Origin of the sequence: Phycicoccus sp. Root563, assembly GCF_001427915.1 — a bacterium.
Taxonomy (GTDB): domain Bacteria; phylum Actinomycetota; class Actinomycetes; order Actinomycetales; family Dermatophilaceae; genus Pedococcus.
Genome location: NZ_LMGM01000001.1, coordinates 2609028 through 2665362, shown reverse-complemented (window position 1 = coordinate 2665362; position 56335 = coordinate 2609028). Strand labels below are relative to the sequence as shown.

Here is a 56335-nt window from a genome sequence, read left to right as displayed (position 1 = left end):
CACCTCGAACCGGCCACCGACCTCGTCGGCCCGGGCCGTCGCACCGTCCAGCCCGTAGCCGCGGTCCGGCGTGTCGGGGGCGAACCCGACCCCGTCGTCGGCGACCTCGAGGGACACGGGGGCGTCGGCGGCATACGTGAGGCGCACCTCGAAGGTGCGGGCCCGCGCGTGGCGGCGGACGTTGGCGAGCCCCTCCTGGGCCGTGCGCAGCAGGACCACCTCGGAGTTGGCCGGCAGGACGGTCGGCTCGCCCTGGACCACGAGGTTCCCCGTCATGCCGGACTCGGCCGCGACGGCGTCGACGAGGCGCCCGAGCGCCTCGGACAGCGTGCGTGACTGGAGGTGGCCCGGGGTCATCTCGGCGACGATGAGACGCGCCTCGGAGAGGTTGTCGGCCGCCGTCTGCTCGATCAGTCGTACCCGCTCGCGCACCACGTCGAGGTCGCCGCGGTCGAGCGCAGCCTCCGTGGCGCGGGCCAGGGTGACGACCGACGTGAACCCCTGGGCGAGGGTGTCGTGGATCTCGCGGGAGATGCGTTCCCGTTCTCCTGCAACGCCTTGCGCACGTTCGGCGGCTGCGAGCTGGGCCTGGGTGCGACGCAGCTCGTCGATGGTGAACGCGCGCGAGTCGGCCTCCCCGATGATCTTGTGGATGAACAGGCCCATGACGAGGGACAACGAGAGCGTGATGGCGGTGCTGATCGCGATGCCGACCAGGTCGTCCCCGGTCCGAGGCCCCTGCCAGAGCCGGACCCCGCCGATCGCCAGGACGGCCACGACCACGACGGCGGCAGCCTGGTTGCGACGCAGCATCGCCCAGGTCTGTGGGAACAGCCCGAAGGTGAGGATCCACGCCGTACCCGACCCGTCCACGGCCATGAGCGCGATGAGGGCGACCCAGGAGACCGTCACGTAGAGGATCCCCGCAGGCGGCTGCTGCTCGCCGATGCCGCGCCGACCCCACACGAGGTAGGCCGCAGCGATCACACCGACGCCCAGGAGCGACCACCCGAGGTGGTCGGCCTCGGCGGCCACGAGGACGCCCGCGGTCGTCGCCAGCAGGACGGCGAAGAACACGTGCCACCAGACCAGCTGGCGCCGCCACATCTCGTCGAGCTCGCCGGACGACGTCCCCGGCAGGGGACGGCAGTCGACAGGCTGGTCGGTGCTCATCTGCCCATCATGTCGTGCCGCGCTTGGTCCAGCGGAAGGTCCGCGCGCACACCAGCAGGCCGGCCACGAGCCAGACGGCGAGGACGAGGGCGGTGCGGCCGTGCTCCCACACGCCCGCCATCTCCTGGGTCTGCCAGTCGTCGGGGAAGAACACCGAGCGCATGCCCTGCGCGATCCACTTGAGCGGGAAGACCGAGGCGACCTGCTTGAGCCAGTCGGGCAGGTCGGTGAAGGCGAAGTAGACGCCCGAGATGAACTGCAGGATCAGCGTCGGCGCGATGACGACCGCACCGACGGAGCGGGACGAGGAGGCGATGGAGGAGTAGGCGATCCCGAGCACCGTGCCTGTCGCGACGCCCAGCAGGAACACCCAGATGAACGTCACCCAGTTGCTCGCGCTGCTCGGCAGCTGCACCCCGAAACCGATCTTCGCGATGGCGATGAGCAGGGCGAACTGAGCCAGCGAGGTGAAGGCGACCAGGCCGACCTTGCCCAGGAAGTAGGCGACGGGAGGCATCGGCGTCGAGCGCAGCCGCTTGAGCGTGCCGTCGTCGCGCTCCACGGCGACACTGAGCGCCATCGACTGGAAGCTCGTCAGCATCACGCCGGCGGCCACCATCCCGGGGAGGAAGAACCGTGCGGCGTTGACGCCGGACTGGTCCTCCTTGCCGAACTGGTCGCCGAAGATCGTCGCGAACATCGACAGCATGAGGATCGGGAAGACGAAGGAGAAGAAGACCGCCTCCTTCTCGCGGAAGTACATCTTCAGCTCGAGGACCGTCCGGTCCCAGCCGATGGCTGCGGCGTTCATGCCGACACCCCCACGGGCTCGACCGCGGCGTCGGCACCGAGGTGCGGGGCGATGAGCGACAGGTACGTGTCCTCCAGGGACGGCCGGGTGACGGTCAGCTTGGGCACCTCCCCGCCGAGCCGTGCGGAGAGTGCGGTGACGAACTGCGTGGGCATGCTGGTCCTCTCGCTGTGCCGGGTGCCGCCCTCCTCCCAGGAGACCGTGGCCTCCGAGGAGGCGCGGCCGCCGAGGTTGGCCGGGGTGTCGAGGGCGAGCATCCGGCCGGCGGCGATCACGCCGACCCGGTCGGCGAGCTGCTCGGCCTCGTCGAGGTAGTGGGTCGTGAGGAGGATGGTCGTGCCGCCGTCGGCAAGCGACCGGATGAGGTCCCAGAAGTCGCGGCGGGCCTGCGGGTCGAACCCCGTCGTGGGTTCGTCGAGGAACAGCAGCTCAGGGCGACCGACGATGCCGAGCCCCACGTCGAGCCGACGCCGCTGGCCGCCGCTGAGCTTGCCGATCCGGTCGTCGGCCTTGTCCTCGAGGCCCACCGCGGCGATGACCTCGTCGACGTCCCGCGGGCTGCGGTACACCTTCGCCGTGCTGGTGATGGCTTCTCGTGGGGTGATCAGGTCCAGCCCGGTGGAGGACTGCAGGACGATGCCGATGCGGTTGCGCCAGGCGAGGTCGGCCGCCTCCGGGTCCACGCCGAGGACCTTCACCTCACCGCCGTCCCGGCGCCGGAACCCCTCGAGCACCTCGACCGTGGTGGTCTTGCCGGCGCCGTTCGGCCCGAGGAGCGCGAACACCTCGCCCGCCTCGATCGTCAGGTCGAGGCCGTCGACGGCCTCACGGGTTCCATAGGTCTTGCGCAGTCCGGTGACGGTGATCGGTGCGTCCATGGGACCACCCTCCCGCGGCCGGACCGCATCGCGGCAGCATCAGCCGGTGGAATCGCCGTCCACCGACCGGTGGACCCCCGCCCTGCACTCCGCCCGCCCTCCGTGCGCTCACGCAGAACGCCGGTTGCGGGGCAGACCTCGGGACGACAACCCGCGGTATGCAGCGCAACCGGCTTTGTGCCGGAACGTCAGGACTGGGTGGGGGGCTGCGCGGGCGGAGGGGTCGTCGGCGGGGCGCTCTCCGGGGCGGCCACCGGCGGGGCCGCAGGGACGCCGGCCTCGGTCCCGGCGGCATACCCGCTCGGCGGGGGGATCGTCGCGTCGCGCTGGCCGAAGTCGACCTTCACCGGGTCGCGCTGCTCGCCCTCGGCCTCGAAGTACTCCGCGCGCTTCACCTGGGCGAGGCCGGCGATGATGTTGGAGGGGATGGTCTCGACCTTGGTGTTGAGCTCGCGGACGTTGGCGTTGTAGTAGCGCCGGGCGGAGGCGATGCGGTCCTCGGTCGAGGTCAGCTCCTGCTGGAGGGCGAGGAAGTTCTGGTTGGCCTTGAGGTCGGGGTAGGCCTCGGCCACGGCGATGAGGCGGCCGAGCGCCTGGCTCAGCAGCCCCTCGCTCTGCGCCTGCTGCGCCGGTGACTGGCCGCCCGCCATCGCGGCGGACCGGGCCTTCATGACGTCCTCGAGGGTGCCGCGCTCGTGGGCCGCGTAACCCTTGACCGTCTCGACGAGGTTGCCGATGAGGTCGTGGCGGCGCGTCAGCTCGACGTCGATCTGGCGCCAGGCCTCCTGCACGAGGTTGCGCAGCTTGATCAGGCCGTTGTAGATGCTGACGCCCCACAGGACCAGCAGGACGACGACGACGGCGAAGACGATCGCTTTGATCATGGAACTCCCCTTGTTCAGGCGCGGCGACTGGCGCTGCGCCCGATCCTAGGCGAGGCCGAGCTCCTCGAGGCCGTAGACGTGGCGGTACTCGAAGCCGGCATCGGCGAAGACCTGGGCCGCGCCGGTGGCACGGTCGGCGATGGTGGCGACCGCGACGACCGTGGCGCCGGCCTCACGCGCGGCGTTCGCTGCATCGAGGGGTGAGGCCCCGGTGGTCGAGGTGTCCTCGACGATGACGACGCGGCGGCCCTCGATGGACGGACCCTCGATGCGCTGCTGGAGGCCGTGGGCCTTGCCTGCCTTGCGGACCACGAACGCGTCCTTGCGGTCGCCCGCGGCCGCGCTGGCGTGCAGGATCGCGGTGGCCACGGGGTCGGCGCCCAGCGTCAGCCCGCCGACGGCGTCGTAGTCGAGGTCGCTGATGAGGTCACGCATGACGATCCCGACCAGCGGGGACCCCTCGCCGTCGAGGGTGATGCGGCGCAGGTCGACGTAGTAGTCGGCCTCCTTGCCGGAGGACAGCGTCACGCGGCCGTGGACGATGGCCTTGTCCTTGACGAGCTCGAGGAGGCGGGCACGGGCGGCGGTGGAGTCGGTCACGGCTCAGCAGCCTAGCGAGAACTCAGCGACTGCCCTTGGACCCGTCCTTCGGGCGGTGCACCGTCCTGGCCCGCGAGCGCACCAGGGCGCGGGGCACCAGGCGCAGGCCGGCGACGATCGCCTTGTACTGCGGTCCGGGGACCGACACGACCTTGCCCTTGGCCACGTCGTCGAGGCAGTCACGGACCAGGCGGTCGGCGTCGAGCCACATGAACTTCGGGACGCCCGACATGTTGACGCCGGCCCGGTCGTGGAACTCGGTGTGCGTGAAACCGGGGCACAGCGCGGTCGCCGTCACCCCGGAGCCGGCGAGCTCGCCGGACAGGCCCTCGGTGAAGACCGTGACGAAGGACTTCTCGGCCGAGTAGGTGCCGGAGGTGATGAAGCTGGCCACGGAGGAGACGTTGACGATGGCACCGTTGCCGCGCTCGCGCATGGCCCGGGCCGCGGCGTGGGAGAGGACGAGCACGGCTCGGCAGAGCACGTCGAACAGGGCCTCCTCCTGGCTGATGTCGTTGTCCAGGAACCGCTTCTTGAGCGAGTAGCCCGCGTTGTTGACGAGCAGGTCCACAGGCCGAGCGGCGTCGGCCAGACGTTCGGCGACCTTGCCGGTGTCGGCCCGGTCGGACAGGTCTGCGACGAGGATCTCGGTGCCGACCTTGTACTTCGCGCGCAGGTCGTCGGACAGGTTCTCCAGCCGGACCCGGTCACGGGCGACGAGCACGACGTCGTGCCCGCGCTCGGCGAGCTGGTGGGCGAAGGACAGTCCGATGCCGGCGGTGGCGCCGGTGACGAGGGCGGTGCTCATGGGGCCCACTCTAGGTGCGCCCCATAAGGTTGGCATCGTGCGAATTGCGACGTGGAACGTGAACTCCATCCGGTCCCGGATCGACCGGGTCGAGGCGTGGCTGGAGCGCAGCGACGTCGACGTCCTGGCGATCCAGGAGACCAAGGCGACGGATGCGCAGTTCCCGTTCGACCGGCTGCGAGCGCTCGGTTACGAGGTCGCCCACCACGGCCTCAACCACTGGAACGGCGTGGCCATCATCTCGCGCGTCGGCCTCACCGACGCCGTGCCGTCGTTCGCCGACGCCCCGGCTTGGGGCGACCCGGCCGTCGTCGAGGCCCGCGCGCTGACCGCGACCTGCGGCGGGGTCAAGGTCACCTCCGTCTACGTCCCCAACGGCCGCCAGCTCGAGGACCCGCACATGGTCTACAAGCTGGCGTGGCTGGCAGCGCTCCGCGAGGACGCCGTCCGGTCCGCCGAGGCCGGGGAGACCGCCGCGATCATGGGCGACTGGAACATCGCGCCGCAGGACGAGGACGTCTGGTCGATGGAGTACTACCTCGACAAGAGCCACGTCTCCCCCGGCGAACGGGCCGCCTTCCAGGCGATCCTGGACGCCGGGTTCGTCGACGTGGTCCGCCCCCACACCTCGGAGCCGGGCACCTTCACCTACTGGGACTACACCCGCCTGGCCTTCCAGAAGCGTCGCGGCATGCGGATCGACTTCATCCTCGGGACGCAGCCGTTCGCCGACCGCGTGCTGGGCGCGGCGATCGACCGTGAGGAGCGCAAGGGCAAGGGCGCCTCCGACCACGCGCCGGTCGTTGTCGAGCTGGCCGACTGAGGTGCCCACCCCCTCGATCCTGACCGTTGCCGCGCCCGACGGGGTCCGCCTGCGCGTCCAGGTGTATGCCGCCGCGCCCGCTCACCTCGACGCCGCACCACCGGTTGACCTCCCGACCGTCGTGCTCGCCCACGGCTGGACCCTCACCCACGCCTCCTGGCTGCCGGTCGTCGAGCGCCTGACCGCCCGGGGACTGCGCGTGGTGACCTGGGACCAGCGCGGGCACGGCCGGTCCGGCGCCCTGACCGGACCGACGTCGGTGCGGGTCCTCGGTGACGACCTCGCCGCGGTGCTCGCGGTCGTGGCTCCCGACGGCCCCCTCGTCCTCGGGGGCCACTCCATGGGCGGTATGACCGTGATGGCGTACGCCGGGCTGCACCCGGCTGCCTTCACCACGCGGGTGCGGGGCATCGTGCTGGTGTCGACGATGGCCGAGACGTTCGACCGCCCGGTGCCGATCCGGCAGCGGCGGGTCATGGGGCTGATCGCGCGGCTGCCCCGGATCCGGGCCGGACGGTTCGTGACGCTCGACGGCCAGCGACGGCTGCTGTTCGGGCCGGCGGCGGAGGACGAGCACGTCGCGCTCACCCGCGACCAGGTCGCCGCCACCACCCTGCCGACGATGGGCCGGTTCTACCGGGCCCTGCAGGAGCACGACGAGGCGCACGCGCTGGCGCACTTCGACGGCATACCGACCGTGGTGCTGGTCGGCGAGCGCGACCGGCTGACTCCACCGCGTCAGTCCGAGCGCATCGCCGAGCTGGTGCCGCACGCCGAGCTGCACGTGCTGCCCGGGCTCGGCCACATGCTCGCCTACGAGGCGACCGACGAGGTCGTCGACGCGTTCACGCGCGTCCTGCCCCACCCATCCTGACCCCACCCCTGACCCCCGCCCGACCCCAGCCCGACCCCAGGTCGCCTGAGTCCCCCGCAAAGCGGGTGTCCTTCGGCGACCCGGGTCTTATTTGTGCTGGGTTTGCCGAACGACACCCGCTTTGCGCGGGCGGGACGTCAGGGGCGGCTCGGCTCCGCAGGGGTGACGGTGAGCTCGGCCCGGTAGACGGTGGGGTCGCACCCGGGCCCGTTGGGTGAGAACGAGCGCGGGGTGACTCGAACGGTCGCCGGCGACAGCAGCACACCGGTCGTGCCGCTGACCAAGATGCTGAGGTCGACCGGCTCCGTCGAGGTGAACGGCAGCTCCATCCCCACCGAGTTCCCGCGGCCGCCGTCGAACTCCGCACTGGTGCAGGTCGTCGCGAGGCACACCTGCACCGTGACGAGGTCCGGTCCGGCACTCGCCGAGTCGAGCGCCCGTGGGAATCCGGCGACCGTGACCCTCAGCAGGTTGGAGGCATCCGCGGTGTCGCAGGTCCGGCCGCCGCAGCCCACCGCCAGTGCGCCGACCAGGACGGCCGTCAGGGCGACGCGGGAGGCATGCGCGGCGCGGGAGGTCTTCACAGGGGTGGGATGCCGCCCAGGGGCTGGTGGTTCCGTCGCAGACCCAGGCCGAGGGAGGCCAACGCCCCCAGCACCGCCGCGACGGCAGCACCGGTGAAGACGGTCTGCACCTGGACGACCCCAGCGGCGACCAGGGCCTTGGTGTCCGTCTGGTCGGGCAGGGCGGCCACGGTGTCGTAGTACCGGTGGAGCCCGATCGCGGTGAGCAGCGCGAGCCCGACGACCATGCCGACCATCCGCGAGACGACGACCAGGGCCGAGGCGACCCCGTGGGCGTCGTCCGGGACCGCAGCGAGGGCGGCGTTGTTCACCGGCGCGAGGGCCAGTCCGATGCCGAGGCCGACGAGGGCCAGGACGACGGTGGCGGAGAACGCGTCGAGCGACCCGTCGCCCCACCGGCTCATGACGAGCAGCCCCACGGCCGACAGCGCCAGCCCCAGCCCGCTGACGACACCGTCACCGAGTCGACGCAGCGACCAGCCACCGAGCAGGGCACCGACGGGCACGGCGACGAGGAACCGCACGAGCACCAGCGCCGCCTCGGTCTGCGAGTCCGTGAACGTGAGCCGCGCCAGCACCGGGACGTCGACGACGACGGACACCAGCGACGCCCCCACGAACGCACTGACCAGCAGCGAGAACCGGGCCCGACCGCGGACGACCCCGCGGGCGATGAGGGGTTCTGCAGCGCGGCGGTGCCGCCACAGGTAGAGCCCGAAGGCCAGGGCCCCCAGGGGGAGCAGCGCGAACCCCAGGGGGCCGACGACCTCACGCTCGGGGTCGCTCGCGGCGAACGTCAGCACCACGCTGCCCAGCGCGATGCCCAGGAGCAGCGCGCCGGGGACGTCCGCGCGGCCCACGACGGCCCACCAGCCTCGCGCGCTGACCGCCAGCCAGGCGAGGACGAGGACCAGCGCGACGACCCCGATCGGGGTGGCCAGCCGCGACGTCGAGCCACCGAACGGCACGAACGGCACCCCCAGCGACACGTCCGTCACCAGCCGCGCGGGCGCGGCCAGCGCGACTCCTGTCACCACGAGCGCGAGCAACCCCAGGACGAGCGGTATGGCGCGTGGCCGGGCCGGCCTCTCGCCACCAGCGACGACGACGGCAAGCGCCAGGAGCACCCCGGCGATCACGTTGAGCCAGAAGATCATCCGCCAGTCCGAGACGGCGAGGACGACCGCGCCGAGCACCGGACCCAGGACGCTCCCCAGCTCCTGCACGGCACCGACGACACCCAGCGGCATACCCCGCTTGTCGGCCGGCCAGAGGTCGGCCACGAGGGCCAGGGTGGCAGGCACGAGGCCTCCACCGCCGATGCCCTGGAGGACCCGGCCGGACACGAGCACCGGGAGCTCGACGGCAAGGGCCGTCACGGCCGAACCCACGACGAAGATCGCCAAGCAGGCCAACAGGATCCGTTGCCTCGAAGCCAGGTCGGCAAGGCGGCCGATGAGGGGCAGCACCGCGATGTAGCCGAGGAGGAAGCCCGAGATGATCGGGGTCGCCTTCTGCAACGCGTCGATGCCCAGGCCGACGCCGGTCATCATGTCGGTCAGGGCCAGCACGACGACATAGGTGTCGGCCGCAGCGAGCGCCACGGCCACCGAGGCGGTGGCCAGCAGCGCCCTAGGGGCGGGTGATCGCAACGGCCTTGGCCAGGCTCGTGAGGTGCAGCGTGTAGGTCGAGGTGGCGCCGGCGTAGAACGGGCCCTTGATGACCACACTGCGCAGCTCCTTGCCGGTCTGGGTCACGCCGTAGGTCACGTCGAACGTGCCCTTGCGGTCGCCGATGACCAGCAGGTCGGCCACGGCATCGCCGGGGAGCTTTCCGGTGAAGGTGTTGAGGACGTCGGCCCCGTCACGAACCGTCGACGCCTTCGCCGGGCTCTGCGTCTTCGTGATGAGCGCGGTGATGCCGGTGTCCTTGTTGAACAGCTGCGCGGGGTTCGGGGCGCCGTAGGTCGCGGGATCGATCTTGTTGAAGGTCGGGGTGAAGAACTTCATGTAGACGTCCTTCTCGACCGCGACCACCTCGACCGTCCCGGTGACGCCCTTGATCGAGGCGTTGAGCGTGCCCTGGAACGACGGCGGCGTGAACAGGCCCGTGCCCTTGGCTCCGGAGACGCCGACCGCCTTGCCGGGGAGCCCCGCCGACTCGAGGGTGAAGGTCACGGCGGGACTCTTCTCCAGCACCGCGCGGGCGGCCGCCAGCTGCTGGGCCGGCGGCTGCTCGGCCGCTGCCTTGTCCGCACCCCCGGAGCACGCGGTGAGCGCCAGCATCGAGACGAGTCCGGCGGCGGCGAGGGCAGGGGTGTGGCGCACAGGGCAACGGTAACCGCCACGACAGCGCCAGCCGGACGGGACGCGCAGACCCCGCCCGTTCGGTGGGTCCGCGCGCCGGGAGCGGGCGCCCGGGGAACCAGGTGAGGCGACTTCGGCGGGGACTGCTCCCCATGGTCAGGGCGACCCGCCGCTCCTAGCGTTCCGGTCGAGCCGGCACCGCGTCGGCCGACACCCGAGGGGGAACCACATGCAGCTTCTCAGCACCCGGCGTCGCCGACTGGCCACCGCCGCAGCCTCCGTCATCCTGGTCGGCGTCCCGCTGGTCGGGACCGTCGCGGCCCAGGCCGCGGGCAGCGCGACCGGCACGGTCAACACCAGCGGCGCCGCACTCAAGGTCCGCTCCGCACCCACCACCGCTTCCGGCGTCATCGGCACCCGGGCCGACGGCGCGAAGATCACCATCACCTGCCAGACCTACGGCGAGAAGGTCTCCGGCACCTACGGCACCAGCAAGGTCTGGGACAAGCTCAAGGCCGGTGGCTACGTCAGTGACGCCTTCGTCAAGACCGGCTCCGACGGCCTCGTCGCCCCGCTCTGCGCCGGCACGACGACACCGCCCCCGGCGACCGGTCAGTCGGCGAAGGTCAAGGCCACCATCGCCGCAGCCAAGGGGATGCTCGGCAAGTACCCGTACTCCTGGGGTGGCGGCAACGCGAACGGCCCGACCCGTGGGATCTGCTGCAGCCCCAGCGGGATCGACGACCGCAACACGGTGGGCTTCGACTGCTCCGGCTTCATGGAGTACGTGTTCCACAAGGGCGCCGGCCTGACCCTGTCGAGCACGTCCCGCAGCCAGTACTCCGCCGGCCCGCGCGTCTCCATCTCCCAGCTCAAGGCCGGCGACATGGTGTTCTGGTCCAACTCGAGCAAGACGGCCTCCGGCATCCACCACGTCGCCCTCTACATCGGTGACGGCAAGATCGCCGAGGCCAACCGGGTGAGCGGCCCGGACATCCGCATCCGCTCCTTCTCCAGGAACGAGTCCGGTGTCATGCCCTACGTGGTGCGTCCGATCCGCTGATCCCACCGCACGGGGCAGGGGTATGGCGCGTGGTCACCACGCGCCATACCCTTGATCGCGTGCCGCTCGCTCAGTCGGGGGTTGCGGCGTGGCCGGCTCGCCCGTCGGTGCGGCGGTCGCTCTTCATCTCCGCCTCGAAGACGTGCCGGCGGCCGTCCATGAGCTCGTCGCGGACGACCTTCTCGAGCCGCTGGAAGTCGGCGTAGTAGCCGTCGTCGAACTCCTCGACGAGCTGGAACGTCCAGCGCCCCTGGATGAAGTTGCGGCCGACGAGCTCGGTCTCGAGGCGGTCGGCGAGGTCGCCGCGGCCCGCCTTGCGCAGCAGGTCGCACGCCTCGCCGAGGGCGAGGTCGGCCGACCCGGTGAGGCGGTGCAGGCCGTAGAGCCGGCCACGCACCTCCTCGATGGTCTCGAACGCCTCGCTCAGCTTGCCGACCGCCTCGACGGTCGCGTCGTCCACCCCGTCGGGGCGTCGGTCGAGACCGCGCTCCCCCGGGTTGCCCCGGTCGTCCTCGCTCATGGGCACAGTCTGCGGGCTCAGTCCTGGCCGCGCACGATGAGGTGGTCGGTCTCGGGGTCGCGGTCGATGACCACGGCCTCGCCGTCACGGACCTGCCCGGACAACACTGCCTTCGCGAGCCGGTCGCCGATCTCCTTCTGCACCAGCCGGCGCAGCGGACGGGCGCCGTAGGCCGGGTCGTAACCGGTGATCGCCAGCCACTCACGAGCGGCAGGCGTCACCTCGAGGCTGATCCGGCGGTCGACGAGCCGACTCGCCAGCTCACGCACCTGCAGCTCGACGATGTGGGTGAGCTCCTCCGAGCTGAGGGGGTCGAAGATGACGACCTCGTCCAACCGGTTGAGGAACTCCGGCTTGAAGCTGGCCCGCACCACTCCCATGACGGCCTCACGCTTGGCCGACTCCTCCATCGTGGGGTCGACGAGGAACTGGCTGCCGAGGTTGCTGGTCATGACGAGGATGACGTTGCGGAAGTCGACAGTCCGGCCCTGGCCGTCGGTGAGCCGCCCGTCGTCGAGGACCTGCAGCAGGATGTCGAAGGTCTCGGGGTGCGCCTTCTCCACCTCGTCGAGGAGGACGACGGAGTAGGGGCGACGGCGGACCGCCTCGGTGAGCTGACCGCCCTCCTCGTACCCGACGTACCCGGGAGGCGCGCCGATGAGCCGGGCGACCGAATGGCGTTCGGAGTACTCGCTCATGTCGATGCGGACCATGGCCCGCTCGTCGTCGAAGAGGAAGTCGGCCAGGCTCTTGGCGAGCTCGGTCTTGCCGACGCCGGTGGGTCCGAGGAACAGGAACGAGCCGGTGGGGCGGTGGGGATCCGACAGGCCCGCCCGCGACCGGCGGACCGCGTCGCTGACCGCCTCGACCGCCGCCCCCTGACCGATCAGCCGTGAACCGATGATCGACTCCATCGACAGCAGCTTCTCGGTCTCGCCCTGGAGGAGCCGCCCGGCCGGGATGCCGGTCCACGCCGAGATGACCTCGGCGATGTCGTCGGCGCCGACGCGCTCCTTGACCATGAGCTCCTCGGGCTGGCCGCCACCCTCGCGCAGGGCGAGTGCGCGGCTGCCCTCGGCCTCCTGCGCGGTGACGAGGGCCTTCTCGAGGGCGGGGATGTCGCCGTAGAGCAGCTTGGACGCACCCTCGTAGTCACCCTCGCGCTGCAGGCGCTCGGCCTGGCTGCGGGCCTCGTCGATCTGGGACTTGAGGTCACCGACCCGGTTGAGCCCGGACTTCTCCGACTCCCAGCGGGCGTTGAGCGCCGCGAGCTCCTCGCTCTTGTCGGCGAGGTCCTTGCGCAGCCTCTCGAGGCGCTCGACCGAGGCGTCGTCGGTCTCGCGGGTGAGGTGCAGCTCCTCCATCCGCAGGCGGTCGACGGCACGACGCAGCTGGTCGATCTCGACCGGAGAGGAGTCGATCTCCATGCGCAGCCGGGAAGCCGCCTCGTCGACGAGGTCGATGGCCTTGTCGGGGAGCTGGCGTCCGCTGATGTAGCGGTCGGACAGGCTGGCCGCCGCGACGAGCGCGGCGTCCTCGATCTCGACCTTGTGGTGCGCCTCGTACCGCTCCTTGAGCCCGCGCAGGATCGCGATGGTGTCCTCGACGCTCGGCTCACCCACGAAGACCTGCTGGAACCGGCGCTCGAGGGCTGGGTCCTTCTCGATGTGCTGGCGGTACTCGTCGAGCGTCGTCGCCCCGACCAGCCGGAGCTCACCACGGGCCAGCAGCGGCTTGAGCATGTTGCCGGCGTCCATGGCGCCCTCGCCCGAGGCTCCGGCACCGACGACCGTGTGCAGCTCGTCGATGAACGTCACGACCTGTCCGTCGCTCGCCTTGATCTCCTCGAGGACGGCCTTGAGCCGCTCCTCGAACTCACCGCGGTACTTCGCGCCGGCCACCATCGCCGCCAGGTCGAGGCTGATCAACCGCTTGTCGCGCAACGACTCCGGCACGTCGCCGTCGACGATGCGCTGGGCCAACCCCTCGACGACGGCGGTCTTGCCGACACCGGGCTCACCGATGAGGACCGGGTTGTTCTTCGTCCGCCGCGACAGCACCTGCACGACCCGGCGGATCTCCGAGTCGCGACCGATGACCGGGTCGAGCTTGCCGTCCCGGGCCGCCTGGGTGAGGTCCGCGCCGTACTTCTCCAGCGCCTCCCCGCCCTCGACGGGCGTCTCGCTGCTGACCTTGCGGCCAGCCCGCAGGGCGTCGATCTTCGCCTCCATGTCCTTCGCCCCGCGCTTCTCGATCGCGGCGAGGTGACCGGTCTCGGCGAGCGCCAGCAGGAGGATGTCGCCGGCGAGGTAGGTGTCGCCCTTGGCGCGCATGAGGGTGTCGGCCTGCTGGAGGACGGCGACCGCCTCGCGACCGAAGGTCGGCGGCTGGGTGGCACCGGTCGTCGTGGGCAGGGTGCGCAGACGGGCGTCGGCCTGACCCAGCACGTGACCGGCCCCGGTGCCGGCGGCCTGGAGGAGGACGTCGGCCTGCGCGGTCTCGAGCTGGACCAGGGCGCTGGTGAGGTGGTCGGGGGTGATCTCGGGGTGGCCGGCGGACTGCGCCGCACGCTGGGCGAGCGCGAGGGCCTCGGCGACCTTGGCGGTGGGCTTCAGATCCATGCCTGGGTGCTCCTGGTGGTTCGGTCTGACTGTTCTTCGGAGACAACCGCTCCAAAGTTGAGTCTATTCCGCTCAACCTTGTGCTGCACAGGCCCTTGGTCCCGCCTTCCTGCGCCGGCCATGTGGACTACAGCACGCGCGGCGTCGGCTCGGGGTCGTACCAGCCGCCACGGTCGTCGGCCAGCGCCTGGAACCGGTCGCGCAGCCCACCCTCGACCGGCCCCGACTCGTCGGCGACCATCTCCTCCACGACGTGCACGGCCCACTCGTGGGCCTCGGAGTCGTCCTCGCCGGCCAGCGCCTCCCGGACGACCCGCACCCCGCTGAACCCCTCTTCGGTCAGCTCGGCGGCGACCTCGTCGGCGGTGTCACGGTCGGGGAAGACCAACAGGTGCTCGCTCACAGGCTCGAGTATGCCGCGTGCCCCCACCGCCGGGATGCGCCTCCGCCCCGACGCGCCCAGCAGGTGAGCAACGCGGTCCGTCCGTTCAGCTGCGGTGGCTGGGTCGCCAGACCACGAGGGCCTGGGAACGGCCGCTGCGGGGGCGCTCCCCCGCCCGGACCGCGATCACGTCGCCGGTCGGCCCGACGGCGAACACCCGCGAGCCGAACGTGCCGCGGGTCGCGACCCGCAACCCCGCCACCTCGTCGGTGAGCTCCCGGACCCGGGAACGCAGCGCCTCGACCTGGTGCTCGAGCTCGAGGATGCGCTGGATGCCCGCGAGGCTGATGCCCTCCTCCTGGGAGAGCCGCTGCACCTCACGCAGCAGCGCCACGTCACGCCCGGAGTAGCGGCGGCCGCCACCGCGGGTGCGCGACGGGCTGACGATGCCGAGCCGGTCGTACTGCCGCAGGGTCTGCGCGTGCATCCCCGCGAGGGTGGCCGCCACCGAGATGACGAAGACGGGCGCGTCGTCGTCAGGCGAGAAGCCGGAGCCCGGGACCACGGGAACCACGACGGGTCACCGTCCCGCGTTCTCGAAGAGCTCGGCGCGCGGGTCGTGCCCCTCGTCCTGCGACCGCAGGGTCTCCACCGCCTCACGGGCCTCGTCGGAGAGCCGTTGCGGCACCACGACGACGACGCGGGCCATCAGGTCACCGGGTGTGCCCTTGACCTGGACCCCGCGGCCCTTGACCCGCAGCACCCGACCGCTCGGGGTGCCCGGCGCGATGCGGACCTTGACCGGGTCGCCGGTGAGGGTCGGCACCGAGACGGTCGCACCTAGGGCGGCCTCGGCGAACGTCACCGGCAGGTCCAGCGTGAGGTTGTCACCGTCCCTGCTGAAGACCGGGTGCTTCTCCACCGAGATGGTCAGGATGAGGTCGCCGTTGTCGGACCCGCGGTCGCCGGGCTGGCCCTTGCCGCGCAGCCGGATCTTCTGGCCGTCCTTGACGCCGGCCGGGATCCGCGTGGTGATCTGGCCCCCGCCGGTGACGCCCAGGGTGACGGTGGAACCCGCGACGGCGTCACGGAAGGACAGGCTGGTGCGGGCCGTCAGGTCGCCGCCCTTGCGCGGCCCGGTCGGTGCCCGGAAACCGGCACCGCCGCCATACGTCTGGCCGGCGCCGCCACCGCCCCCGAACATGCCGAAGAGGTCCTCGAGGTTGGGCTGGCCCCCGCCACCGCCGGTGGAGTAGCGGACGCGCTGGCCGCCCCCACCACCGCCGAACATCGACGAGAACACGTCGTCGAACCCGCCGCCACCGGCAGCCCCACCGGGGCCACCCGCGGTGAAGCGGGCCCCGCCGCGGGCCATCTGGCGCACGGCGTCGTACTCCCGGCGCTTCTCGGGGTCGGACAGCACCGAGTTGGCCTCGCCGATGTCCTTGAACCGCTGCTCGGCGGCCGCGTCCCCGGGGTTCTGGTCGGGGTGGTGCTTGCGGGCGAGCTTGCGGTAGGCCTTCTTGATCGCCGCGTCGTCGGCATCCTGGGGGACGCCGAGGATGGCGTAGAAGTCCTTCTCGAACCAGTCCTGGCTGGCCATGTCCGGGTCCTCCTCTCAGCAGTCGGTGGCGGTGGTGGGCGGAAGCCCGGGGACAGGTGTTGTCCCGGGCTTCCGCGCCGTGTCGTGCAGTCTGGCCTCGGTCACTCGGGGTCCGCCACGGCGACACGCGCCGCGCGCAGGACCTGCTCGCCGGCGCGGTAGCCGGGCTGGAGCACCTGGACCACGGTGGTCGACCCGGTCGAGGCGACCGAACCGTCCTGCGGCCAGGCCGTGTGCATCAGCGCCTCGTGCAGGGAGGGGTCGAACTCCTCGCCCACGGCGCCGTACCGCTCGAGCCCGAACTTGCCCAGGGTGGCCTCGAGCTTGTCCGCGATCGAGGAGAACGGGCCGCCCTCGAGGTCGCCGTGCTCGCGGGCCGCGTGGATGTCGTCGAGGACCGGCAGCAGCGCCTCGATGACGGACCGGGCGGCGCGCTCCTGCACGACCGCACGGTCGCGGTCGACGCGACGCTTGTAGTTGACGTACTCCGCCTGGAGGCGCTGCAGGTCGACCAGCCGCTCCGCCGCGAGGGCGGTGTCGGGGTGGCCTTCTGCGGCGCCCTCGGGTTGGTCGTCCGAGGCGTCGGAGGCCTGGGCGCCCGACTCCTGCACCACGTCACCCTCGAGCGGGGACGCCTCGGGGGCGGTGGGCCCGGCCTGCTGGCCGGCGCCCACCTCCTCCTCGGTGCCCTGGGGCCAGGAGCTGCGCTCCGTCACTTCTTCTCCTCGTCGTCCTCGACGACCTCGGCGTCCACGACGTCGTCGTCGGACGAGGCGTCGCCGGCCGGGGCGCCGTCGCCGGAGCCCGCACCGTCACCGGCGGTGCCGGCCTGGTCGGACTCGGCCGCGGCGGCATACATCGCTGTGCCCAGCTTCTGGGACTCCTCGGAGAGCTTCGACGACTTCGCCGAGATGTCCTCGGGGGTGGCACCCGAGTCGGCCTTGAGGGCCTCCTTGAGGTCCGCGAGGGCGGCGTCGACGTCGCCACGGCCGTCGGCCGGGATCTTGTCGGCGCTGTCGGTGAGGAACTTCTCCGTCGAGTAGACGAGCTGCTCGGCGGTGTTGCGGGCCTCGGTCTCCTCACGGCGCTTCTTGTCCTCGTCCGCGTGGGCCTCCGCCTCCTTGATCATCCGCTCGATGTCCTCCTTGGCGAGGGCAGACCCACCGGAGATGGTGATCTTCTGCTCCGCACCGGTGCCACGGTCCTTGGCGGAGACGTTGACGATGCCGTTGGCGTCGATGTCGAACGTCACCTCGACCTGGGGCACGCCACGGGGGGCCGGCGCGATGCCACTGAGCTCGAAGGTGCCGAGCTGCTTGTTGTGCTGGGCGATCTCGCGCTCACCCTGGAACACCTGGATGAGGACGCTCGGCTGGTTGTCCTCGGCGGTGGAGAACACCTCGGAGCGCTTGGTCGGGATCGCGGTGTTGCGCTCGATGAGCTTGGTGAACAGGCCACCCTTGGTCTCGATGCCCAGGCTCAGCGGCGTGACGTCGATGAGGAGGACGTCCTTGCGCTCACCCTTGAGGACACCGGCCTGCAGGGACGCACCGACGGCGACGACCTCGTCCGGGTTGACGCCCTTGTTGGGCTCCTTGCCACCGGTGAGCTCCTTGACGAGGGTGCTCACGGCGGGCATGCGGGTCGAGCCACCGACGAGGACCACGTGGTCGATCTCGGACAGGGAGATGCCGGCGTCCTTGATGACGTTCTGGAACGGCTGCTTGGTCCGGTCGAGGAGGTCCTTGGTGAGCTGCTCGAACTGGGCGCGGCTCATCGTCTCCTCGAGGTGGATCGGGCCGTTCTCCGACATCGAGAGGTACTGCAGGGAGATGTTGGTGCTCGTCGAGGACGAGAGCTCCTTCTTGGCCTGCTCCGCCGCGTCGCGCAGACGCTGCATGGCGATCTTGTCCTTGGACAGGTCGACACCGGAGGTGTTCTTCACGGTGGTGAGCAGGTGGGACACGATGCGCTCGTCCCAGTCGTCGCCACCGAGCTTGTTGTCACCGCTGGTGGAGCGGACCTGGATGGTGGAGAAGCCGTCCTCCGGGTCCTTGCCGACCTCGAGGAGGGACACGTCGAAGGTGCCGCCACCGAGGTCGAAGACGAGGATGAGCTCGTCCTCCTTGCCCTTGTCGAGGCCGTACGCGAGGGCCGCGGCGGTGGGCTCGTTGATGATGCGCAGGACGTTGAGGCCCGCGATCTCACCGGCCTCCTTGGTGGCCTGGCGCTCGTGGTCGTCGAAGTACGCGGGAACGGTGATGACGGCGTCGGTCACGTCCTCACCGAGGTAGGACTCGGCGTCGCGCTTGAGCTTCTGCAGGATGCGGGCGCTGATCTCCTGGGCGGTGTACGTCTTGCCGTCGATCTCGGGGGACTGCCAGTCCGTGCCGATGTGGCGCTTGACCGACCGGATGGTGCGGTCGACGTTGGTGACGGCCTGGCGCTTGGCGATCTCGCCGACCAGGACCTCACCGCCCTTGGAGAACGCGACGACGGACGGGGTCGTGCGACCGCCCTCCGCGTTCGCGATGATGGTCGGCTCGCCGCCCTCGAGGACGGCGACAGCCGAGTTGGTGGTTCCGAGGTCGATGCCGACCGCACGTGCCATGGGGATGCTCCTGTGGTGCTGGGGAATGGGTACCGGGTTGAGTTGCCTCCACTCAAGTTAGGACGACGTCCCGGTGGGTGCAAATCCGAGCACCCAAACTTGAGTTCATCAGGCTCAACTTCGTGCGTGCAGACTTTGTTCCCGCCCGTATGCCGCAGGGGCCGGCACCGCGTCGGCCACGGGTTCGCGGGGTGGTGGGCTGGCGGCACACCCCCGGTAGGCCCCCCGACACGACGAAGCGGGGGTTGCTCGGCGAAACGGCGGTCTGTACGTGCCGTGGTGCCGAGCAACCCCCGCATTGCGGGCTCGGGGTCCGGCGCCGGGCGGCCGGGTCAGCCCGGCTTGTTGTCGTCGGTGCGCTTGCGGCTGCGCGGGTCGGGGACGCCGGCGGTGTAGACCATCTCGTGCTCGTCGCCGCGGCCCACGACCGGCATGCTGCCGAGCTCCCGCGTGATCACGGGGCCCTGGTCCTCGAGCGCGACGACGGTGGGTTCACCGGGGTCTACTCGGACCCGCTCGCCGCGCACGACGAACTCGAGCCCGTCGCCCTCCACGAGGGTGAACGCGATCTGGTCCGGAAGGATCTCCACCCGCACCCGGTTGCCGCGCACGCGCAGCCGGAACTCCAGCCGCGGCCAGCTCGCCGGCAGGCGCGGGTCGAAGGTCAGCGTGCCGTTGTGGTCGCGCATGCCGCCGAACCCGTAGACGGTGGCGTTCCAGACACCGCCGCAGGAGGCGATGTGGACGCCGTCGGCGGCGTTGCGGTGCAGGTCCGCGAGGTCGACGTAGAGCCCGGAGTGGAAGTACCGCAGGGCGAGGTCCTGGTAGCCCACCTCCGCCGCGATGATCGACTGCACGACCGCCGAGAGCGTCGAGTCGCCCGTCGTGATCGGGTCGTAGTACTCGAAGTCAGCGCGCTTCTCCTCCACGGTGAACAGGTCGCCCTGCAGGAAGAGCGCGGCGACGACGTCGGCCTGCTTGAGGACCTGGAACCGGTAGATCACCAGCGGGTGGTAGTGCAGCAGCAGGGGTCGCTTGTCCGGCGGCGTCGCCGCGAGGTCCCACACCTCCCGCTCGAGGAAGTGCTGGTCCTGGGGGTGCACGCCCATCGCCTCGTCGTAGGGGATGTGCATCCCCTCGGCACAGTGCCGCCACTCCTCGATCTCGGCGTCGTCCACCTCGAGCCGCGCCATCATGCGGGCGAAGTCGTTCGGTCGCCGTTCGCGCAGGATGTCCGACCACCGGGCGGCCTGGCGCAGGTTGTCGCGCGCCATGACGTTGGTGAAGAGGTTGTTGTTGACGACCGTCGTGTACTCGTCCGGACCGGTCACCCCGTGGATGTGGAAGCGAGGCTCCTTGCGCCCCAACCAGAACCCGAGGTCGGCCCACATCCGCGCGGTCTCGACCAGGACGTCGATCCCCTCGCGCATCATGAAGTCCTCGTCACCGCTGGCGCTGACGTACTTCGAGAGGGCGTAGGCGATGTCGGCGTTGATGTGGAACTGCGCGGTGCCCGCGGCGTAGTAGGCCGAGGCCTCCTCGCCGTTGATGGTGCGCCACGGGAAAGCCGCACCGGACTGCGACAGCTCGCGCGCACGACGCCGTGCGGCCGGGAGCATCTGGTAGCGGAACCGCAGCGCACCGCGAGCCATCCACGGCGAGGTGTAGCTGAGGAACGGCAGCACGTACGTCTCGGTGTCCCAGAAGTAGTGGCCCTCGTACCCCGAGCCCGTGACGCCCTTGGCCGGGATGCCGGCCTGCTCCACGCGGCCCGAGGCCTGCGCGAGCTGGAACAGGTTCCACCGGATCGCCTGCTGCACGTCGGGGTGTCCGTCGACCACGACGTCCGAGTCGGCCCAGAACCGGTCCATCCAGCGCCGCTGCTCGGCGAACAGCTCCTCGACACCGGCCTCCCGCGCGCGGTCGAGGGTGCGCCGGCCGCGGTCGACCAGCTCGCGCACGGGCACCCCGCGCGAGGAGTGGTATGCCGCGACCTTGGTGATCGTGATCGGCACGCCTTCCTTGGCGGTGACCCGGTAGACCTTCTTGGCCAGGTCCTCCTCGGCGTGCGCCAGCTCCTCGAAGACGTTGTCGGTGCGGATCTCGTGGTCCACGGCGACGGCGACCGTCATGCCCGAGCTGGCGCAGCGGTAGCCCAGGATGGCCCGGCGCTCGCTGCACCAGTGGCTCTGCGGCAGCAGGACCCGCTCGGTGAACTTGGCGGCCTTGCGCGGGTCGAACCCGGCGCCCATGGCCGCCGACTTCACGAAGTACTCGTCCTGGCCGTCCTGGCGGTTGAGCACCTGCGACGAGATCGCGATCGGGGCGTCGCCGTCGAGCAGGGTCACCTCGAACGTCATCACCGCGAGGTGCCGCTGCTCGAACGACACCATGCGTCGCGACTCGACCTTGACCCGCTTGCCCGAGGGCGTGCACCACACGAGCGACCGGCGCAGCACCCCGTCGGCGAAGTCGAGCGACCGCTCGTAGTGCTCGAGGTCCGCGACCGAGAGCAGCAGCGGCTCGTCGTCGACGTAGAGCTTGATCGTCTTGACGTCCGGGACGTTGACGATGGTCTGGCCGGTCTGGGCGAAACCGAAGGCCTCCTCCGCGTGCCGGATCTTCCAGGTCTCGTGGAACCCGTTGATGAAGGTGCCGTGGGCGTGGGTCTCGCGACCCTCCTCGACGTTGCCGCGCATGCCGAGGTAGCCGTTGGCGACGGCGAACACCGTCTCGGTGACGCCGAGGTCCTCGTTGGAGAAGGCCGTCTCGGTCCACGCCCACTCGTCGACCGGGAAGCGGGTGCGGTCGACCGGGTCGACGGGGGTGGTCGTCGGGGCGCCGCCGTGGCCGGTGCCGGAGTCGCTCATCGAGCGATCAGCTCGTCGAGCTCGGACACGACCACGTCGGCGCCACCGTCGAGCAGGGGCTGGGCGCCGGCACCGCGGTCGACCCCGACGACGAGCCCGAAGTCCCCGGCCCGGCCGGACTGGACCCCCGAGAGGGCGTCCTCGAGCACGACGGAACGCTCCTTGGTCACGCCGAGCTGCTCCGCGGCATACAGGTAGGTGTCGGGAGCCGGCTTGCCCGGGAGGCCGGCGGCCGCGGCGACCTGGCCGTCGACGACGACCTCGAAGCGGTCGGCGAGGCCGGCGGCGGCGAGGACGGCCGGGGCGTTGCGGGACGAGGAGACGACGGCGACGGCGGTGCCGCGCTCGCGCAGGTGGTCCAGGAGGGCGACCGAGGCCGGGTAGGGGGTGACGCCCTCGTCACGGAGCACCGCGGAGAAGGCGGCGTTCTTGCGGTTGCCGAGGCCGCACACGGTCTCGAGCTCGGGGGCGTCGTCAGGGGTGCCGTCCGGCAGGGTGATGCCGCGCGAGGCGAGGAAGGAGCGCACGCCGTCGTAGCGCGGCTTGCCGTCCACGAAGTCGAAGTAGTCCTGCTCGGTGTAGGGCTGCGGGTCCTCGTCGCGGCCCTCGTCCCGGCTGCGGAGGTAGTCGTTGAACATGACGTCCCACGCCCGCATGTGCACCTCGGCGGTCGGGGTCAGCACCCCGTCGAGGTCGAAGAGGGCAGCGTCGTAGTCGGTCCAGTCCACCGGTCAAGGCTAGAGGCCCACCTCCACGGCCGTCGGGCAGGTCACGGCAAGTCCCATGGGATGGTCAGCCGTCCGGCCGAGGTTGTCCGCGGGGAGGGTCGGAAGGTGGCGAAAACGCCTGCTTCGTACCCGGCCGGCTGCGAGAGTGCGCGCATGCGCTCCCGTTCCGCCCTCGCCACCCTCGTCGCCTCCACCCTGCTCTCCAGCGGCTTCGTCATCGCGACGTCGGTCTCGGCCGAGGCCGCCCCCAAGCCGAAGGCCTACAAGAACTGCACGGAGCTGAACAAGGTCTACAAGCACGGTGTCGGCAGGCCCGGCGCCAAGGACAAGGTCAGCGGGTCGACCAAGCCGGTCACCAGCTTCACCGTCAGCGCGGCGACCTACAAGCTCAACACCAAGAGCGACCGCGACAAGGACGGCATCGCCTGCGAGAAGCGCTGACGGCACCGGACGCGCCCGGGCAGCGCTAGACCGCCAGCAGCGCGACGGCGACCGGGGCGAGCGAGAGCACCAGCACGAGGCTGTCCGCGAGCCCCCAGGGTGCGGCGTGCGCCCACGTGCGCCGCGACGCCGTGGCGAACCCGCGGGCGTCCATCGCCACGGCGAGCACCGCCGCCGCCTGGAGCGAGCGCACGAGCATGCCCAGGGTCAGCGCCCAGACCTCGTCCAGGACCGACCGCGGGGACCGTGCCGTCGCGGCGATCCCCCGCACCCTGCGAGCGCGCGCGATCTCGGCCCAGGTGTCGCCGAACGTGTGCACGCGCTGGAGGGCGGCAGCCAGCGCGACGACCGGACGTGCGGGGAGCCGCAGCTGCTGGGCGAGGTGGTCACCGAGGGCGTCGGCGTCGACGTACCGGATCAGCACCGCGGACGGCAGCACGATGACGAGGACGCGCAGGCCGGCCGTCGCGACGACGTCGAGGTCGCGGGTGCCGAGCAGCCACGTCGACCACGCGACGGAGACCGCCCCGACCAGGCCGGGCACCATCCGCACGGCGACACCGGCAGCCCGGCCCCTGGGCCGGGGCCCGCGCCCCGGGGCGGCCAGGGCGAGGCCCGTGAGGACCAGCTGGGTGGCCAGGACCGCAAGGCTCGTGCGCCACTGCGGCGACACGACCCCGGCCGGTATGGCGAGCAGCGACCCCGCGAGCAGGGCCAGGGGGCCGGCTCGCGCCACCAGCGGCCGTCGCGGCGTGGGCGGGCTCGGTGGCTGCGCGGGACGGCTGACGGTGGTGACCCGGTCCGCCCGGTCGACGACCCCGTCGTCGTGGGTCGTCACGACCACGGCCGAGTCGGCGTCCCGCAACGCCTCGAGGATGCCGACGACCGCCGCCCACGTCCTGCGGTCCTGGCCGACCGTGGCCTCGTCCGCGAGCAGGACCGCGGGCTGGTGGGCCACGGCCGACACCATCGCGAGGCGTCGCTGCTCGCCGCCGGAGAGGTGACGGGGATCGGCCTGCTCCAGGTGCCCGAGCCCGAGCACCCCGAGGAGGGCACGGCACCGGGCCAGGGCCTCGGACTCCACGAGGCCGAGGGCACGGGAGGTCGTCATCACCTCGTCGAGGACCGTGGAGGCGACCAGCGTCGAGCTGGCCCACTGCGGCACCCACGCGAGGGTCCGGGCGACGTCCTTCGTGGACCAGTCGCGCGGGTCACGACCTCCCTCGACCGCCAGCTCGGGGTGGACCCGCACCTGACCACCCTGCCGGTCCACGAGCCCGGCGAGCGCGAGCACGAGCGTGGACTTGCCCGCGCCCGAGGGGCCGATGAGGGCGTGTGACTCACCCGCTCTCACCTGCAGCCACTGGGCGTCGACGGCGACGCTGGTGCGGGTCGACCCGTCCAGACGACGCACCGAACGCCTCACCCGCAGGTCGACCGCGTCGAGGGCCACCACGTGCGCTCCGAGCCGGCCCGGCCCGAACGTCCCCGGGGGGACCGGGATGGGATCGGGATCGGCGACGCCGGGCACCCAGATCCCTTGGGCGGCAAGGGCCTCGCCCTCGTCGGCCAGGACCCGGCCCGGTGGGCCGTCGGCGACGACCCTGCCCGCCGAGTCCAGGACGACGAGCCGGTCGGCGAAGTCGACCCACGCCCCGAGCCGGTGCTCGACCACGACCGCGGTCAGGCCCCTGGACCGCGTCACCTCGTCGACGACCTCCCGGACGGAGGCCGCGTTGACCGGGTCGAGCATCGCGGTCGGTTCGTCGAGGAGCAGCAGCCCGGGTTCCAGGGCCAGCGCGCCGGCGAGCGCGAGGCGTTGCTGCTCCCCACCCGAGAGCGCGTGCGTGGGGGTGTCCTGCGGCATCGTCAGGTGCACGGCCGCCAGCGCGGAGGCGACGCGGTCCGGCATGTCCGTGCGCGGCACACCCGTGTTCTCCAGGCCGAAGGCGACGTCACGCCCGATGGTCGCCGAGACCACGCCCGCCCCGGGCTCCTGGAGCACCAGGCCGACGGCACCGGCCCGGGCACCCGGTTCGGTCCCGTCGAGCAGGACCGAACCGCTGAGCTCACCGGAGTCGGCGACCTCGAGCACGCCCGCGAGGGCACGCAGGAGGGTGGACTTGCCCGACCCGCTGGGGCCGACGAGCAGCAGGCGTTGACCCGCAGGGACGACGAGGTCGATGCCGCGCAGCACGGGTTCGCGGCGGCCGTACGGGCGCCACGTGAGGTCGCGGACCTCGACGCGTCCGGCTGCGCCCCCGGCGACGGGGACGTCACCGGGGGTCAGCACGCGGCCGGCGAGGTCAGACAGCGCGGGTCTCCCTGACTTCCTGACCGACCGGGAAGGCGCCGAGGGCACCGGCCTTGGCCAGCGCCCGGGTCAGCAGCCAGCCGAGGCCGCCGGCGATGACGGCTCCCGACACGGTGAGGATGGCGCCGTAGAGGAGCTTGTAGTCCATGCCCCAGTCGGTCCAGTAGACCTGCCACTCGTAGACCGCCTCGAGGGGCGCGCTGAGGGCACCGGCGAGAGCCGCCGCACCGAGGCCGAAGGCGCCGTACCCGAGGAGCAGGAAGGCGATCTCGGCGCCCGCTCCCTGGAGGATGCCGGACACCAGGGTGGACGCACCCCACTGGGTGCCGGGGAGCATCGAGACCAGCGCGGCGATGACCTCGCACAAGAGGGCGGCGCCGGGACGCCGGATCACGAGGCCACCGACGACCCCGGCCATCAGCCACGGAGCGGCGGTGATGCCCTGCAGGGGTGGGAAGGCCTTGCCGAGGAGGTCGGCCGGGCCGCCGTAGGCGAGGCCCCAGCCCCAGTAGGCGATGCCGAACGCGGCGCCGAGGAAGGCGACGGTCAGCAGGTCGACCGTGCGCCACCCGAACAGGGAGCCGCTCGCACGGATACTGCCGCGGCGGGCGGGGGTCGTGGCGCCGGTGCCAGTGGAGCCGGTGCTGGCGTCGGGCGTGCTGGTGGTGGCCGTGCTGGTGGTGCTGGTGCCGGGCGAGCCGGCGGGGGTGTTGGTGGTGCTCATGGTCGTGCCTCCCGAGGATCCGTTGGATTCCGAGGGGGTGCCCCTGCCGACCAGCGCACCGAAGAGGCGCGACGGCCGACAGGTGCGTGAGAACTCGACTCCCTACGCCGGTGCGAACCGGATCAGGTGTGAGGGTCTGCGGTGGGCCGCACTCTCAGCGCTTGCGCGCTCCCCTGTCGTGACGTCTGCAGGCTACTCCACCCTGTGCAAGGCTGGACAGGACGACGGCGCAGAGATCTGCGACCTGCACGACGACTGGAGGACGACATGGGCCCGATGGTGTGGAGAATCATGGGAACGGGATCCGCGGTGCTGGCCGGGATCGTCGCGAACAAGCTGGTGACGACCATCTGGAAGAAGGCCGGCAAGGACTCGACGCTGGACCCCCGCGACCCGCGCACGCCGTGGAAGGACGCGGTCGCGTTCGCCGCCCTCACCGGGCTGGCGGCCGGCGCCGCCAAGGTCGCGATGACCCGCAAGGCCGCCCAGTACTACGAGAAGTCGGCCGGCCACCTCCCCCAGGCCATGCAGGACGGCGAGGCCTGACAGGCGTCCGGACCCCGCGACCAGCGCCGCGTCAGGCGTCCCTCAGTTGGCCACCCGCGGCAGCGTGAGGACCTCGGCGCCGTGCTCGGTGATCGCGATGGTGTGCTCGCTGTGCGCGGTCCGGCAGCCGGTGGCGCTCTTCAGCGTCCACCCGTCGGCATCCGTGACCAGCTCGTCGGTGTCGGCCATCACCCACGGCTCGAGTGCCAGCAGCAGCCCGGGGCGCAGGGTGTAGCCACGTCCGGGCCGACCGGCGTTCGCGACGTGCGGGTCCTGGTGCATCGTCGAACCCACCCCGTGGCCGCCGAACTGCGTGTTGACCGAGTAGCCGGACGCCCGGAGGCTCGAGCCGATCGCGTGGGAGAGGTCCCCGATCCGGGCGCCCGGGCCGGCGACGGCGATCCCGGCCGCGAGGGCCCGCTCGGTCGCGTCGATGAGCGCCAGGCTCTCGGCCGGCTGGGAGTCGCCGACGATGAAGCTGATCGCGGAGTCCGCGACGATCCCGCCCAGCGACACGGCGAGGTCGAGCGAGACGAGGTCGCCGTCCGCCAGCACGAGGTCGCGCGGGAGGCCGTGCAGCACCGCGTCGTTCACCGAGGTGCAGATGTGGTGGCCGAAGGGACCGCGTCCGAAGGACGGTGCGTAGTCGACGTAGCAGGACACCGCGCCGGCCTCGAGGATCATCGCCTTGGCCCACCGGTCGATGTCGAGCAGGTTGGTCCCGACCGCGCTGCGCGACCTCAGGGTCTGCAGGATGTCCGCGACGAGGGCACCGGGTTCCCTGGCCCGGACGAGCTGGGTGGGGCTGAGGATCTCGATCATGCGCGGCCTTTCCGGAACATNNNNCCCGGTAATGGTATCCCGGTATTAGTATCCGACCATGGTCAGGTTGCCACTCACCCCCGCCGAGGTCGAACGCGGGCAGCGTCTCGGCGCCCTGCTGCGTCGGGCCCGAGGAGACCGCCCGATGCTCGAGACGGCTCTCGACGCCCACCTCTCGCCGGAGACGCTGCGCAAGATCGAGTCGGGGCGGGTCGCCACACCGGCGTTCCCGACCATCGCGGCGATCGCGGACGTCCTCGGCCTGTCGCTCGACGCCGTGTGGGCCGAGGTCAACGGTGCCGACGGCGTCGCCCCTGCCGCCCGTCGACGTGACCGACTGGCGTCGTAGACCGGCTGGCGACCGGGACCGGCTGGCGACCTGGAGCGGTTGGCGTCCCGAGGTCGGCTGGCGGTCACTGCGCGAGAAGGTCCTCGCGACCGAACATCGCCGCCGTGGCCCTGGCGCTCGGCGTCCCGAGGTCGGGATCGGCGCCGTGCTCCAGCAGGGCCTGCACCACCTCGTCCTCACCCTTGAAGACCGCCCCGGCCAGCGGCGTCTGACCGCGGTCGTTGGTCCGGTCGACGTCGGCGCCGGCCGCCGCGAGGCCGAGCACGGCATCGGCGTGACCGTGGTAGGCGGCGAGCATCAGGAGCGTGTTGCCGCTCGCGTCCGTGAGGTCGACCGGCACCCCGGCCGCGACGTAGGCGAGCAGGCGCGGGGTGTCGCCGTGCCGGGCGAAGTCGAAGCAGGCGTGCGCGACCTCGACGAGCTCGGGGGCGGGCTCGGGCCCGCTCATCCCGCCACCCCCGTGGACGCGCCGGAGAGGTCCAGCACCCGCGCGATGGGCACGCCGGCGCGGTAGGACAGGTGCACGTGCGAGGGGGCGTCGAGCACGGTCATGTCGGCTCTCCCACCAACGACGATCCGTCCGATGTCGCTGCGGCGCAACGACTTCGCCGAGCCGGCGGTCGCGGCATACACGGCCTCACCGGGGGTGAGGCCCATCTCTCGGACGGCCAGGGCGATGACGAACGGCATCGACGACGAGTAGCAGGTGCCCGGGTTGCAGTCCGTGGCGAGGGCGATGTCGACACCGGCACGCAGCAGGCCGGCGGCGTCCGGGTAGGGCGACCGGGTCGAGAACTCCACGCCGGGCAGGAGCGTCGCCACCGTGGTGCCCACCGCGTCGGCGAGGGCGGTGACGTCGTCGTCGGACAGGTGGGTGCAGTGGTCGACGCTGGCGGCGCCGAGCTCGACGGCGAGCTGGACACCCGGGCCCGGACCCAGCTGGTTGCCGTGGACGCGCAGCCCCAGCCCGGCCTCCCGCCCGGCGAGCAGGACGGCGCGCGCCTCCTCCGCGGTGAAGGCGTGGGCCGAGTGCGGCTCGCAGAACACGTCGACCCACCGCGCGTGCGGTGCCGCCGCCGTGAGCATCGGCCCGGTGACGAGCTCGAGGTATGCCGCGCGGTCGGCGGCGTACTCGGCGGGCACCACGTGCGCCCCCAGGAACGTCGTCTCGGTCGTGAACTCCGAGGCGATGCGCAGGGCGCGGACCTCGTCCTCGACCGTGAGGCCGTAGCCGCTCTTGACCTCGACGGTGGTCGTCCCCTGGGCCCGCATCTCGGCGAACCGGGCGGCCACCAGGGCCCTCAGCTCGTCATCGGTGGCGGCCCGGGTCGCCCGGACGGAGACACCGATGCCACCGCCGTCGTAGGGCGTCCCCGCCATCCGCGCTGCGAACTCGTCGCCGCGGTCCCCGGCGAAGACGAGGTGCGCGTGCGAGTCGACGAACCCCGGGATGACCGCGCGCCCACCGACGTCGACCCGGTGGTCCGCGGCCGGGGCGTCGGTCGCAGGGCCGAGCCACGCGACCAGTCCGTCCTCCACGACCACGGCCGCTCCGTGCCGCAGCCCCAGGCGACCGCCGACCGGCCCGTCCATCCCGTCGCACGTGAGGAGCTCACCGATCCCGGTGACGACGGTGCTGCTCACCGGTGCTCCCTGACGTCGGCAAGCGCCTTCGAGAGGAGGCCTGCGACGTCCCCGAGCTCGTGGGCGCCGTCGCGCACGACGGCGCGGCCCCCCACGACGACGAGGTCGACGTCGGATCGCGTTGCGCTGTAGAGGATCTGGGCCGCCTTGGATCCCACCGTGTTGACGGTGTCGGTGCGCACGAGGACGAAGTCGGCAACCTGCCCCTCGGCGATGTCGCCGATGTCGTTCCAGCCGAGGCTGCGGTACCCGTCGACGCCGGCGGCTCGCAGGAGCTCGTCCCCGGTGAACCGGCCACGCTCGTTGCTCGTGAGCCGCTCGTGCATCTCCAGGCCGCGGAGCTCCTCGAACGGGTCGATCACCGCGTGCTGGTCGGACCCGAGGGACAACCGCACCCCGTGGTCCGCGAGCGTGCGGGCGGGGCCGATCCCGTCGGCGAGGTCGCGCTCGGTCGTCGGGCAGAAGCAGGCCGTCGCCCGCCCGTCGCCGAGGAGGCGAACGTCCTCGTCGGTGAGGTGGGTCGCGTGGACCGCGGAGAATCGTTCGTTGACCAGACCCGCCTCGGCGAGCAGCGCGGTGGGGGTGGCGCCGTAGAACATCTGGGTGGCGAGGTTCTCGGCCGGCTGCTCGCTGACGTGCGCGTGCACGATGCGTCCCCGGGTCACCTGCGCCATGGGTTCGAGCTGGTCGCGCGGGATGGCTCGCACCGAGTGCACCGCCGCCCCGATGCGGGTGGTCAGGCCCGGCTCGAGGGCCGCGACCCGGGCGGCCCACGCGTCGACGTCACCGTCGGAGAAGCGCACCTGGACGTCGTCGAGGGGCAGGTGCCCGTCACCCGTCAGCCCCCCGGCGAGGTAGCAGGTGTCGAGCAACGTGAGCCTGATCCCCACCTCCTGCGCGGCGGAGACCAGGGCGTGACCCATGGCGTTGGGGTCGTCGTACCGCTTGCCGCCCGGTGCGTGGTGCAGGTAGTGGAACTCGCCGACCGCCGTGATGCCGGCCAGCGCCATCTCGGCGAAGACCGCCCTGGCGAGGGCGAAGTACGTGTCCGGCGTGAGGTGCCGCGTCACGGCATACATCTGGTCGCGCCACGTCCAGAAGTTGCCGCCGTCGACGTGCGTGCGGCCGCGCAGCGCGCGGTGGAACGCGTGGCTGTGCGCGTTCGCCAGCCCGGGGAGGACGACGCCGTGGAGCCGCTCGTCCCCCGGGGCGGGGCGCGCCTTGCGGTGGACGGCGACGAACCGCCCCTCCACCACCTCGAACCGCACGTCGGTCGCCAGTCCCGTGGGGAGCCAGGCGTGCTCGGCCCAGTAGGTCGTCATCCGGTCTCCCCGGCGAGGTCCTCGAGGACGGCGGTGAGGGCGGCGACGCCCTCGAGGCAGTCGGAGGTCTCGGCGTGCTCCGCGGGCGAGTGGGAGATGCCCGTGGGGTTGCGGACGAAGAGCATCGCCGTGGGCACCCCGGCGTTCGCGAGGATGCCGGCATCGTGCCCGGCACCGGTGCCGAGCGCCGGTATGCCGCCGAGCCGGGTCGCGATCCGCGCCGAGAGGGACGGGTCGAACGGGGTCGACGGGGTCCAGGACTCCTCCGTCACGTGGCCGCCGGCCTGCTCGACCATGCCCTGCACGTCGGCGACCGCACGGCGGACGGCGCGGGGCTTGGCGCCGCGCGCGTCGAGCCAGCCGGTGACCGCACTGGGAACGGCGTTGACGCCGCCCGGGACGACGGCGACCTTGCCCACCGTCGCCACGCACCCGTGGTTGATCGCGGCCTCGCGGGCGGCGAGGACGGCCCCGGCGAACCCCAGCATCGCGTCCTGGCGGTCCTCGAGGCGCGTGGTCCCGGCGTGGTTGGCCTCGCCGGGGAAGTCGAGCCGCCAGCGGCCGTGCGGCCAGATGTCCGTGCCGACGGCCACCGGCTGGCCGAGGTCGATGAGCCCTCGCCCCTGCTCGACGTGCAGCTCGACGAACGCCCCGATCCTGCCGACCGTCTCGTCGTCGCGGCCGATCTGGTGCGGGTCGCGCCCGGCGGCGGCGAGCGCGTCGGCCATCGAGGTGCCGTCGGCGTCGGTGAGGCCACGGGCCCGGCGGGCCGTCATGGCCCCGGTGATGACGCGGGAGCCGGCGCACGCGACACCGAAGCGCGCACCCTCCTCGTCGACGAAGTTGACGATGCCGATGGGGCGGCGCGGAGCGAACCCGTTGCCCTGCAACGCATCCACGGCAGCAAAGGCGCTCACCACACCGAGTGGACCGTCGAAGGCGCCACCATCGGGGACGCTGTCGAGGTGGGAGCCGGTGACGACACCCTTGTCACCGTCGCGGACCGCCTGGTCGGGGTCGCCCCACCAGGCCCACTGGTTGCCCATCCGGTCCTCGGTGAGGTCGAGTCCACGGCGGGTCGCCTCCGCGGCGACCCACTCGCGAAGGTCGTGGTCCTCGCGCGTCCAGGCGAAGCGCCGGTAGCCACCGGAGGCCGCACTGCGCCCGACGGGCTGCAGGTCGGCCCACATCGACTCGAAGCTCACGCTGCCCTCTCGACTCCGGTGCTCGGCTGGCTGGTCGGCCTCGGACCGACGACCTGACCATTCCACACCCCACGGGCCGGCGCCGACCGGGGCGGCACCGGCAATGTGTCTCGGATGGGAGACTTCTACGACTCGAGCGAGCTGATGTCGGAGGGCACGTCGACCGCGTGCTGCTGCAGCACCGCGAGCGGCACCAGGGTCAGCACCGACTCGTGGGTGGAGGCGAGGACCACGGGAGCACCCACACCGTCGCTGAAGGCCCGGGCCCAGTTCAGGGCCGTGACGCACCAGCGGTCCCCCGGCACCAGGCCGGGGAAGCCGTACTCGGGCATCGGGTTGGACAGGTCGTTGCCGATACCGCGCTGGTGCTCGAGGAACTCCGCGGTCGCCACCGCGCAGATGGTGTGGCTGCCGAGGTCCTCGGCGCCGGTGCGACAGCACCCGTCCCGGAAGAAGCCGGTCATGGGCTCGGTGCCGCAGGGCTCCAGGTCGCCACCGAGGACGTTGCGCTCGTTCACCGCCCCAGCATGGCACCCCCGCCCCGGCGGCAGGAGACCTAGGCTGGCTCCATGAGTGACGACGGCGCCCAGCGCGCGGCTCAGGCGCTGGCCGACAGCGGGATCGAGCACACCCTGACCAAGCACGGGCGGGTCGGGTCCCTCGAGGAGGCCGCTGCCGCTCGCGGCGTCGAACCGCACGACATCATCAAGACGCTGGTCGTGCGCCGGGCCGAGGACGACTACCTCTTCGTGCTCGTGCCGGGCGGGCGCGAGATCTCGTGGCCCAAGCTGCGGGCGCTGCTCGGTGTCAACCGGATGTCGATGCCCGATGCCGCCACGGCCAAGGACGTCACCGGCTACGAGCGCGGCACCATCACGCCGTTCGGCTCGACCACCGCCTGGCCGGTCGTCGCCGACGCGACGGTGGCCGGCCGGCTCGTGTCGATCGGTGCGGGGGCCCACGGGGTGGCGGCCACCGCGCAGGCGGACGACATCGTCGAGGCCCTGGGCGCGCAGGTGGCCGACGTCACCGAGCCAGCGGGCTGACCGATCCGGTCCCGGCTGCCCCTCAGGGGCGGACGAACCGCATACCGCTGAGGGTGCGCGAGTAGGGGTAGACCTCCTCGACGTCGCGCTGCCCCGGTGGCCTGGACCGGTCGTAGCTGGCCCGCACCTGCGTTGTGACCGTCCCGGTGGCGGTGTCGACCGTGACGAGGCGCACCGGGTTGGTGTCGGGGGCGTGCATGGCCTGCAGGAACATCGCGACCGGGTGGCCGTCGGCGGCCGGGGTCGTCTCGCTCACGACCTGGCCGGTGTGGCCCGAGAAGGTCATGACGACGTTCGGGTACGGCTTGAGCGCGTCCCAGAGCTGCTGGGGACTGGTCGCGCCGTACCCGCCGTTGGTCTGCGAGATCGACCCGTCGCCCTCGAGGAACATGTGGGTCAGCACGATGACGTTGTCCTTCGGGTGCGCGGCCACGACCCCCGTGGCCCACTGCACGATCTCGGGTCGCGGCCAGAGCTCGAGGCTGAGCACGAGCCAGTCCACCCCGCCCGCGCGGAACGTGCGGTAGCCGTTGTCCGACTTCCCCGGCTCGGCCAGTCCGGTGAAGCCGAAGTAGCTCGGCGGGTAGTACTGGTTCCACAGGGTCGTGTCGCGGACGGTCGTGGCGGTGTCGGCACCGGGGCAGGCCGAACCGCCCTCGCAGACCGCCGCGGTGTCGTGGTTGCCGGGCGAGGCGATGAACGGGATCCCGGCAGCCCCCAGCGCCTTGAACCGTGTGCTCATGCTGACCCACTGCTGGTGGTCCGGGGTGTCCCAGTCCTGGACGTCGCCGCTGTGCAGGACCCACTGGAGGTTGAGCTGGTCGCGGTGCTGCACGAGCCACGCGATCCGGGTGTCCGTCCGCGGGTCGTCGGCCTTGACCTCGGGCTGGGTGTCGGGGATGACGGCGAACGTGAAAGTCGTCGCCGGGTCGCCCACCGTGGGCACCGGCGCGGAGGGGGTCGGGGGTTCGACCGTCGAGGTGCCGTAGGTCGAGCCGCCCTTGCCGGCCACGGCCACGCTCGGCGCAGACGTCACCGCGCCGGCGGCCTTCGACGTCGAGCCCGTGCAGGCGCCGAGCGCGAGGACGGCCCCGACGAGGGCCGCGACCACCGGTGCCGGGGCAGGCCGGCGGACCGCCTCGAACCGTGCCTGTCGTCCCAGTGCCCTCACCCCCGTCCAGCGAGCGTATGCCGCGTGGTCACCACGCGGCATACGTCGCCTGACGTAGGTCGTGGACGGGCTGGTCAGCCCTCGCGCATGGGGATGCGGACGCCCTGCTCGGCAGCGGTGCGCTCGGCGATGTCGTACCCGGCGTCGACGTGCCGGATGACACCCATGGCGGGGTCGTTCGTCAGCACGCGGGCGAGCTTCTGCGCGGCCAGCTCGGTGCCGTCGGCGAGCGAGACCTGGCCGGCGTGCAGCGAACGGCCGATGCCGACGCCACCACCGTGGTGGATCGAGACCCAGCTCGCACCCGAGGAGGTGTTGACGAGGGCGTTGAGCAGGGGCCAGTCGGCGATCGCGTCGGAGCCGTCGAGCATGGACTCGGTCTCGCGGTAGGGGCTGGCGACCGAACCCGTGTCGAGGTGGTCGCGGCCGATGACCAGAGGCGCGCTGACCTCACCGGTGCGGACGAGCTCGTTGAACGCGAGCCCGGCCTTGTCGCGCTCGCCCTGGCCGAGCCAGCAGATGCGGGCGGGCAGGCCCTGGAACGCGATCCGGTCCTGGGCGCCGCGGATCCACTTGTGCAGCCGCTCGTTGTCGGGGAACAGGTCGAGGACGGCCTTGTCGGTCGCCGCGATGTCCTTGGGGTCGCCCGAGAGCGCGGCCCAGCGGAACGGGCCCTTCCCCTCGCAGAACAGCGGGCGGATGTAGGCCGGGACGAACCCGGGGAACTCGAACGCGCGGTCGTAGCCGCCCTGCCGGGCCTCGTCGCGGATGCTGTTGCCGTAGTCGAAGACCTCGGCGCCGGCGTCCTGGAACTCGACCATCGCCTGCACGTGCCTGGCCATCGACTCGCGGGCGCGGTCGGTGAACTCCTCGGGCTTCTTGTCCGCGTACTCGTGCCAGTCGCCGAGCTCGATGCCCTCGGGCAGGTAGGACAACGGGTCGTGCGCCGAGGTCTGGTCGGTGACGATGTCGATCGGCACCCCGCGGCGCAGCAGCTCGGGGAACACCTCCGCGGCGTTGCCCACGACGCCGACGGACCAGGCGCGACGCTCGTTCTTGGCGGCGACGGCCTTGTCGATCGCCTCGTCGAGCGAGTCGGCGACCTCGTCGAGGTAGCGGTGCTCGACCCGGCGGCGCAGCCGGGACTCGTCGACGTCGACGATGAGGCAGGCGCCCTCGTTCATCGTGACGGCCAGCGGCTGGGCGCCGCCCATGCCGCCGCACCCGGCGGTCAGCGTCAGCGTGCCGGCGAGCGTTCCCCCGAAACGCTTCTCGGCGATCGCCCCGAACGTCTCGTACGTCCCCTGGACGATGCCCTGGGTGCCGATGTAGATCCACGACCCGGCCGTCATCTGGCCGTACATCGTCAGCCCGAGGTGCTCGAGCCGGCGGAACTCGGGCCAGGTGGCCCAGTCGCCGACGAGGTTGGAGTTGGCGATGAGGACGCGCGGCGCCCACTCGTGGGTCTGCATGACCCCGACGGGACGGCCGCTCTGCACGAGCATGGTCTCGTCCTGCTTGAGCGTCGACAGGGTCCGGACCATCGCGTCGAACGACTTCCAGTCACGGGCCGCACGGCCGGTGCCGCCGTAGACGACCAGGTCGTCGGGACGCTCGGCGTTCTCGGGGTCGAGGTTGTTCATGAGCATCCGCAACGGCGCCTCGGCGCCCCAGTGGGTGGCGTGGGTCAGCTGGGTGCCGCGCGGTGAGCGGACGGGACGAGCGCCTTCCATGTCGTTCTCCTTCGGTGCAGTTCGGGGCTGGTGGGGCAGGCTGGTGGGGCAGGCTGGTGGGGCAGGCGGGGTATGGCGTGGGTCAGCTGAGCGGGCCGGTGACGGCCTCGGCCGCGGCCAGGGCCTCGCCGCTGGCGACGAGCTGGAACGCGGTCTCGATCTCGGGGGCGAGGAACCGGTCGGTGCCCGGGGCGGGGGCGCCGGCCGCACGCAGGGCGGCGACGACGGCAGCCGTGGCCGGAGCCGGCGTCAGCGGGGCCCGCAGGTCGAGGGCCCGCGCCGCGGTGAGCAGCTCGACGGCCAGGACGCGAGTGAGGCCGTCGACCGAGCGACGCAGCTTGCGGGCCGCGGACCAGCCCATCGACACGTGGTCCTCCTGCATGGCGCTGCTGGGGATCGAGTCGACCGAGGCGGGGGCGGCCAGCCTCTTCATCTCCGAGACGATCGCGGCCTGGGTGTACTGCGCGATCATGTGGCCGCTGTCGACGCCGGGGTCGTCGGCGAGGAACGCGTGCAGCCCGTGGTTGCGCGAGACGTCGAGGAAGCGGTCGGTCCGTCGCTCGGAGATGGAGGCGAGGTCGGCCGCGACGATGGCGAGGAAGTCGAGCACGTAGGCGACCGGTGCCCCGTGGAAGTTGCCGTTGGACTCGACCCGGCCGTCAGGGGTGACGACCGGGTTGTCGACGGCCGACGCCAGCTCGAACCCGGCCACCGTGGCGGCGTGCTCGACGGTGTCGCGAACGCCGCCGGCGACCTGCGGCGAGCAGCGCAGGGAGTAGGCGTCCTGGACCCGGGTGCAGGCCTCGGGGTCGCGGTGGCTGTCGCGGATCCCGCTGTCCTGCATGACCTTGCGCAGGTTCGAGGCCGACAGCGCCTGGCCGCGCTGGGGGCGCAGGGCGTGCAGGTCGGCGGCGAAGACGTCGTCGGTGCCGAGCTGGCCCTCGACGCTCATCGCAGCGGTGACGTCGGCGACCTTGAGCAGCATCCGCAGGTCGGTGATCGCGAGGACGAGCATCCCGAGCATGCCGTCGGTGCCGTTGATGAGGGCCAGCCCCTCCTTCTCGCGCAGCTCGACCGGGGTGATGCCGGCCGCGGCGAAGGCCTCCGCGGTGGGCATCTTCTCGCCCTCCGCGTCGCGGACCACGCCCTCCCCCATGAGGGCGAGCGCGCAGTGGGACAGCGGCGCGAGGTCGCCGGAGCAGCCGAGCGAGCCGTACTCGTGGACCACCGGGGTGATGCCGGCGTTGAGCATCGCGACGTAGGTCGACAGCGTCTCCTCGCGGATGCCGGTGCGTCCCGTGGCCAGCGTCGAGATGCGCAGCAGCATCAGGGCCCGCACGACCTCGCGCTCGACCTCGGCACCGGAGCCGGCGGCGTGGGAGCGGACCAGGGAGCGCTGGAGCTGGGCACGCAGCTCCACCGGGATGTGCCGGGTGGCCAACGCGCCGAAGCCGGTCGAGACGCCGTAGTGCGCCTGGGTGTCGTCGGCCAGCGCCTCGATCACGGCACGGGTCCGACGGACCTCCTCCAGCGACTGGGGCGAGAGCTCGACCGGGGCGTCGTGGCGGGCGACGGCGACGACGTCCTCGAAGGACAGCGCGCCGATCCCGACGGTGACCGGGGCGACCGAGGACGCGGCGCCGGAGAGGGGTGCAGTGGTGGTCATCCCCCCATCACAGCGGAGGCAGGGCCCGCACAGGAGTCCTGCGGGCGGCATACCGTCTCGGATGCGAGACGTAGCTGCCTGGTGCCACGACCGACCGCACGGGGGGCGCCGCGGGTCACGCGAACCAAAGGGGTCGCCCAGGTGTCGTCCAGGTGTCAGCATCAGGAGCAGAGCCGAGGTGGGCGATGGACAGTCAGGACGCCGTCCGACGCGTGTATGCCGCGTCGTACCGCCGCCTCGTCGTGCAGATGCTCGCCCTGGGCGGCGACCAGGCCGAGGCGGAGGACGCGGTCCAGGAGGCGTTCGTCAGGGCCATCGGCCTCGGACGGCGCTTCGCCAGGCTGGACAACCCGGAGGCATGGCTGCGGACGGTGGCCCTCAACCAGCTGCGCAACCGCTGGCGCCACCTGGCGATCGTGCAACGACGGGGCGGACAGGTGCCCGGCCCCGCCATGGTCCTGGAGCTCGGTCCCGACCATGTCGCCCTCGTCGCCGCCCTCGCCACCCTCGCCCCGGACCTGCGCACCGTCGCCGTCCTGCACTACGTCGCGGACCGCTCCGTCCTGCAGGTCGCCAGGGAGCTCGACATCCCCGAGGGCACCGTGAAGTCACGGCTGTCCCGGGCCAGGGAGCAGCTGTCGCTGCTGCTCACCGAGGTGGAGGAGCACGAGCATGCCTGACATCCGGAGCCTGACCCTCCAGCTCGAGCAGCGCCTCGAACCACCGGTGTTCGACGACCTGGTCGAGGTCGCCGCACGTCGCCGGCGGGCGCGGCGCTCCTTCGTGGGAGTGCTGTCGCTGGTCGTCGCCGTGGCCGTGGCCCTCTCGACCTTCGGACCGGGACGTCCCGCCACACTGCCCGCCGCCCCGAGCGCCCACGACCAGCAGGTCGCGGACATCTTCCGCAACCCCCGCGGCTCGCTGGTCCTCGAGACCGAGGCACCCGGCGAACCGTCCGTGACGGCCGAGCTGTGGACCCGGTGCAACGGCACCAGCCCGGCCACCAGCGGGCGGTGCGGGAGTGCCGTGCAGGTCGTCGCCCACGACCTCACGCGGACGTGGGTCCTGCCCTCGAACGGCTACGTGCGGCTGGACTTCCTGTCCGACGGGCGGTTCTACCTCGAGGGCGCCGACGGGCGGGCGCAGGTCCTCGACCCGCGCCTGCCGGATCCCGTCGACCTCACGGACCTGCGCTCCCACGCCTTCGTCCGTCCCCGCCCCGGCCTCACGACGACGCGCTGCCTCGGGGGCCTGCTCTGCGTCGTGGACCTGGCGAGGCGGACGGTGGCGCCGCTGGACGTGGACAACCAGCACTGGTCCGCCGACCGCGGCTCGGTCCTGTGGGGGTATGCCGACACGTTCACCGACCCCAACGGCGTGGACTTCAGCTACGAGGCGCGCTGGGTCGAACCGGACGGGTCCCGCGGCCGGCACGTCCTGGCCACCAGGGAGCCGGTCCGGGTGGTCATGTGCGACGTGAGCACGGCAGACACCCTCGCCTACTACGTCGTGCCGGTCGGCTGGGAGGGCTCCGACCCGTCCCTGGCCGCGAGCACGTGGACGCACGGCACGCTGCACGTGAGCACCGACCGCGGAGCCGGCTGGAGCGTGCGACAGGTCCCGGTGACCGCCGTCGGCGAGGTGGCCGACTCACGACTCGCGGAGGACTGGCCCTCGTGGCCGCAGGTCCGTCCGTGAGGCGGGGAGGGGTTCGCACCCCGCCCCGTCCGAGGGGGTCGGGCGCCCATGAGGGGTGGGCGCCCGCACCCGGCTCGCACCACCGTCGCCGCGGAGGTCCGGAGTCGGGACCCGTCCGGTCAGGCCCTCGTGGCGAGGATGCCGTCCTCGTCGGCCCACAGGGTCTGACCCGGCACGAAGTCGACACCACCGAAGCTCACGACCACGTCGCGCTCCCCGACACCGTCCTTGGCGCTCTTGCGGGGGTTCGAGCCGAGGGCCAGTGTCCCCATCGGCAGGCCACGCAGGGCCACCACGTCACGGACGGCGCCGTGGATGACGACCCCGGCCCAGCCGTTGGCCACTGCGGCCGCGGCGATGAGGTCACCCATGAGGGCCGACTCCAGCGACGCACCCCCGTCGACCACCAGCACCTTGCCCTCACCGGGCTCGTTCAGCGTCGCCTTGACCAGCGCGTTGTCGCGGTGGCACCGGATCGTGCTGATGGTGCCGTGGAACACGGTCCGGCCGCCGTAGTGGCGCAGCTGCACCGAGCAGGACTGGAGGGCCTCGCCGTGCTCGTCGTAGAGGTCAGCCGTCGCAATGCCGGTCTGGTCGGTCGTCTGGTCGCTCACGGGCTCAGCCTGCCTTGACCGCGAGGACGGGGCAGTGCGCGTCGAGCAGGATCCGCTGTGCCGCCGAGCCCAGGAGCAGCTTGCCGACCGGGGTGCGGTGGCGCAGGCCGATGACGATGACCGACACCTCCTCCTGCTCCGACACGTCGAGCAGCACCTCTGCCGCGTCGCCACCCTCGGCGATCTGGCGCACCTCGAACTCGAGGTCGAGCTCGTCGAGGTCACGGCGGACCCGGTCGAGCTGGTCCTGGCCGGCGCGGCGGGCGTCCACCAGGACGTCGTCGCGGGACATGTTGACGACGAGCAGCCGCTCGCCGCGGCGGCGGGCCTCGGCGACGGACGCGGTGAGCGCCGCCTCGCCGAGGGCGTTGGGCACGAAGCCCACGAGAACAGTCATGTCAGGCCTCCGAGGAGTTGAAGCTGTGTCCGGCGCGGGCATTGGTGAGCGGTTCGGGCCCGTCGCCCCCGGCGTCGCCGCCTCCGGGGCCTCGACGGCCACGGCGACCGCGGACCAGGCTGACCAACGGCCAGGCGATCGCGATGACGATGAGCGCGTAGCAGAACCACGCGACCGGACCACCGATGAGACCGGAGAGGTCGCCACCCGTGAGCTGCAGGGCGCGACGCCCCTGGCGCTCGACGAGCGGCCCCAGGATGACGCCGACGATGAGCGGCAGGACCGGGAGACCGAAGCGCCGCATCGCGAACCCGATCAGGCCCAGCACGAGCAGCAGCCACAGGTCGAACGGCTGGGAGTTGACGGCATACGCACCCATGGAGGCGAAGAAGAGGATGCCGGCGTAGAGGTAGGGGCGCGGGATCTGGAGCAGCTTCGCCCACGCCGGTGCCAGCGGCAGGTTGAGCAGCAGCAGCATGAGGTTGCCGACGAAGAGGCTGGCGATGAGGGCCCAGACGAGGGCCGGCTCCTTGGTGAGGAGCAGCGGTCCGGGCTCGATGCCCCAGCCCTGCAGCGCCGCGAGCATGATCGCCGCGGTGGCGTTGGTCGGCAGGCCCAGCGCGAGCATCGGCACGAGCGTGCCTGCGGCAGAGGCGTTGTTGGCTGCCTCGGGTCCGGCGACGCCCTCGATGGCGCCGTGCCCGAACTCCTCCGGGTGCTTGGTGAGCTTCTTCTCCGCGGTGTAGGAGAGCAGGGTCGGGATCTCCGCACCACCCGCGGGGAGTGCGCCGAACGGGAAGCCGAGAGCGGTGCCGCGCAGCCACGGCTTCCAGGAGCGGCGCCAGTCGTCGCGGCCCATCCAGGGACGCCCGACGGGGATGACCGAGCCGGCCTTGCGGCGCAGGTGGGCGGCGACCCACAGGGCCTCGCCGACCGCGAAGATGCCGACGGCCACCACGACCACGTCAATGCCGTCCGCCAGCTGCGGCAGGCCACCGGTGAGGCGCTGCTGTCCGGTGACGAAGTCGATGCCGACGACGCCGATCGTCAGGCCGACGAGCAGAGCCGCCATCCCACGGATCCGTGAGGCGCCGAGCACCGCGGTCACACCGGTGAAGGTGAGCAGGATGATCGCGAGGTACTCCGGCGCGCCGAGGCTGATCGCGAACTTCACGACCTGCGGCATGAGGAAGACGATGCCGAGCGTGCCGATGGTGCCGGCGACGAAGGAGCCGATGGCCGAGGTGGCGAGCGCCTGGGCGGCCCGGCCCGCCTTGGCCATCTTGTTGCCCTCGATGGCGGTGACGACCGACGAGGACTCTCCCGGGGTGTTGAGCAGGATCGAGGTGGTCGACCCGCCGTACATGCCGCCGTAGAAGATGCCCGCGAACAGGATCAGTCCCTGGACCGGCTCGAGGCCGTAGGTGATCGGCAGGAGGAGCGCGACCGTCATGGCCGGTCCGATGCCGGGCAGCACGCCGACGGCCGTGCCGACGGTGACGCCGAGCAGGGCGATGAGGAGGTTCATCGGCGACAGGACGTCGCCGAAGCCCCCGATGAGGCTGTTGATGTTGTCCATCAGAGGATTCCCTGCAGGATGCCCGCGGGCAGGTTGACGCCGAGGCCGATCGCGAAGGCGTAGAAGGTGATGAGCGAGAGCGCCACCCCGGCCGCGAGACCGCGGACGTGGTGGCGGTTGCCGAGCGCGAACGCGGAGCCCCAGAAGAGCAGGGCCCCGCTGATCACCCAGCCCAGCGGCTCGATGAGCACGGCGTTGACCGCGAAGGCGCCGATGAGCAGGCCGATGGTGCGCCAGTCGACGCTGGTCTCCAGGTCGATGTCCTCACCCTCCTCCGCCTCACCGGCGCCCCCGCGGGCGACGTCCACGGCATACAGGACGGCGACGATGATCAGCAGCACCCCGAGCAGGATCGGCATGGGCTTGGGGCCCACCGGGTCGTTGCTGCTCGCCACGGCGCCGATGCGGCTGGCGTCGAACAGGACGTAGGCACCGAGCAGGCCGAGGCCGGCGCACAGTCCGTACTGCGCGCGGTCCTTCGTCCCGTGTCCCGTGCCGTCGACAGCGCCGGCAGCGCTCGTGTCGACCGTCGTCTCGGGGTGCTGCTGGCTCATGCGAGGCCCAGTTCCTTGAGGATGTCGGCGACCTGGGTGTCCTGCTCCTTGAGGAAGGTGCCGAACTCGTCACCGGTCTCGAACGCGTCGGTCCAGCCGCGCTTGGCCTCCTCGTCCTTCCAGGCCTTCGAGCCGTGCATCTTCGTCAGGGCGTTGATCCAGACCTGCTTGTCGGCGTCGGAGATGCCGGGGGGCGCCACGATTCCGCGCCAGTTCGTGAAGACGAGGTCGATGCCCTGGTCCTTGAGCGTCTTGACGTCCTTGAGGGCGTCGATCGGCTGCTCGCTGGTCACCGCGAGCACCCGCACCTCTCCGGCCTCGACCTGGTCGAGGAACTCACCGAAACCACTGGCACCGAAGGCGATCTTGTTGCCCAGCAGGGCCGGGAGGAGCTCGCCGCCACCGTCGTAGGACACGTAGCTGACGGACTTGGGGTCGATGCCGACCGCCTTGGCCAGCTGCATCGGGAGCAGGTGGTCGGGACCGCCCGGCGAGGATCCGCCACCCACGGCGAGCTTCTTGGGGTCGGCCTTCCAGGCGGCCACCAGCTGGTTGATGTCCTTATAGGGCGAGTCCTTCGGCACGACGATGGCGCCGGCCTCCTCGATCAGCTTGGCGATCGGCGTGGTGTCGTTCAGGGTCGCCTTCGACTTCTGCGTGTAGGCCGCGCCCACGACGCCCAGGCCCATCTGCATGGCCAGCTTGCCGTTGCCCTTCTCGTTGACCACGCGCTGCAGGCCCACCGTGCCACCGGCACCCGGGAGGTTGAACACCTGCACCGAGTTGGTGATCTTGTCGGACTCCAGGACCTTGGCCGCCGTGCGGGCCGTGGTGTCGTAACCGCCGCCGGGGGAGTTCGGGACCATGAGCTGCAGGCCGCTGGCCGGCTTGCCGTCGGCCGCACCGGTCGCGCCGGCTGCGGTGTCGTCGCCCTGCTTGGCGGTGGCGCCGCAGGCGGAGACGAGCAGGGTGGAGGCCATGGCTGCCGCGGCAACCAGACCGGTGTATCGAGCTCTCATCGTTGAGGCCTCTTTCGCGTGGAAGGGGTCGAGCGGGATGATCGTGCTCGTCCGGTACGTCCTACGTCGCCCTTGTGTCACCAGAGAAGGTTGAGTTCATAGTGGTCATGCGTGCACTGCGCCGACGGACGTTGGCCGGGCAGCTGCTCTTCCTCCAGCTGGGCATCATCGCGGTCGTCCTGGTCAGTGTCGGCGCGGTGTCCCTGGCCCAGTCCCAGGCGACGTTCAACCGCGTGGAGGGGCGCCGGGTGTCGGCCCTCGCCGAGCAGCTGGCCACCAACCCTCTCGTCCTGTTCAACCTCAGCCTCCCCGAGCAGCGCACCGGGCTGGCCACGCTCGCCCTCCAGACGGTCACCCAGTCCCGGGTCACGGCCGTGACCATCGCCGACGAGGACGAGAAGGTGCGGGTCTCCACCGACCCGTCGCTCGAGACCCGGCCACTGCCGCTCGGAGCCCGTTCTGTCGGTGTCGGGGCGAGCTGGTCCGGGACGATGGACATCGACGGCGACCGCATGCTCGTCAGCCAGGTGCCGGTCCTCAGCGTGGCCGAGGGCCACTACGGGGAGCACCTCGGCACCGTGATGATCGCCGAGGACTTCCCGTCGATCTGGGAACGCCTGCGCGGCGCCTCGTCCTACCTGCTCACCTACCTCGGCATCGCCCTGCTCCTCGGCGTGGCCGGGTCGTGGCTGCTCGCCCGCCGCATCAAACGACAGACGCTCGGCCTCGAACCGCACGAGATCACCGGCCTGGCCGAGCACCGTGAGGCGCTCCTGTACGGGATCGCCGAGGGTGTGCTGGCGCTCGACCCGCACGACCGGATCACCTTGGTCAACGACGTGGCCCGGCGCCTCCTCGACCTGCCCGAGCACGCGGCGGGGATGAGCCTGCGGGACCTGCGCGTCGAGGGACGCCTCCTCGACGTCCTCACGGGCACCGGCCCCGACGGCGACCGCAGCGGTGACGGCGGCGGGGACGGCGGCGACGAGGACCCGCGCGACGAGGTCGTGATCCGGCGCGGCCGCGTGCTGGTCATGAACCGCATGCGCGTCACCCGCGACGGCCGGCACCTGGGGACGGTGACGACGTTGCGGGACCGGACCGCCCTGGCCGACCTCGAGCGCGAGCTGGGGTCGTTCCGCAGCACCACCCAGCTGCTGCGGGCCCAGACCCACGAGTTCGCCAACCAGCTGCACACCATCAGCGGGCTGATCCAGCTCGGCGAGTACGACGAGGTCGTGCGCTACGTCGACGCGGTGACCGAACGCCGCCAGTCCCTGGACCTGCTCGTCAACAGCCGCGTCCGCGACCCTGCCGTCTCCGCGCTCCTCATGGCCAAGGCGTCCCTGGCGTCCGAGCGCCGGGCCGACCTGCGGGTGTCCGAGGAGACCTCGCTGGACCGGCTCGAGGCCGACGACTCCGCGGATGTCGCGACGGTGGTCGGCAACCTCGTCGACAACGCCATCGACGCCGTGAGCGGCGGAGGCCCGGGCCAGTGGGTGGAGGTCGAGATCCGACAGGATGCCTCGAGCGTCCAGGTCGTCGTGAGCGACTCCGGCCCCGGCATCCCGCCCGAGGTCGCCCAGGAGGTCTTCGCCAACGGCTTCACCACCAAGGCAGCCACGTCGGGCGACCGCGGCATCGGCCTCGCCCTGACCCGGCTCGTCTGCCAGCGTCGTGGCGGTGAGGTGCAGCTCGGGACGAGCGAGGGCGGAGGTGCGATGTTCGTCGCCCACCTCGGCATCACCCCGGTCGCCCCAGCGGGAACCGGCAACCCGGCCGAGGCCCACGAGGACACCCGCGCAGAGGCGCACCGGTGATCCGGGTCCTGGTCGTCGACGACGACTTCATGGTGGCCCGTGTCCACACCGGGTTCGTCTCCCGCGTCGAGGGATTCGAGGTCGTGGGTACCTGCCACACCGGCGCGGATGCCGTCGCCGCGGCGGCCCAGCTCACGCCCGACCTCGTGCTGCTCGACCTCTACCTGCCCGACACCTTCGGCCTCGACGTGCTCGCCGAGCTGCGCAGCGCCGGGCACGACTGCGACGTCATGGTCATCACCGCGGCGAAGGAGGCCGACTCCGTCCGGGGCGCCCTGCGCCAGGGCGTGGTCGACTACGTGCTCAAGCCCTTCGGCTTCGAGGACCTCCGGGAACGACTGGAAAGGTATGCGGCGCAGCGTGATGCGCTCGCCGCCGCCCAGGTGCGCGGCCAGGAGGACATCGACCGGGTGCTGTCCCGCGGCGGGAGCGCACCCGCCGCAGCGCTGCCCAAGGGGATGAGCCCGCAGACGGCGACGCTCGTCGAGGAGGCCCTGCGCGACGCCGACGGCAACCTGTCCGCGACCGAGGCGGCCGAGCTCGTCGGCGTGAGCCGGGTCAGCGCGCGCCGCTACCTCGAGTACTTCTGCAGCATCGGCCAGGCCGAGGTCTCCTTGCGGTACGGCTCCGCCGGTCGCCCCGAACGCCGGTACCGCTGGGGCGCGTGACGCGTGGCCAACGCCCCCGCCGCCCGGCACACCCTCGAGCTCCTCACCCTGCTGGCGCGCCATACCGAACCGCTCCCCGCCGGGGCGATCGCCCGTGAGCTCGGACTGCCCAGGTCCACCACGTACCACCTGCTCGCGGTGCTGCGGGACCACGGCTTCGTCACGCACCTCGAGGAGGAGCGCCGGTACGGGCTGGGCGTCGCGGCGTTCGAGCTCGGGTCCGCCTACCAGCGACAGGCGCCGTTGCAGCGCATCGCCCGTCCCCTGCTCGGTCGGCTCGTCGACACCACCACCCACAACGCGCACCTCGCCGTGCTGCACGGCCGTGACGTCCTCTACGTCATCGAGGAGCGTGCGCCCGGACGCCCCCTGCTCGTCACGGACGTGGGGGTGCGGCTCCCCGCACCGCTCACCGCGAGCGGCCTCGCCATGCTGGCCGAGCTGCCCGCCGCGCAGGTCCGCGCGCTCTTCCCGCACCGTGACGCCCTCGTCCAGCGCGACGGCCACGGGCCCACGACGGTGAGCGAGCTGCGGCGTGAGCTCACCACCGTCCGCACCCGCGGGTACGCCGTCGAGGACGACTCCGTCAGCGCCGGCCTGTCCTCGGTCGCGAGGGCCGTGCTCGACCACACCGGCCACCCCGTGGCAGGGGTCGCCCTGACCTTCCCGCGGGACGAGGTCGACGCGGAGGAGCGCGCGCGCCTCGTGGCCGCGGTGGGCCGGGTGGCCGCGACGCTGACGGCACGGATCGGCGGGGTCCGCTGAGTTCGGCTCTCCTGCTGGCACACTCGGCCCGAGGGATCGTGGAGCTGACGAGGGGGTGAGTTCGGTGGCGGGGAGCAGACCCATGTCCGAGCGTCGTCGCGCCCGGCTGCGTCGGACCGTCGTCGTCCTCCTCACGCTGGTGGCCGTCTCCGGCGCCGCCGCGTACGCGGTCACCCGTGGCGACACCCCCGCTCCGGTCCACGCGTCCGGCGCGACGTCGGCCCCGCCCCGGGCCACCGCACCGGCCCCCGCCACCACGGCGCAGGACGTCTCTGCAGAGGGATTCGCCCCGGTGGTCACGGACCGGATCCCCGCCCCCACCAAGAGCATCGCCCTGTCGGCACCGGTCCCCGGCACCACGAACATGCAGCCCGCCGCCGCCAAGGCCTTCACGTCGGCGTTCGCCGGGGCGCGGGCAGCCGGGCTCTCGCCCCAGATCAAGTCGGCGTGGCGCAGCGAGCGCTACCAGCAGGTGCTCTTCGACCGTGCGGTCACGAAGTACGGCTCACGCGCCGAGGCGACCAAGTGGGTCCTGCCACCCCTGGCCTCGGCCCACGTCAAGGGGTATGCCGTGGACGTGCGGCCCGAGAACGTCGCTGCCTGGCTCGAGGAGCACGGCGCGGAGTACGGCGTCTGCCGGGCCTACGACAACGAGTGGTGGCACTTCGAGTACGTGGCGACGAACGTCTGCCCGGCCCGCAAGCCCAACGCCGCAGGCTGACCGACGCGCCGGCGCTGGCCACGGCCCCAGTCGGCTCCAGCCGCCCCCAGCCGGCCGGGCGGTGGTCCCCGGCAGTCGCCCGGGACCCGCTAGCGGCCGCGGTTGCGTTCCCGGTTGCGGCCCTCGGGCACCTCGCCCCCGACGACGCCACGGCCGAACGCCCACCAGAAGCCGGTGACGACGGCCGGGATCGCGACCGTCCACGACGGGACGTCGGTGTTTCCCACGACGATCGCCCAGATGACGAGCACGAGCGTCAGTGCCCAGGCGATGTTGAGGTAGGTCTGGTTGCGGTTCCCCCGGCTGTTCTCCATGAGACCAGTCTGGCCGCAGGGGCACCCCGAGCGCGTCCACCGGGCGGTGGACGAGCCGCGCACCGGCCGGTGGACCCACAATGAGCCGGTGACCGACCCCACTGCCGCCCCCACCCCGCTGACCGCCGTCGTCCTCTGCGGTGGCGCCGGCGCACGCTTCGGTGGCGACAAGACCCAGGCCGTCCTCGGCGGGACGACCGTGCTCGACCACGTCCTGGACGGGCTGCCTCCCGACTGGCGGGTCATCTGCGTGGGTAGCGCCAGATCCACCCACAGGGTCGTCGCCTGGTGCCGCGAGACGCCGCCCGGTGGCGGCCCCGTCGCCGGGCTCGCCGCCGCCCTCCCCCACGTCGCCACCGACCTCGTCGTCGTGCTGGGTGGCGACATGCCGTATGCCGCGGCGCCGGCCCCCGGACTCGCCGCAGCCCTCGGGGCCGAACCGGAGCTCGAGGCGGTGGTCGGTCGTGACGGCGACGGGCGGCTGCAACCGTTGCTCGCGGCATACCGGACCTCGGCCCTGCGGGCAGCGGTCCCCACGCCCGCGGCGGGCACCCCCCTGATGCGCCTGCTCGACGGACTGCGGTCGGTCGCGGTGCCGCTGGAGGACCCCAGCGCGCTCGACGTCGACACCCCCGAGGACCTCGACCGGGCAGCCGCCGTCGTCCGGCCTAGGCTCGAGCCATGAAGGCCATCACCCTCCCCACTCCCGGCGACGCGGACGCCCTCGTCCTCGCCGAGGTCCCCGACCCCCAGCCCGCTGCCGGCGAGGTGCGCGTCCGGGTCGCGGCCGCCGGCGTGAACCGCGCCGACGTGATGCAGCGGATGGGCCACTACGACCCGCCGCCCGGCGCCTCCGCCTACCCCGGCCTGGAGGTCAGCGGCACGGTCGACGCCGTCGGTGAGGACGTCACGGGCTGGGCCGTCGGTGACGAGGTGTGCGCCCTGCTGTCCGGGGGTGGGTACGCCGAGCTGGTGTGCGTCCCGTCCGGCCAGCTGCTCCCGGTGCCGGCAGGCGTCTCCCTCGAGGACGCCGCGGCACTGCCCGAGGTCGTCAACACGGTGTGGAGCAACGTCTTCATGACCGCCAACCTGCTGCCCGGGCAGACCCTGCTCGTCCACGGGGGGTCCTCCGGCATCGGCACCATGGCCATCCAGCTGGCCCGGGAGGTCGGTGCCAGGGTCATCGTCACGGCCGGTTCGGCCGCGAAGCTGGAAGCCTGCCGCGAGCTCGGCGCCGAGGTCCTCGTCAACTACCGCGAGCAGGACTTCGTCGAGGAGGTGCGCGCGGCCACCGGTGGCGCCGGCGCCGACGTCATCCTCGACAACATGGGGGCCAAGTACCTCGCCCGCAACGTCGAGGCCCTCGCCACCAACGGTCGCCTCGTCGTGATCGGGCTCCAGGGTGGCACGAAGGCGGAGCTCGACCTCGGCCTGATGCTGCGCAAGCGCGCCGCCGTCATCGCGACCTCGTTGCGGGCCCGTCCTGCTGACGAGAAGGCCACCATCGTCGCGGCGGTCCGTGAGCACGTCTGGCCGCTCATCGAGTCCGGCCGGGTCCGTCCCGTCATCCACTCGCGGCACGCCCTCGCCGACGCGCCGTCCGCCCACCGCGAGCTCGAGGAGAGCGGCCACATCGGCAAGATCCTCCTCACCCCCTGACGGTGGCCTCCTGACGGTGCCTCCTGACGGTGCCTCCTGATGGTGCCGTCCGGACAGCGCCGTCCTGACGGTGTCCTCCTGACAGCGGGCGGGCGCACCTGCCACGCTGCGGGGGTGAGCACCGTCGCCGTCGTCCTCGTCGCCCTCGTGGCGGCCATCCACGTCTACATCGTCGTCCTCGAGATGGTGCTATGGACGACCCCGCGGGGACGGGCCGCCTTCGGGCTGACCCAGGAGTTCGCCGAGTCCACCAGGGCGCTCGCCGCCAACCAGGGGCTCTACAACGGGTTCCTCGCCGCCGGCCTCCTCTGGGGGCTCGTCGGACCGGCCGACCACCGGTTCGCCTTCCGCGTGTTCTTCCTCGTCTGCGTCGTCGTGGCCGGGCTCTACGGCGCAGCCACCGCGAGTCGCCGGATCCTGCTCGTGCAGGCCCTGCCGGGAGCCGTCGCCCTCGTCGCGGTGCTGCTCGCCGGCTGACGTCCCGGGCAGGTCCCGCTCGCCGGTAGACTTGGCCTGTCCGGTGCGGTCGACCTGAGGTCCGCCTGCGGTAGCCGCCCGGAATGTTCAGGGTTCCTGTGCGCCTCGGAGGTGGGTTCGGCGCACGCCCGTCCGCCGTGCCCCGGCACCGGCGGCCAGAGAACCAGGACGAGAACCCCGTGTCACCGATCGCCTCCTACCGCCACCTGCTCCGCCTCGCCGGACCCCTCTACGTCGTCATCGCGTTCGTCGGACGACTTCCCCTGGCCATGAGCCAGATGGGCGCCCTCCTGCTCGTGTCCGGCACGACCGGTTCGTATGCCGCGGGGGGCCTCGCCGCCGGCGCGCTGGCCGTGGCCAACGCCCTCTGCTCACCCGTCGCCGCCGTCCTGTCCGACCGCATCGGCCAGCGGCCGGTCGTGCTGGTGCAGTCCGTGCTCGGCGGACTCGGGCTGCTCGCCCTCGTCGTGCTGGCCCACCGTGACGCCTCGGGCGGCGTCCTCGCGGCGACGGCCGGCCTCAGCGGTGCGTTCCTGCCCCAGATCGGCCCGCTCGCCCGGGTGCGGTGGCGCCCCATCACCCGGAACAGCGGGGCCCGGCAGCCGCGCCTGGTCGAGGCGGCCTTCTCCTACGAGGGCGCCGCCGACGAGGCCACCTTCGTCCTCGGGCCGGCCCTGCTGGGCCTGCTCGTGCTCGTCGCCGACCCCGGCGCCGGCCTGGTCGTCGCGGCCGTCCTGCTCGTGGTCTTCGGGTGCGCGTTCGCCGTGCACCCGACGGCCGAGCTCGCCCGTGCGCCGCGTCGCACCGGCCAGCCGCGGGTCCGGGTCCTGAGCGCCACGCTGGTGGTCCTCATGCTCGCCCAGGGGCTGATCGGGGCGTTCTTCGGCTCGGTGCAGACGGGGACGAGCGTCCTGGCCACCTCTGTCGGGCACGCCGGGATCGCCGGCCTCGTCCACGCGGTGCTGGGCGTCGGCAGCGTCGCCGCCGGGCTGGCGATCGCCGGGGTGCCCGAACGGTTCGGCTTCCCCCTGCGCATGCTCGTCGCTGCCGGGGGCCTGCTCGTCCTCTCGCTGCCGCTCCTCGCGGTCGACTCGCTCCGCTCCCTGGTCCTCGTGGTGCTGGTCCTCGGCTTCGTCGTGGCGCCCTACATGATCAGCAACTTCACCATGGGCGAGCGCAGCGCTCCCGTGGCGAAGGTCGGCACGGCGATGACCCTGCTCGCCGCGGCGACCGGCCTCGGCTATGCCGTCGGGTCGGCGCTCGCAGGTCGCCTCGCCGACGACCACGGACACACGGCGGCGTTCGCCGTGACCGTGTCCGCAGCGGCCGGTGCGCTGCTCCTCTCCCTCGCCAGCCAGCGCCTGCTCCGTCGCCCGGCAGCGCCCCACCACCTCCCGTTCGGCACCGTCCAGCCCTCCAGCGAGGTGTCGGGCTCCACCGCAGGCGTCGTCCACGCCTGATGCTTGACGGCGTGGCCTGATACTCGGTATACCTACTCCCACCAGTAGCAATACCGGGTATGTAGGGGACAGGAACCGGGGCGACCCGGAGGGGATCGAGGGGAGGGGCGCCGGTGTCGGTTCGCCAGGGGCTGTTGGCCCTGCTCGCACAGGAGCCGATGTACGGCGCCCAGCTCCGGTCGGAGTTCGAGGCCAGGACCGGGGGGACCTGGCCGCTCAACGTCGGACAGGTCTACACGACCCTCGCCCGGCTGGAGCGCGACGGCCTGGTCGAGGCCGCGGGCGCCGACGAGGACGGCCGGATCAGCTACCGGCTGACCCGGACCGGTCGGGCCGAGGTCGCCCAGTGGTGGGTGTCGCCGGTGGACCGGGAGACCACCCCGCGGGACGAGCTCGTCATCAAGCTCGCCCTGGCCGTCACGGTGGACGGCGTCGACGTCGACCGCGTCGTCCAGACCCAGCGCACGGCGACCCTGCGGCACCTGCAGGACCTCACCCGGCTCAAGCAGCGGGCCACCACCCACCTCGAGTCCGACGAGGACAACGGCAGCGTCGACCTCGCCTGGCTCCTGGTCCTCGAGAACCTCATCTACGCCGGGGAGGCCGAGGTCCGCTGGCTGGACCACGTCGAGGCCCGGCTCATCCGCGAGGCGAGCCGCCCACGCCGCAAGGCTCGCGCCATACCGACGACCGACGGGGAGGGGACCGGCGACGCCGGTGCACCGCCGGCCGTGCACGACACCATCTCCACCACGCTCAGGGGGGCACAGTGAACACCACCGCAGGGAACGACCCGATCCTCCGCCTGGACAACGTCACCCGCGTCCACGGCACCGACTCCACCGCCGTCCGGGCGCTCGCCGGGGTCAGCCTCGACGTGCACGCGGGCGAGCTCGTGGCCGTCATGGGGCCCAGCGGCTCCGGCAAGTCCACGCTGCTCAACCTCGCCGGTGGCCTCGATGCCGCGACGAGCGGGCAGGTGCTCATCGAGGGGCAGAGCATCGGCACCCTCAAGGGCGACGCGCTCGCGAAGCTGCGGCGCCGTCGCGTGGGGTTCGTCTTCCAGGACTTCAACCTCATCCCGTCCCTGACCGCGATCGAGAACGTCGCCCTGCCCCTCGAGCTGGACGGGTTCCGGGTCGGGAAGGCCCGTCGCCTGGCCAGGCACGCCCTCGAGCTGGTGGGCGTCGACGAGCTCGCCGACCGGTACCCCGACAAGATGTCCGGCGGGCAGCAGCAGCGCGTGGCCATCTCGCGTGCGCTGGTCGGCGACCGTCGGCTGGTGCTCGCCGACGAGCCCACCGGCGCCCTCGACTCGCACACCGGTGAGGGGGTGCTCCGCGTCCTGCGCGAGCGCTGCGACGCCGGCGCCGCCGGCTTGCTCGTCACCCACGAGGCGCGGCACGCCGCCTGGGCCGACCGCGTCGTGTTCCTGCGCGACGGGGTCGTCGTCGACAGCACCGGCTCGGCGCAGACGGCCGAGGCCCTGCTCGACCCGGCCGTCTGAGGCGCGACGATGACCACCCTCACCGAACCCTCTGCACCCCGGTCCGAGGCCTCCGCCTCGGAACGGCGCACCGACTCGGGCCCGTCCGGCTCCCGGCTGGCCCGCTGGCGCGCCTCGTGGCGCGTGGCCCTGCGCATGGCCTGGCGCGACGCCCGCCGCTACAAGGGCCGCAGCATCCTCGTCTTCGTCATGGTGGCACTGCCGACCGGCCTGCTCGTCGGCCTCGCGACCCTCGCCGCCTCGGAGACGGTCTCCGGCGCCGACAAGATCCCGCTGACCCTGGGCACGGCGCAGGCCCTCGTCAGCGGCCCGGAGGGGCAGTCCCTCGCCCAGGGCGCCGACCCCGACTCGGCCATGAGCTTCGGCGAGGCGTCCCGGTCGGCCAAGGCCATCCCCGGCTTCGACCCCGAGCAGAGCTCGGGGGGCGCCGCGAACCTCGCCGCGGTGCAGCGACTCACCGGCGGCACCATCGAGCGCATCGGCACCACCACGGTCCGCCACCCGATCGGGGACCGGTCCCGCGCCGCCAACGTCATGGTGCTCGACACCTCGCGCCCGTGGGGCGAGAAGGCCCGGCTGCTCACCGGCCGCTGGGCGACCAGCGCGGCCGAGGTGGTCGTCACCCCCTACGGCATCAGCAGGGGCATGCCGTCCTCCGGCGAGGTGACGCTGACGAGCCAGGGCAAGGAGCACCAGGTCACCGTCGTCGGCACCGCGAGCGCGTTCGACGGCTACGGCAGCATGCCGGACGTCGTCACCAACGAACCCATCGCCCAGGACTCCCTGTACAGCTGGCAGTGGCTCGTCGTGCGCGACACCCCCGTCACCTACGACGAGGTGAAGACGCTCAACGGCTACGGCCTGAGGGTCGCCAGCGCCGACGTGATGCGCCACCCGCCCACCGCGGCCCAGCTGCCCGCCGAGCTGCGCCAGCAGAACGACTTCGCCGCCCAGCAGCTTCGCCAGCTCGTGGCCGTGGGCGCCCTGATGCTGTTCGTCGTGACGACGCTGCTGGTCGCCCCGGCGTTCGCGGTCAGCGCCTCCCGGCAGCGGCGCACCCTCGCGCTCGCCGCGAGCAACGGTGCGGAGACCCGCCAGCTGCGCCGCGAGGTCTTGGCCCAGGCCCTCGTCCTCGGGGCGGCGAGCGCGGTGGCCGCGGCCGCCCTGGCCGCGGTCGTGATGCGGGTCGCCCTGCTGGTCTGGGTGCACCAGCGCCCGTGGACGTCGCACCGGTACTTCGACCTCCCGGTCCTCGCCGTCGCCTTCATCGTGGCCTGCTCGGTCCTCAGCGCGCTCGTCGCCGCGATGATCCCTGCGGCACGCCTCGGGCGCCTCGACATCGTCGGTGTCATGCGGGGGCAGAGCGTCTCACCCCGGCTCAACCGGGTGCTGCCCGTCGTCGGACTCGTGGTCGCCATCGCCGGTGGGGTCGGGCTGCTGTGGGCGGTCCGCACCGAGCAGCGGGAGATCCCGATCATCTCGACGGGGCTCGCCCTGGTGCTCGGCGCCCTTCTCCTCGTGCCGCTCCTGCTCGTGGCTGCCGGGCGAGCGGCGTCACGGCTCCCGGTCGCACCCCGTATGGCGACGCGGGACGCCGCCCGGCACCGCACCCGCTCGGTCCCCACCGTCGCCGCCATCGTGGCCGGCACGATCGCCCTGACGATGTTCAGCATCGGACTGGCCAGCGACACCGAGCAGCAGCGCCGGCAGTACATCCCGCGGACCACCGCCGGGGAGGGGATCTTCTCCTACTACCCCGCCGAGATGACGTCCGGCCCGACGACGGTCTCCAGCGACGCCATCGCGACCGAGGCCACGGCGATCGTGCACCGCGTCACGCCCCACCTCGAGGCGACGCCGCTGCAGGTGGTGGCCTGGTCGGGCGTCGGGGCCAAGGACGGGGACCCCATGCCGTTCGTCGTGGTCGTCCCTGCGGGCTGCACCCCGACCGAGGCCCTCAACGGGGCGCAGTTCGACAGCTCGGGCAACCCGTTGCCCGACCCGAAGACCTGCAACCAGGTCGGCAGCATGTCGATGGCCCAGATCGGCGCCCTCCCCGCGTCCGCGATCGCGACGGCCGACTTCCTCGGCGCGTCCGAGCGCGAGGTGCTCCGCAGCGGCGGAATGGTGCTCACCGACAGTTCGCTCATCCGGGACGGCAAGGTCACGGTGACCACCGGGACGTCGACGGTCGACAACAACACCGGAGTCCAGACGCTCGCGGCGACGACCACCACCTCCCTCCCGGCAGCTCGTGCGGCACTGCCCTTCTCAGGGTTCTCCGTGGCCGCGCTCGTGAGCTCCGAGACCGTGGCGCAGCGGAAGTGGCCCAGCGTCAGCCAGTCGCTCATGCTGCGTGATCCCGACGGCGCGATCAGCCGGGCCGACCAGACGGCCCTCGCCGAGGCGGTCGGGGACGAGGGCGAGGCGTACGTCGAGCGCGGTTTCCAGCGCGACGACCGCGTCGTGATGGCGGCGCTGTTCGGTGGGTTCGCCCTGCTGCTGCTCATCGTCACGCTCATCTCCACGGCCCTGTCGCTGGCCGAGCAGCGGGCCGACCTCGGGACGTTCGCCGCGATCGGCGCCACCCGGCGGACCCGTCGTCGGTTGGCGGCTGCCCAGGCGGGGGTGGTGGCGTTCATCGGCGCCGTGGTCGGCATCGCCGTCGGGCTCGTCCCGGGCATCGCGTTGACCTACCCGCTGACGAGCCAGAGCTGGGACCCGCTCACCGGGACGGAGATCAAGGGGCCCCCGATCATCGTCGTCCCGTGGCTCCCGCTGGTCGCCGTGGTGGTCGGCGTCCCCCTGCTGGCGGCCCTGTTGTCGGCCGCCGCGATCCGCCGGGCGCCGACGATGAGCCGGCGCGCCGACTGAGACCGGTCCACCGTGGGTGCCGGGTCGGGGGGCTCGCACCCACGGTGGACCACAGTCGCTCCTGGGGCAGGATGGGAGGCATGAGCCCACTGACCCCCACCACCCCTGACGACCCGTCGACCGGCTCCGGCGACCCCACCACCCAGGGTGGCGACCAGCAACGCGTCGTCGTCGTGACCCAGGACGGGATGGGCGTGCACCCGCACGAGGGTGACGAGGACGGCCCGACCAACCCCGCCGACCTCGTCGAGCAGCCCGCCAAGGTCATGCGGATCGGCTCGATGATCAAGCAGCTCCTCGAGGAGGTGCGCAACGCGCCGCTCGACGAGGCGGGCCGCGTCCGGCTCGCCGAGATCCACCGCCGCTCCATCAAGGAGCTCGAGGACGGCCTCGCCCCGGAGCTGATCGACGAGCTGGAGCGGATCGCGCTGCCGTTCGAGGAGGGCCACGCCCCCACCGATGCCGAGCTGCGGATCGCCCAGGCCCAGCTGGTGGGGTGGCTCGAGGGGTTGTTCCACGGGATCCAGACCGCCTTGTTCGCCCAGCAGATGGCGGCCCAGCAGCAGCTCGCCCAGATGCGTCGCGCCCTGCCGCCCGGCCAGCAACCGCACCCCGACGGAGGTCACCCCGACCTCCCCGGCGTGCCCGGTGGCGACGGTCCGACCGGCCAGTACCTCTAGCCGGCGCCCGGCCCGGGGGTTCGCGGTTCGCGGTTCGCCTCCCCCGCCACCCAGCAAAGCGGCGACCGCCGACTGACCCAGGGGCTTGTGCTGGGCACGTCCACGCCATACCGTGGATAGCGTCACTATCCACGGGGAGGGGCTGGACATGCCGACGGAGCACTCGTGGAACGCCCTGATCGCCGTCCACGCGGTCGCCGCCACGTTCGCCCTGGTGGTCGGCGCCGCCCAGCTGGTCCGGCGCCGCAGGGGCGACCGTCCGCACCGGGTCCTGGGGTGGACGTGGCTGTCCTGCATGTACTTCACGGCATTCAGCTCGTTCTGGATCCAGCAGCTGCGGCCCGGCAGCTTCTCGTGGATCCACGGCTTGAGCGCGTTCACGATCGTCACCCTGTCGCTGGGCCTG

Annotated in this window: 57 protein-coding genes and 1 riboswitch (2 of these 58 only partly in view); of the genes, 22 read left to right on the top strand and 35 right to left on the bottom strand. The window is 72.2% G+C overall.

The annotated features are described in order from the left end of the window. The 6 genes from ASD62_RS12645 to ASD62_RS12620 all read right to left on the bottom strand — a co-directional run. Nucleotides 1-1173: the 5' portion of a sensor histidine kinase gene (locus ASD62_RS12645; RefSeq protein ID WP_056916262.1), read on the bottom strand. The gene continues 51 nt to the left of window position 1, outside the view; the window shows 1173 of its 1224 coding nt (coding positions 1-1173); the start codon lies at nt 1171-1173; its stop codon lies off the left edge, out of view. A 7-nt stretch (nt 1174-1180) separates the two neighbouring features. Next, a complete protein-coding gene (locus ASD62_RS12640; RefSeq protein ID WP_056916261.1) occupies nt 1181-1984 on the bottom strand; it encodes an ABC transporter permease in 804 nt (267 codons plus the stop codon). Continuing rightward, nucleotides 1981-2862 carry an ABC transporter ATP-binding protein gene (locus tag ASD62_RS12635; RefSeq protein WP_056916260.1) on the bottom strand — a complete coding sequence of 294 codons (882 nt, stop codon included), beginning with the start codon at nt 2860-2862 and terminating at the stop codon, nt 1981-1983. The genes ASD62_RS12640 and ASD62_RS12635 overlap by 4 nt, the downstream gene beginning before the upstream one ends. 188 nt (nt 2863-3050) lie before the next feature. Further along, nucleotides 3051-3746: a LemA family protein gene (locus ASD62_RS12630; protein WP_056916259.1), complete on the bottom strand. Its 696-nt coding sequence runs from the start codon at nt 3744-3746 to the stop codon at nt 3051-3053. Nucleotides 3747-3791: 45 nt separating this feature from the next. Beyond that, the gene (gene pyrE, locus ASD62_RS12625) at nt 3792-4346 is read right to left on the bottom strand and encodes an orotate phosphoribosyltransferase (protein WP_056916258.1); all 555 of its coding nucleotides are present in this window, start codon (nt 4344-4346) and stop codon (nt 3792-3794) included. Nucleotides 4347-4368: 22 nt separating this feature from the next. Further along, nucleotides 4369-5154, bottom strand: coding sequence for an SDR family oxidoreductase (locus ASD62_RS12620; protein WP_056916257.1), 786 nt, complete (start codon nt 5152-5154; stop codon nt 4369-4371). Nucleotides 5155-5191: 37 nt separating this feature from the next. Here ASD62_RS12620 and ASD62_RS12615 point away from each other — a divergent pair, with 37 nt between their 5' ends. After that, nucleotides 5192-5977, top strand: coding sequence for an exodeoxyribonuclease III (locus tag ASD62_RS12615; RefSeq protein WP_056916256.1), 786 nt, complete (start codon nt 5192-5194; stop codon nt 5975-5977). 1 nt (nt 5978) lies between these two features. Further along, complete coding sequence (locus ASD62_RS12610) at nt 5979-6851, top strand: alpha/beta fold hydrolase (protein WP_056916255.1); 873 nt, start codon at nt 5979-5981, stop codon at nt 6849-6851. 137 nt (nt 6852-6988) lie between these two features. Here the strand turns inward: ASD62_RS12610 and ASD62_RS12605 are convergent, their stop codons facing one another. From ASD62_RS12605 to ASD62_RS12595, 3 genes are read right to left on the bottom strand one after another with little or no spacing between them, the layout of a single operon-like run. Beyond that, a complete protein-coding gene (locus ASD62_RS12605) occupies nt 6989-7435 on the bottom strand; it encodes a hypothetical protein (protein ID WP_056916254.1) in 447 nt (148 codons plus the stop codon). Then, a complete protein-coding gene (locus tag ASD62_RS12600; RefSeq protein ID WP_056916253.1) occupies nt 7432-9087 on the bottom strand; it encodes an MFS transporter in 1656 nt (551 codons plus the stop codon). Before ASD62_RS12600 ends, ASD62_RS12605 begins: the two co-directional genes overlap by 4 nt. Further along, entirely contained in the window at nt 9068-9763 is a 696-nt protein-coding gene (locus tag ASD62_RS12595) for an LppX_LprAFG lipoprotein (RefSeq protein WP_056916252.1), read from the bottom strand. Before ASD62_RS12595 ends, ASD62_RS12600 begins: the two co-directional genes overlap by 20 nt. A 208-nt stretch (nt 9764-9971) precedes the next feature. Here ASD62_RS12595 and ASD62_RS12590 point away from each other — a divergent pair, with 208 nt between their 5' ends. Continuing rightward, on the top strand, nt 9972-10805 hold the full coding sequence (locus ASD62_RS12590) for an NlpC/P60 family protein (protein ID WP_056916251.1): 834 nt from the start codon (nt 9972-9974) through the stop codon (nt 10803-10805). A 70-nt stretch (nt 10806-10875) separates the two neighbouring features. Here ASD62_RS12590 and ASD62_RS12585 read toward each other — a convergent pair whose 3' ends face one another. The 9 genes from ASD62_RS12585 to ASD62_RS12545 all read right to left on the bottom strand — a co-directional run bounded on the left by ASD62_RS12585 (nt 10876) and on the right by ASD62_RS12545 (nt 22140). Beyond that, nucleotides 10876-11325 (bottom strand): hypothetical protein, encoded by a 450-nt coding sequence (locus ASD62_RS12585; RefSeq protein ID WP_056916250.1) that lies wholly within the window; start codon nt 11323-11325, stop codon nt 10876-10878. Nucleotides 11326-11342: 17 nt separating this feature from the next. Next, nucleotides 11343-13946, bottom strand: a complete 2604-nt coding sequence (gene clpB, locus ASD62_RS12580) for an ATP-dependent chaperone ClpB (protein ID WP_056916249.1) — start codon at nt 13944-13946, stop codon at nt 11343-11345. 127 nt (nt 13947-14073) lie between these two features. After that, complete coding sequence (locus ASD62_RS12575) at nt 14074-14349, bottom strand: ribonuclease E inhibitor RraB (protein WP_056916248.1); 276 nt, start codon at nt 14347-14349, stop codon at nt 14074-14076. Between the two features lie 85 nt (nt 14350-14434). Then, nucleotides 14435-14902, bottom strand: a complete 468-nt coding sequence (locus ASD62_RS12570) for a heat shock protein transcriptional repressor HspR (protein ID WP_369818799.1) — start codon at nt 14900-14902, stop codon at nt 14435-14437. A gap of 6 nt (nt 14903-14908) precedes the next feature. After that, on the bottom strand, nt 14909-15931 hold the full coding sequence (locus ASD62_RS12565; protein WP_056916247.1) for a DnaJ C-terminal domain-containing protein: 1023 nt from the start codon (nt 15929-15931) through the stop codon (nt 14909-14911). A 101-nt stretch (nt 15932-16032) separates the two neighbouring features. Continuing rightward, on the bottom strand, nt 16033-16647 hold the full coding sequence (gene grpE, locus ASD62_RS12560) for a nucleotide exchange factor GrpE (protein WP_056916246.1): 615 nt from the start codon (nt 16645-16647) through the stop codon (nt 16033-16035). Next, nucleotides 16644-18542, bottom strand: a complete 1899-nt coding sequence (dnaK, locus tag ASD62_RS12555) for a molecular chaperone DnaK (RefSeq protein ID WP_056916245.1) — start codon at nt 18540-18542, stop codon at nt 16644-16646. The genes grpE and dnaK overlap by 4 nt, the downstream gene beginning before the upstream one ends. 332 nt (nt 18543-18874) lie before the next feature. Continuing rightward, nucleotides 18875-21412 carry a glycoside hydrolase family 65 protein gene (locus ASD62_RS12550; RefSeq protein ID WP_056916244.1) on the bottom strand — a complete coding sequence of 846 codons (2538 nt, stop codon included), beginning with the start codon at nt 21410-21412 and terminating at the stop codon, nt 18875-18877. Further along, nucleotides 21409-22140 (bottom strand): HAD family phosphatase, encoded by a 732-nt coding sequence (locus ASD62_RS12545; protein ID WP_056916243.1) that lies wholly within the window; start codon nt 22138-22140, stop codon nt 21409-21411. Before ASD62_RS12545 ends, ASD62_RS12550 begins: the two co-directional genes overlap by 4 nt. A 153-nt stretch (nt 22141-22293) precedes the next feature. On the opposite strand from ASD62_RS12545, the gene ASD62_RS12540 reads away from it, so the two are divergent. Further along, nucleotides 22294-22581, top strand: coding sequence for an excalibur calcium-binding domain-containing protein (locus ASD62_RS12540; RefSeq protein ID WP_056916242.1), 288 nt, complete (start codon nt 22294-22296; stop codon nt 22579-22581). Between the two features lie 25 nt (nt 22582-22606). On the opposite strand, the gene ASD62_RS12535 is transcribed toward ASD62_RS12540, so the two are convergent. Together ASD62_RS12535 and ASD62_RS12530 are read right to left on the bottom strand one after the other, a co-directional pair. After that, nucleotides 22607-24874 (bottom strand): ATP-binding cassette domain-containing protein, encoded by a 2268-nt coding sequence (locus ASD62_RS12535; RefSeq protein ID WP_235530694.1) that lies wholly within the window; start codon nt 24872-24874, stop codon nt 22607-22609. 13 nt (nt 24875-24887) lie between these two features. Next, nucleotides 24888-25619, bottom strand: coding sequence for an ECF transporter S component (locus ASD62_RS12530; protein ID WP_082580783.1), 732 nt, complete (start codon nt 25617-25619; stop codon nt 24888-24890). An 82-nt stretch (nt 25620-25701) separates the two neighbouring features. Next, nucleotides 25702-25804: riboswitch (TPP riboswitch) on the bottom strand. 106 nt (nt 25805-25910) lie between these two features. Here ASD62_RS12530 and ASD62_RS12525 point away from each other — a divergent pair. Next, nucleotides 25911-26165 carry a DUF4235 domain-containing protein gene (locus ASD62_RS12525; protein ID WP_235529201.1) on the top strand — a complete coding sequence of 85 codons (255 nt, stop codon included), beginning with the start codon at nt 25911-25913 and terminating at the stop codon, nt 26163-26165. Between the two features lie 42 nt (nt 26166-26207). On the opposite strand, the gene map is transcribed toward ASD62_RS12525, so the two are convergent. Beyond that, nucleotides 26208-26987: a type I methionyl aminopeptidase gene (map, locus tag ASD62_RS12520; protein ID WP_056916240.1), complete on the bottom strand. Its 780-nt coding sequence runs from the start codon at nt 26985-26987 to the stop codon at nt 26208-26210. Between the two features lie 58 nt (nt 26988-27045). Here map and ASD62_RS12515 point away from each other — a divergent pair, with 58 nt between their 5' ends. Continuing rightward, nucleotides 27046-27336 (top strand): helix-turn-helix domain-containing protein, encoded by a 291-nt coding sequence (locus ASD62_RS12515; protein WP_056916239.1) that lies wholly within the window; start codon nt 27046-27048, stop codon nt 27334-27336. A gap of 64 nt (nt 27337-27400) precedes the next feature. Here the strand turns inward: ASD62_RS12515 and ASD62_RS12510 are convergent, their stop codons facing one another. The 5 genes from ASD62_RS12510 to ASD62_RS12490 form a co-directional block, all read right to left on the bottom strand. Further along, a complete protein-coding gene (locus ASD62_RS12510) occupies nt 27401-27784 on the bottom strand; it encodes an ankyrin repeat domain-containing protein (protein ID WP_056916238.1) in 384 nt (127 codons plus the stop codon). Beyond that, nucleotides 27781-28980, bottom strand: a complete 1200-nt coding sequence (gene hutI / locus ASD62_RS12505) for an imidazolonepropionase (RefSeq protein ID WP_082580782.1) — start codon at nt 28978-28980, stop codon at nt 27781-27783. Before hutI ends, ASD62_RS12510 begins: the two co-directional genes overlap by 4 nt. Continuing rightward, a complete protein-coding gene (locus ASD62_RS12500) occupies nt 28977-30302 on the bottom strand; it encodes a formimidoylglutamate deiminase (RefSeq protein ID WP_056916237.1) in 1326 nt (441 codons plus the stop codon). Before ASD62_RS12500 ends, hutI begins: the two co-directional genes overlap by 4 nt. Continuing rightward, nucleotides 30299-31492, bottom strand: coding sequence for an allantoate amidohydrolase (locus tag ASD62_RS12495; RefSeq protein ID WP_056917368.1), 1194 nt, complete (start codon nt 31490-31492; stop codon nt 30299-30301). Before ASD62_RS12495 ends, ASD62_RS12500 begins: the two co-directional genes overlap by 4 nt. 140 nt (nt 31493-31632) lie before the next feature. Next, nucleotides 31633-32025, bottom strand: a complete 393-nt coding sequence (locus ASD62_RS12490; protein ID WP_056916236.1) for a DUF2237 family protein — start codon at nt 32023-32025, stop codon at nt 31633-31635. A gap of 51 nt (nt 32026-32076) precedes the next feature. Between ASD62_RS12490 and ASD62_RS12485 the strand changes: the two genes are divergently transcribed. Further along, on the top strand, nt 32077-32553 hold the full coding sequence (locus ASD62_RS12485; protein WP_056916235.1) for an aminoacyl-tRNA deacylase: 477 nt from the start codon (nt 32077-32079) through the stop codon (nt 32551-32553). 22 nt (nt 32554-32575) lie between these two features. Here ASD62_RS12485 and ASD62_RS12480 read toward each other — a convergent pair whose 3' ends face one another. The 3 genes from ASD62_RS12480 to hutH form a co-directional block, all read right to left on the bottom strand. After that, nucleotides 32576-33724, bottom strand: coding sequence for a metallophosphoesterase (locus ASD62_RS12480; RefSeq protein WP_162254766.1), 1149 nt, complete (start codon nt 33722-33724; stop codon nt 32576-32578). Between the two features lie 74 nt (nt 33725-33798). Continuing rightward, nucleotides 33799-35457, bottom strand: a complete 1659-nt coding sequence (gene hutU, locus ASD62_RS12475) for a urocanate hydratase (protein WP_056916233.1) — start codon at nt 35455-35457, stop codon at nt 33799-33801. An 82-nt stretch (nt 35458-35539) separates the two neighbouring features. Beyond that, a complete protein-coding gene (gene hutH / locus ASD62_RS12470; protein WP_056916232.1) occupies nt 35540-37123 on the bottom strand; it encodes a histidine ammonia-lyase in 1584 nt (527 codons plus the stop codon). Between the two features lie 185 nt (nt 37124-37308). Here hutH and ASD62_RS12465 point away from each other — a divergent pair, with 185 nt between their 5' ends. Continuing rightward, nucleotides 37309-37803 carry an RNA polymerase sigma factor gene (locus tag ASD62_RS12465; protein ID WP_056916231.1) on the top strand — a complete coding sequence of 165 codons (495 nt, stop codon included), beginning with the start codon at nt 37309-37311 and terminating at the stop codon, nt 37801-37803. Further along, nucleotides 37796-38821, top strand: coding sequence for a hypothetical protein (locus tag ASD62_RS12460; RefSeq protein ID WP_056916230.1), 1026 nt, complete (start codon nt 37796-37798; stop codon nt 38819-38821). Before ASD62_RS12465 ends, ASD62_RS12460 begins: the two co-directional genes overlap by 8 nt. 119 nt (nt 38822-38940) lie before the next feature. Here the strand turns inward: ASD62_RS12460 and rraA are convergent, their stop codons facing one another. Genes rraA through ASD62_RS12435 form a run of 5 tightly spaced genes read right to left on the bottom strand, consistent with a single transcriptional unit; the run spans nt 38941 to nt 42984 of the window. Continuing rightward, a complete protein-coding gene (rraA, locus tag ASD62_RS12455) occupies nt 38941-39435 on the bottom strand; it encodes a ribonuclease E activity regulator RraA (protein WP_157581455.1) in 495 nt (164 codons plus the stop codon). A 4-nt stretch (nt 39436-39439) separates the two neighbouring features. After that, entirely contained in the window at nt 39440-39832 is a 393-nt protein-coding gene (locus ASD62_RS12450) for a universal stress protein (protein WP_056916229.1), read from the bottom strand. Between the two features lies 1 nt (nt 39833). Next, complete coding sequence (locus ASD62_RS12445) at nt 39834-41411, bottom strand: tripartite tricarboxylate transporter permease (RefSeq protein WP_056916228.1); 1578 nt, start codon at nt 41409-41411, stop codon at nt 39834-39836. Further along, the gene (locus tag ASD62_RS12440) at nt 41411-41965 is read right to left on the bottom strand and encodes a tripartite tricarboxylate transporter TctB family protein (RefSeq protein WP_082553217.1); all 555 of its coding nucleotides are present in this window, start codon (nt 41963-41965) and stop codon (nt 41411-41413) included. The genes ASD62_RS12445 and ASD62_RS12440 overlap by 1 nt, the downstream gene beginning before the upstream one ends. Further along, nucleotides 41962-42984 carry a tripartite tricarboxylate transporter substrate binding protein gene (locus ASD62_RS12435; RefSeq protein ID WP_056916227.1) on the bottom strand — a complete coding sequence of 341 codons (1023 nt, stop codon included), beginning with the start codon at nt 42982-42984 and terminating at the stop codon, nt 41962-41964. Before ASD62_RS12435 ends, ASD62_RS12440 begins: the two co-directional genes overlap by 4 nt. A 107-nt stretch (nt 42985-43091) precedes the next feature. Between ASD62_RS12435 and ASD62_RS12430 the strand changes: the two genes are divergently transcribed. The 4 genes from ASD62_RS12430 to ASD62_RS12415 all read left to right on the top strand — a co-directional run bounded on the left by ASD62_RS12430 (nt 43092) and on the right by ASD62_RS12415 (nt 46958). Further along, nucleotides 43092-44804, top strand: coding sequence for an ATP-binding protein (locus tag ASD62_RS12430; protein ID WP_056917365.1), 1713 nt, complete (start codon nt 43092-43094; stop codon nt 44802-44804). Further along, nucleotides 44801-45472, top strand: a complete 672-nt coding sequence (locus ASD62_RS12425) for a response regulator (RefSeq protein ID WP_056916226.1) — start codon at nt 44801-44803, stop codon at nt 45470-45472. Before ASD62_RS12430 ends, ASD62_RS12425 begins: the two co-directional genes overlap by 4 nt. A 3-nt stretch (nt 45473-45475) precedes the next feature. Further along, nucleotides 45476-46237 carry an IclR family transcriptional regulator gene (locus ASD62_RS12420; protein WP_056916225.1) on the top strand — a complete coding sequence of 254 codons (762 nt, stop codon included), beginning with the start codon at nt 45476-45478 and terminating at the stop codon, nt 46235-46237. Nucleotides 46238-46319: 82 nt separating this feature from the next. Next, on the top strand, nt 46320-46958 hold the full coding sequence (locus tag ASD62_RS12415; RefSeq protein WP_056916224.1) for a D-alanyl-D-alanine carboxypeptidase family protein: 639 nt from the start codon (nt 46320-46322) through the stop codon (nt 46956-46958). 89 nt (nt 46959-47047) lie between these two features. On the opposite strand, the gene ASD62_RS12410 is transcribed toward ASD62_RS12415, so the two are convergent. Continuing rightward, on the bottom strand, nt 47048-47272 hold the full coding sequence (locus tag ASD62_RS12410; protein ID WP_056916223.1) for a hypothetical protein: 225 nt from the start codon (nt 47270-47272) through the stop codon (nt 47048-47050). 88 nt (nt 47273-47360) lie between these two features. Between ASD62_RS12410 and ASD62_RS12405 the strand changes: the two genes are divergently transcribed. The 9 genes from ASD62_RS12405 to ASD62_RS12365 form a co-directional block, all read left to right on the top strand. Beyond that, nucleotides 47361-47957: a molybdenum cofactor guanylyltransferase gene (locus ASD62_RS12405; RefSeq protein ID WP_056916222.1), complete on the top strand. Its 597-nt coding sequence runs from the start codon at nt 47361-47363 to the stop codon at nt 47955-47957. Beyond that, nucleotides 47954-48931 (top strand): NAD(P)H-quinone oxidoreductase, encoded by a 978-nt coding sequence (locus tag ASD62_RS12400; protein WP_056916221.1) that lies wholly within the window; start codon nt 47954-47956, stop codon nt 48929-48931. Before ASD62_RS12405 ends, ASD62_RS12400 begins: the two co-directional genes overlap by 4 nt. 114 nt (nt 48932-49045) lie before the next feature. Beyond that, nucleotides 49046-49408 carry a DUF1304 domain-containing protein gene (locus ASD62_RS12395; RefSeq protein WP_056917364.1) on the top strand — a complete coding sequence of 121 codons (363 nt, stop codon included), beginning with the start codon at nt 49046-49048 and terminating at the stop codon, nt 49406-49408. Nucleotides 49409-49587: 179 nt separating this feature from the next. Then, nucleotides 49588-50868 (top strand): MFS transporter, encoded by a 1281-nt coding sequence (locus ASD62_RS12390; RefSeq protein WP_200956884.1) that lies wholly within the window; start codon nt 49588-49590, stop codon nt 50866-50868. Between the two features lie 113 nt (nt 50869-50981). Further along, on the top strand, nt 50982-51641 hold the full coding sequence (locus tag ASD62_RS12385) for a PadR family transcriptional regulator (RefSeq protein WP_082580778.1): 660 nt from the start codon (nt 50982-50984) through the stop codon (nt 51639-51641). Continuing rightward, nucleotides 51638-52375, top strand: coding sequence for an ABC transporter ATP-binding protein (locus ASD62_RS12380; RefSeq protein ID WP_056916220.1), 738 nt, complete (start codon nt 51638-51640; stop codon nt 52373-52375). The genes ASD62_RS12385 and ASD62_RS12380 overlap by 4 nt, the downstream gene beginning before the upstream one ends. 9 nt (nt 52376-52384) lie before the next feature. Next, nucleotides 52385-55249 (top strand): FtsX-like permease family protein, encoded by a 2865-nt coding sequence (locus ASD62_RS12375; RefSeq protein ID WP_056916219.1) that lies wholly within the window; start codon nt 52385-52387, stop codon nt 55247-55249. A 71-nt stretch (nt 55250-55320) separates the two neighbouring features. Beyond that, nucleotides 55321-55929 (top strand): bacterial proteasome activator family protein, encoded by a 609-nt coding sequence (locus ASD62_RS12370; RefSeq protein ID WP_082580776.1) that lies wholly within the window; start codon nt 55321-55323, stop codon nt 55927-55929. Nucleotides 55930-56077: 148 nt separating this feature from the next. Further along, nucleotides 56078-56335: the 5' portion of a DUF2306 domain-containing protein gene (locus ASD62_RS12365; protein ID WP_056916218.1), read on the top strand. 258 nt of this gene lie beyond the right edge of the window; only the first 258 of its 516 coding nucleotides appear in the window; the start codon lies at nt 56078-56080; its stop codon lies off the right edge, out of view.

Coding starts and splice junctions, on each gene's coding strand:
- ASD62_RS12440 (WP_082553217.1), bottom strand. CDS start 41,965: ATGAGCCAGCAGCACCCCGAGACGACGGTCGACACGAGCGCTGCCGGC.
- dnaK (WP_056916245.1), bottom strand. CDS start 18,542: ATGGCACGTGCGGTCGGCATCGACCTCGGAACCACCAACTCGGCTGTC.
- ASD62_RS12460 (WP_056916230.1), top strand. CDS start 37,796: ATGCCTGACATCCGGAGCCTGACCCTCCAGCTCGAGCAGCGCCTCGAA.
- ASD62_RS12530 (WP_082580783.1), bottom strand. CDS start 25,619: ATGAGCACCACCAACACCCCCGCCGGCTCGCCCGGCACCAGCACCACC.
- ASD62_RS12400 (WP_056916221.1), top strand. CDS start 47,954: ATGAAGGCCATCACCCTCCCCACTCCCGGCGACGCGGACGCCCTCGTC.
- ASD62_RS12525 (WP_235529201.1), top strand. CDS start 25,911: ATGGGAACGGGATCCGCGGTGCTGGCCGGGATCGTCGCGAACAAGCTG.
- ASD62_RS12485 (WP_056916235.1), top strand. CDS start 32,077: ATGAGTGACGACGGCGCCCAGCGCGCGGCTCAGGCGCTGGCCGACAGC.
- ASD62_RS12635 (WP_056916260.1), bottom strand. CDS start 2,862: ATGGACGCACCGATCACCGTCACCGGACTGCGCAAGACCTATGGAACC.
- ASD62_RS12370 (WP_082580776.1), top strand. CDS start 55,321: ATGGGAGGCATGAGCCCACTGACCCCCACCACCCCTGACGACCCGTCG.
- ASD62_RS12375 (WP_056916219.1), top strand. CDS start 52,385: ATGACCACCCTCACCGAACCCTCTGCACCCCGGTCCGAGGCCTCCGCC.
- ASD62_RS12415 (WP_056916224.1), top strand. CDS start 46,320: ATGTCCGAGCGTCGTCGCGCCCGGCTGCGTCGGACCGTCGTCGTCCTC.
- ASD62_RS12500 (WP_056916237.1), bottom strand. CDS start 30,302: ATGACGACCTACTGGGCCGAGCACGCCTGGCTCCCCACGGGACTGGCG.
- ASD62_RS12445 (WP_056916228.1), bottom strand. CDS start 41,411: ATGGACAACATCAACAGCCTCATCGGGGGCTTCGGCGACGTCCTGTCG.
- ASD62_RS12585 (WP_056916250.1), bottom strand. CDS start 11,325: ATGAGCGAGGACGACCGGGGCAACCCGGGGGAGCGCGGTCTCGACCGA.
- ASD62_RS12620 (WP_056916257.1), bottom strand. CDS start 5,154: ATGAGCACCGCCCTCGTCACCGGCGCCACCGCCGGCATCGGACTGTCC.
- ASD62_RS12465 (WP_056916231.1), top strand. CDS start 37,309: ATGGACAGTCAGGACGCCGTCCGACGCGTGTATGCCGCGTCGTACCGC.
- map (WP_056916240.1), bottom strand. CDS start 26,987: ATGATCGAGATCCTCAGCCCCACCCAGCTCGTCCGGGCCAGGGAACCC.
- ASD62_RS12590 (WP_056916251.1), top strand. CDS start 9,972: ATGCAGCTTCTCAGCACCCGGCGTCGCCGACTGGCCACCGCCGCAGCC.
- ASD62_RS12430 (WP_056917365.1), top strand. CDS start 43,092: ATGCGTGCACTGCGCCGACGGACGTTGGCCGGGCAGCTGCTCTTCCTC.
- ASD62_RS12435 (WP_056916227.1), bottom strand. CDS start 42,984: ATGAGAGCTCGATACACCGGTCTGGTTGCCGCGGCAGCCATGGCCTCC.
- ASD62_RS12410 (WP_056916223.1), bottom strand. CDS start 47,272: ATGGAGAACAGCCGGGGGAACCGCAACCAGACCTACCTCAACATCGCC.
- ASD62_RS12515 (WP_056916239.1), top strand. CDS start 27,046: ATGGTCAGGTTGCCACTCACCCCCGCCGAGGTCGAACGCGGGCAGCGT.
- hutH (WP_056916232.1), bottom strand. CDS start 37,123: ATGACCACCACTGCACCCCTCTCCGGCGCCGCGTCCTCGGTCGCCCCG.
- clpB (WP_056916249.1), bottom strand. CDS start 13,946: ATGGATCTGAAGCCCACCGCCAAGGTCGCCGAGGCCCTCGCGCTCGCC.
- ASD62_RS12550 (WP_056916244.1), bottom strand. CDS start 21,412: ATGAGCGACTCCGGCACCGGCCACGGCGGCGCCCCGACGACCACCCCC.
- ASD62_RS12565 (WP_056916247.1), bottom strand. CDS start 15,931: ATGGCCAGCCAGGACTGGTTCGAGAAGGACTTCTACGCCATCCTCGGC.
- ASD62_RS12450 (WP_056916229.1), bottom strand. CDS start 39,832: ATGACTGTTCTCGTGGGCTTCGTGCCCAACGCCCTCGGCGAGGCGGCG.
- ASD62_RS12640 (WP_056916261.1), bottom strand. CDS start 1,984: ATGAACGCCGCAGCCATCGGCTGGGACCGGACGGTCCTCGAGCTGAAG.
- ASD62_RS12630 (WP_056916259.1), bottom strand. CDS start 3,746: ATGATCAAAGCGATCGTCTTCGCCGTCGTCGTCGTCCTGCTGGTCCTG.
- hutU (WP_056916233.1), bottom strand. CDS start 35,457: ATGGAAGGCGCTCGTCCCGTCCGCTCACCGCGCGGCACCCAGCTGACC.
- ASD62_RS12495 (WP_056917368.1), bottom strand. CDS start 31,492: ATGTGGGCCGACCTGCAGCCCGTCGGGCGCAGTGCGGCCTCCGGTGGC.
- ASD62_RS12510 (WP_056916238.1), bottom strand. CDS start 27,784: ATGAGCGGGCCCGAGCCCGCCCCCGAGCTCGTCGAGGTCGCGCACGCC.
- ASD62_RS12540 (WP_056916242.1), top strand. CDS start 22,294: ATGCGCTCCCGTTCCGCCCTCGCCACCCTCGTCGCCTCCACCCTGCTC.